The organism is Arenibacter antarcticus (genome assembly GCF_041320605.1).
Classification (GTDB): Bacteria; Bacteroidota; Bacteroidia; order Flavobacteriales; family Flavobacteriaceae; genus Arenibacter; species Arenibacter antarcticus.
Genome location: NZ_CP166679.1, coordinates 692,058 through 749,728, shown reverse-complemented (window position 1 = coordinate 749,728; position 57,671 = coordinate 692,058). Strand labels below are relative to the sequence as shown.

Below are 57,671 nucleotides of genomic sequence, written 5' to 3'. Positions count from 1 at the left end.
ACCTCGACAGTTTAGAAAGAATATTGGTAGAAAGATAGAGGTGAAAACCCTTGATAGTGAGCTGGAAGGCACATTGACAGAGGCCACTGAAGAAAGTATTACCTTGGAGTGGAAAGATAGGGAACCCAAACCCGTAGGAAAAGGGAAAATTACTGTTCAGAAAAAGCAACTAATCGCAATTTCTGATATAAAAGAAGCTAAAGTTATATTAAAATTTTAATTGTAGTTCGAAAATGGAAAATATTGCACTAATCGAATCTTTCTCAGAATTTAAGGATGATAAATTCATAGATAGGGTAACGCTAATGGCGATTTTGGAGGATGTGTTTAGGAACGCGTTAAAGAAAAAGTTTGGTTCTGATGATAATTTTGATATTATTATCAATCCAGATAAGGGGGATTTAGAGATATGGAGGAATAGGATCGTTGTTGTAGATGATGAAGTTGAAGATCCTAATGAAGAAATATCCCTTTCTGAAGCCCGAAAAATAGAGCCCGATTTTGAGGTAGGTGAAGACGTTTCTGAGGAAGTGAAATTAATAGATTTGGGAAGAAGGGCAATTTTGGCATTAAGGCAAAACCTTATTTCTAAGATCCATGAGCATGATAATACAACGATCTACAAGCAATTTAAGGAGCTTGAAGGTGAGATTTACACCGCTGAGGTGCATCATATTAGACATAAGGCCATTATTCTTTTGGATGATGAGGGAAATGAGATTATCTTGCCGAAAGACAAGCAGATCCCATCAGATTTCTTTAGGAAGGGTGATAACGTAAGGGGTATAATAGAAAGCGTGGAGCTTAAAGGTAACAAGCCAACTATTATTATGTCCAGAAGTTCTCCAAAGTTTTTGGAGCAATTGTTTTTTCAAGAGATCCCCGAAGTATTCGACGGTTTGATTACGATTAAAAAGGCAGTAAGGATTCCAGGTGAAAAGGCAAAAGTAGCCGTAGATTCTTATGATGATCGTATTGATCCGGTAGGAGCTTGTGTGGGAATGAAAGGGTCTAGGATCCATGGCATTGTACGTGAGCTTGGGAATGAAAACATTGATGTTATCAACTGGACCAGCAACCCGCAACTTTTAGTGACCAGGGCATTGAGTCCGGCTAGAGTTTCCTCGGTAAAATTGAACGATGAAAAAATGACGGCCCAAGTGTTTCTTAGGCCGGAAGAAGTTTCAAAAGCTATTGGAAGAGGAGGTCATAACATTAGGTTGGCAGGGCAATTGACGGGATATGAGATTGATGTATTCCGTGAGGGAGTAGAAGAAGATGTGGAGCTTACTGAATTTTCCGACGAAATAGAAGCTTGGATTATAGCCGAGTTTAAGAAAATCGGAATGGATACAGCAAGAAGCGTATTGGAACAAGATGTGGCTGATTTGGTTAAAAGAACCGATTTAGAAGAGGAGACAATTTTGGAAGTTGTTCGTATTCTAAAAGAAGAATTAGAAGATTAAACTATATATTAGCAATAAATTACAAGAATAGGAATCAATTATTTATGGCGGATAATGCAACGATAAGGCTTAATAAAGTCCTAAGAGAACTTAATATTTCATTGGATCGAGCGGTAGACTATCTCGGGTCCAAGGGGCATGATATTGATGCTAGGCCTACTACCAAAATATCGAACGATGTGTATCAAGTTCTATTGGATGAGTTCCAGACGGACATGAGCAAGAAAGTTGCGTCCAAAGAAGTTGGTGAGGAGAAGCGGAAAGAAAAGGAGGCCTTGCGACTACAGTTGGAGCAAGAGCAGGAAGAGAAAAGACTAGCTAGGGAGAAAAGGACGGAGAGAGAGACTGTCATCAAGGCGAAAGTAGAACTTCCCGGACCAAAGACTATAGGAAAGATCGACTTGGATGCAGGAAGAAAGACGGCAGCCCCAATACCGAAGAAAACGGAAGAGGTGACCCCAGAAAAACCGGTGGAAAAGGCAACTGAAAAAGTTGTTGAGAAAGAAATTGAGAAAGCTCCAGAAGTGGTCGCTGAAAAGCCTGTGGATAAAATAGTGGAAAAAGCTATTGTGGCCCCAAAGGTTGAATCTCCTAAGGAGGTTGAAGCTCCGAAAGAAGTTGAGGCTCCGAAAAAAGCTGTAGCTTCCAAAGAGGTTAAGGCTTCTGAAGAGGTGATTAAACCAGAGGCTAAACCTGCAGAGAAGGAAGTTCCTACGGTAAAAGTGGAGCAACCCAAAGTGGCGGAAGTACCTAAAAAAGAAGAAGAGAAGGCTGTGGAGACTGAATCGGCACCTGAAAATGAGGTGATCCAAACTAAATATCAAAAGCTTACGGGCCCCAAGATAATGGGGGATAAAATTGACCTCAGTCAATTCCAAAAGCCCAAGAAGAAGAAAGAAGTGGCTAAGGCTGCAGATGCCGCGGACAAGAAAAAAAGAAGAAAGAGAATAATCGCGAAACCTGGGACAGAGACAAATCGTCCGCCTGCTGCTAGACCACCTAGAGGTCCGGTGGTTAGAAGAGCCCCGGGACAGCGATTTGCATCCACCGCCAAGGTAGAACCTACCGAGGAGGATGTGCAAAAACAAGTGCGCGAAACCTTGGAAAAATTACAAGGTAAATCCAAAAAAGGAAAAGGCGCCAAGTATAGAAGAGATAAACGAGATCAGCACCGTCAGCAAACGGAGAAGGATATTGAGCAGCAAGAATTGGAAAGCAAAACACTAAAGGTTACAGAGTTTGTGACTGCTAGTGAGATGGCTACAATGATGGATGTTCCTACTACAAAAATTATTTCGGCATGTATGTCCTTGGGAATCATGGTTACCATGAACCAACGATTGGATGCGGAAACCTTATCTATTGTTGCCGATGAGTTTGGATTTGAAGTAGAATTTGTAACTGCTGATCTAGAGGATAGTATAGTGGAAGTGGCCGATGCACCAGAAGATTTGGTGTCAAGAGCACCAATTGTTACGGTAATGGGGCACGTGGATCACGGGAAAACATCCTTATTAGATTACATAAGAAAAGAGAATGTTATTGGCGGTGAAAGTGGAGGTATTACCCAACACATCGGCGCATACGGGGTTACCTTGGAAAATGGTCAAAGAATGGCGTTTTTGGATACACCTGGTCACGAAGCCTTTACGGCGATGCGTGCACGTGGTGCCCAAGTAACGGATATCGCAATTATTGTGGTTGCAGCTGATGATGATATAATGCCGCAAACCAAAGAGGCTATTAGCCACGCCCAAGCGGCAGGGGTTCCTATAGTGTTTGCAATAAATAAAGTAGATAAACCAACCGCTAATCCTGAGAAGATCAAAGATGGCCTTGCTCAGATGAATTTGTTGGTGGAAGATTGGGGGGGTAAGATTCAGTCCCAAGATATTTCTGCCAAGACAGGTCTTGGAATAAAGGAGTTGTTGGAAAAGGTGTTGTTGGAAGCAGAGCTTTTAGAGCTTACTGCCAACCCAAATAAAATGGCCTCTGGTACAGTAGTTGAAGCCTTCCTAGATAAGGGTAGGGGATATGTGTCTACTGTTTTGGTTCAGGCTGGTACCTTGAAAATAGGGGATTATGTACTTGCCGGTACCTGTAGTGGTAAAATTAAGGCCATGCAGGATGAACGTGGTAATTTATTGAAAGAAGTAGGTCCGTCAAGGCCGATCTCTATCCTAGGATTGGATGGAGCTCCACAAGCTGGTGATAAGTTTAATGTTCTTGAAGATGAGCGGGAGGCGAGATTAATTGCTACCAAACGTTCTCAGTTATTAAGAGAGCAGTCAGTTAGGACTCAGCGCCATATTACTTTGGATGAGATTGGAAGACGAATTGCACTAGGTGAATTTAAAGAATTGAACATTATCCTTAAAGGGGATGTGGATGGTTCAGTTGAAGCACTTACGGATTCGTTCCAGAAACTTTCTACTGCTGAAATTCAAGTAAATATCATTTATAAAGCAGTTGGTCCTATCACAGAATCAGATGTTCTATTGGCTTCTGCCTCGGACGCTGTAATTATAGGGTTTAACGTTAGGCCAATGGGTAACGCCAGAATGTTGGCTGATAAGGAAGAAATCGATATTAGGATGTATTCCATCATTTATGATGCAATTAACGACCTGAAAGATGCGATGGAAGGAATGCTTTCTCCAGAAATGAAGGAAGAGATTTCGGGTACTGCGGAAATAAGGGAAACCTTTAAGATTTCTAAAATTGGTACAATTGCAGGTTGTATGGTAACCAGTGGTAAGATCTTTAGGAATTCCAATATTAGATTGATAAGAGATGGGGTGGTTATCCATACAGGGTTACTGTCTTCTCTTAAGAGGTTTAAGGATGACGTTAAGGAAGTAGCCAAAGGATACGATTGTGGTCTGCAGGTTAAAAATTACAATGATATCCAGGAATTGGATATTGTAGAAGCATTCCAAGAAGTAGCTGTGAAGAAGAAACTGAAATAGTCAGGAGTATTTTGAACAATAATAAATATAAAAGAAAAAACGACCTATTTGGTCGTTTTTTCTGGTTTTAGGAGCATTGCACTAGGGTATTTTTGACGTACTTCTATTAGTTTTCTTTCCCCTAGTAATAGTGTCTTAAATTTTCCGATCCTTACCCGGTAGCTTGGTGATTCAAAATCGATCCGGGTTGGCCAATCTGGAAAATCCTGATCTACCTCTGCTTTTAATTTTTGAGCCTCCTGAAAGGAGCCAAAACCTACTTGAATTCGATAGTAGTCATTGTTTTCGTTAACGGTTTTATAGATGTCCAGCAATTTGCTGATTTTACTATCTTGTTGTACATTGATATTACCCTGTTGGGCAGTGCAAAAAATAGTGGAACAGGCCAAAAGGATAAAAAAAGAGGTAGTTTTCATAAATCTCAATATTAGATAATTATTGTTTTGCAAAGTTAATTTATTAAGAATCAATCAAAAGATTTTATTATTATTTAGAATTGGTATAAATTAGTAATTATGCTTGCGTTAACATTTCCCAAATAAAGTGTATTGTGTATTTTTGCTCATCAAATTAAGCAAGGGTTAGAAATTCCCAATTGTATAGGAATAAATACCGTGCCAAACTTTCGATAGAAATATTTTTTAATATGAAAAAGGTTCCATACCGCAATCTAATTTCTAAGGTTTTAGGTGTCAGTCTGGTAGTTGTACTACTGCTTTCAAATTCACTTTTTGCGCAAGAAACTGCGGCGGCTTCATCGGGCGATGCTGATGCTGCAAAGGGCAAGCAACTGTTTAATCAGAATTGTGCTGCATGTCACTCTTTGACTAGGAATATGACCGGTCCGCCATTGGCAGGGGTTGGTGAGAAATATGAAAGAGAGTGGTTGTATCAGTGGATAAAGAATAGCTCCGCTTTGATTAAATCTGGCGATGCTGACGCTGTGAAGATATACAATGAGTATAATCAGGCGATGATGACGCCGTTTCCAACACTTTCCAATGCGGATATTGATAATATATTAGCGTATACCGACGCTCCTGCTGCTGTGCCGGCTGCGGGTGCAGCTGCTGCAGATGGTAATGAATCAGGTGCTGGATCGGGTTCTGGGATCTCCAATGAGGTTATTCTAGGTGGTTTGATCGCTATTTTTGGACTGTTGGTGATGATGTTGGTGTTGGTGAACAAGACTTTGAGAAAAATTGCTGAGGCCAATGGTGTCTCGATGGTAAAGGAAAAGTCGGAAAAAAGATTGCCGCTCTGGAAGGCGTTCGCTAAAAATCAGTTTTTGGTATTGGTGTTTACTGTCTTTCTTTTATTGAGTGCTGCATATTTTGCATATGGATGGATGATGCAGGTGGGTATCGATCAAGGATATGCGCCAATTCAGCCTATTCACTACTCGCATAAAATACATGCAGGGGATAACGAAATTGAGTGTAAGTTCTGTCATTCTTCAGCTAGGGTTTCTAAAACTGCTGGAATTCCTTCCTTGGATTTGTGTATGAATTGTCATAAATCTATTTATGAATACACGGGTGGTCCTGATGGGCCTAGTCAGGAGGATCTTGCCAATGGGTATACCAATGAGTTTTATACAGGTGAAATTAAAAAATTATATGAAGCAGTAGGTTGGGATGAGGAGAATCAACGTTACACTGGTGAGACAAAGCCGGTAGAATGGGTGAGGGTTCACAATCTTCCGGATTTCGCTTACTTTAATCACTCTCAGCACGTTTCTGTAGCAGGTGTAGAATGTCAGACTTGTCATGGTCCTGTTCAGGAAATGGAAATTATGGAGCAGCATGCTCCGCTTACCATGGGCTGGTGTATTGATTGCCACAGACAGACCGATATAAAAGTAGAAGGTAATGAGTATTATGAAAAAATCCATGCCGAACTTTCTCAGAAATACGGAGTGGAAAAGCTAACAGCTGCTCAAATGGGCGGATTGGAATGTGGTAAGTGTCACTATTAAGAAAACTATTTACAAGATAATTTCAGATATATCAATATGTCATCAAATAAGAAATATTGGAAAAGTGAGGCGGAGTTAAATCCGAACGATTCCATTGTTGAGACGCTAAGGCAAAATGAGTTTACCGAAGATATTCCGGTAGATGAGTTTTTGGGAGATAAGGAAGCTTTGGCTTCTACCTCTACCAATAGGAGGGATTTTCTAAAATATGTGGGATTTAGTACTGCAGCTGCGTCTATTGCCGCATGTGAAGGTCCGGTAATGAAATCCATTCCCTATGTAGTGAAGCCGGATAATATTATTCCCGGTGTGGCTAACTTCTATGCTACCACTATTGCTGATGGGTTCGACTTTGCAAGTGTTTTAGTTAAAACACGTGAAGGGCGTCCTATTAAAATTGAAAATAATGTGGAAGCAAAGGTGGGCGGTTCTGCCAATGCCCGTGTTAATGCTTCGGTATTGAGTTTATATGACAGTACTCGTTTGCAGGGGCCTTCCTTTAATGGAGAGCCTGTGGCTTGGAGTGATGTTGATGCCGCGGTAAAAGCCAAATTAAATTCCTTAAAGAATTCTACTAAAAAAATCGCACTTTTAACGCAAACTTATGCAAGTCCATCTACTTCTAGATTGATTGAAGAGTTTAAAACGGTTTATGGAAATGTGGATCATGTGACCTATGATGCTATTTCTGAAGATGCAGCCTTATCTGCTTTTGAGGCCAAGTACGGCGAAAGAGCATTGGCGGATTATGATTTTGAAAAGGCAGACCTTATTGTTTCTTTCGCAGCTGATTTCCTTGGGGATTGGCAAGGTGGTGGCTATGATAGTGGTTATTCTAGAGGTCGTGTGCCTAAAAAAGGTAAGATGTCTAGGCATATACAGTTCGAGGCTAATTTGTCCTTAACTGGTGCAAACGCTGATAAGAGGGTGCCGTTAACCCCTTCGCAACAGAAAGTGGCTTTGGCTTATTTCTATGCTAAGTTGAATGGTACTTCCGCTTCTGCTGGTAGTTTGTCTGATAATGCAAAAACGGCCTTGGATGCCGCAGCAGCACAAGTCTTGAAAAATAAATCAAACTCGGTGGTTGTGTCGGGTATAGATGATGTGAATGCACAGGCTGTAGTGCTTGCGATAAATGAGCTGTTGGGAAGTAAGGTGTTTGACGCTTCTGCTCCTAAATATGTGAGACAGGGGAGTAATGCTGCTGTAAATGCGCTTATGGCGGATATGAAGTCCGGTAAAGTAGGAGCATTATTTATGGATGGTGTCAATCCAGTGTACGCCTTACCGAATGCGGCCGATTTTGTGGAGTCAGTACAAAATGTGGACCTAACATTGGCCTTCTCTATGAATGCTACTGATACTACGGAAGTGGTTCAGTATGTAGGAGCATCCAATCACTATTTGGAATCTTGGGGAGATGCACAGTTTAAAAAAGGATACTATAGTTTAATGCAGCCTACTATTAAGGAATTGTTCGATTCAAGACAGTTTCAAACGGCTTTGCTTAAATGGATGGATAAGGATGTTTCTTATTATGATTATATAAGGGAAACATGGGATACTAATATATTGGCAGATGCTGACTGGAACCAAACATTGCACGATGGTGTATTTGTTTCAGAAGGTGTATCTGTAGTTGAAGAGAGTGCGTCCGAAAACAGTAACGCTAGTAATGCAGCTTTAATTCCATTGGCTTCTGCGTTGTCCGGTCTATCCGGAGCAAATGCTGAGGGTATGGAGCTTACCTTGTATCCCAAAATTGGGATGGGTGATGGTCAGCAAGCTGGTAATCCATGGTTACAAGAGTTTCCGGATCCATTGACCAGAATTTCTTGGGATAACTATGTTACGGTTTCCAAGGTAGATGCAGCTGATTTGGGGTTGATTAATGATAATTCTGCTAATGGTGGTCTTAATGGCAGTTATGTTACGCTTACCGTAGATGGTGTTTCTGTTGAGAATGTTCCAGTAATTATACAGCCTGGGCAAGCTCCTGGTTCTATAGGGCTTTCCTTTGGTTATGGGAAAACAGTGGGTATGAAGAGTGAAATGCAGACTGGGGTTAATGCTTATGTTCTGTATAAAAACTTCTCCAAAACCCAAAATGTAAGCTTAGAGAGGACCTCTGGAATGCACGAATTTGCTAGTGTGCAGTTGCATGGGACTTTAATGGGTAGGGGGGATATTATAAAAGAGACTACTCTAGAAATATTTAATACTAAAGATGCCAAGGAGTGGAATCCAAAACCTGTAGTGTCCTTGGATCATCAGGAAGTTCCGGCAACAAGTGTTGATCTTTGGGATAGTTTTGATCGCTCAATTGGGCATCACTTTAACTTGTCTATTGATCTTAATGCCTGTACCGGGTGTGGGGCTTGTGTAATTGCTTGTCACGCTGAAAACAACGTGCCGGTGGTAGGGAAATCAGAAGTGAGAAAATCTAGGGATATGCATTGGTTGCGTATCGATAGGTATTATTCTTCTGAGGATACTTTTGCAGGAGATATTACTAAGAAGGATGAATTTGATGGTCTGTTCGGCGATAAGGGATCCTTGGGCGGTTTTGGCGAGATGGAGGATCCAGCTACAAACCCACAAGTGGTTTTTCAGCCGGTTATGTGCCAGCACTGTAACCATGCTCCATGTGAGACAGTTTGTCCTGTTGCGGCAACATCGCACGGACGTCAAGGGCAAAACCAAATGGCTTACAACAGATGTGTAGGTACTAGGTATTGTGCAAACAACTGTCCGTATAAAGTGAGAAGGTTTAACTGGTTCTTGTACAGTGATAATGATGAGTTTGATTATCATATGAACAACGATTTAGGTAAAATGGTCATCAACCCAGATGTTACCGTAAGGTCTAGAGGGGTGATGGAGAAATGCTCTATGTGTATCCAAAAGACGCAAAAGACTATTTTAGACGCCAAACGTGATGGTCGTGTTATTGAGGATGGAGAATTTCAGACTGCTTGTTCGGCTGCCTGTGGTAACGGAGCAATGGTCTTTGGAGATATAAATGATAAGGAGAGCAAGATTACGGAATTGAAGGAAAGTGAGCGTATGTATCACCTTCTTGAATACATTGGAACAAGACCAAATGTATTTTATCACACAAAAGTGAGAAATACAGAAGAAGCTTAATCAAAAAATAAAAAGGAACGTAACTATATATTAAATTATGGCGTCGCATTACGAAGCACCTATACGAAAACCCTTAGTACTTGGAGACAAAAGTTACCACGATGTAACTGTGGATATCGCAGCTCCGGTAGAAGGAAAGGCCAATAAGCATTGGTGGATTGTATTTTCCATTGCCTTGGCGGCATTTCTTTGGGGGGTTGGTTGTATAATCTACACGATATCTACTGGTATCGGAACCTGGGGATTAAATAAGACAATAGGCTGGGCCTGGGATATTACCAACTTTGTTTGGTGGGTAGGAATCGGGCATGCCGGTACCTTGATCTCTGCAGTACTATTGTTATTTAGACAAAAATGGAGAATGGCAATTAACCGTTCTGCGGAAGCGATGACCATTTTCTCTGTGATGCAGGCGGGTCTTTTTCCGATTATCCACATGGGTCGACCTTGGTTGGCGTATTGGGTGTTGCCTATCCCCAACCAATTTGGATCATTGTGGGTGAACTTTAACTCCCCATTACTATGGGACGTATTCGCAATATCTACCTACTTGTCCGTTTCCTTAGTGTTCTGGTGGACAGGTTTATTGCCAGATTTTGCGATGATCCGGGATCGTGCTGTAAAGCCGTTTCAAAAGAAAATATATAGCTTGTTAAGCTTTGGTTGGTCAGGCCGTGCAAAGGACTGGCAACGATTTGAGGAAGTGCACTTGGTATTGGCCGGATTGGCTACGCCGTTGGTACTTTCTGTACATACTATTGTATCGTTTGACTTTGCTACTTCGATAGTACCGGGATGGCATACCACTATCTTCCCTCCGTACTTTGTTGCTGGGGCTATCTTCTCAGGATTTGCAATGGTGAATACCTTGTTGATCATCATGAGAAAAGTAAGTAGCTTGGAAGATTATATTACCGTGCAGCATATAGAGTTGATGAACATCGTTATTATGTTGACGGGTTCTATCGTAGGTTGTGCTTATATAACAGAATTGTTTATGGCCTGGTATTCCGGGGTGGAGTATGAGCAGTATGCTTTCCTCAATAGGGCTACCGGACCTTACTGGTGGGCGTATTGGGCAATGATGACCTGTAACGTGTTCTCGCCGCAATTTATGTGGTTCAAAAAACTCAGAACTAGTATAATGTTCTCTTTCTTTATATCTATTGTGGTAAACATAGGGATGTGGTTCGAAAGATTTGTAATTATTGCAACCTCCTTGCACAGGGATTATATGCCTTCTGCATGGACAATGTTCTCTCCTACATTTGTGGACATAGGTACCTTTATAGGGACTATAGGATTCTTTTTTGTGTTATTCTTACTTTATGCTAGAACGTTCCCTGTTATTGCGCAGGCCGAGGTGAAGACCATTTTAAAATCTTCTGGAGATAAGTATAAAAAACTAAGGGATGCTGGGAAGCCATTGTATCAAATATCTTCTATTAGACCAGTTGTTTCGGAGAAAATGCCCATCACAGACGATGTAATAATGGGTGAGGTTGTGCCTGCAAAGGACGATAAAAATGGCATCTCTGAATTGTTGAATGTGGTAGGAACATTTGATCCTACAAAACAACAAGCGGACGATCTTAAAGAGATAAAAGGTATAGGGCCACAAATGGAAGCTAGCCTTAATCAAATTGGGATATTCACATTTGCGCAGGTAGCACGTATGACCGAAAGGGAATATGATTTATTGGATGCTATCACGGAATTGTTCCCAGGTAGGGCACTAAGAGACGATTGGGCAGGACAAGCAAGGATTTTAAACAATAAGAAATAGATTATGGCGTCTAAAGTTATACATGCGTTTTATGATGATGACGATGTGCTAATGCATGCTGTTAAAAAGGTGAGAGCGGCCAAGCATCATATAGAAGATATTTATTGTCCATTTCCCGTTCACGGGTTGGACAAGGCAATGGGATTGGCTCCTACAAGATTGGCTATTACATCATTTTTGTATGGCTGTGTAGGTCTGGTGATATCTATTGTGATGATGAATTACATCATGATTGAGGATTGGCCTCAGGATATTGGAGGGAAGCCCACTTTTAGCTTCATTCAGAACATGCCGGCTTTTATTCCAATTATGTTTGAGTTAACGGTGTTCTTTGCAGCCCACCTTATGGTAATCACTTTCTTCTTAAGAAGTAGATTGTGGCCATTTAAAGAAGCTGAGAATCCAGATGTAAGAACAACGGATGATCATTTCTTGATGGAAATTGAAATTCACGGCAACGAACAGGAGCTTAAGGATTTGTTGTTGGATACTGGAGCAGTCGAAATTAATATTACAGAAAAGTAGTCATAGAAATTATGAATAATTTTAGCAAAATAGGGATTGTACTTGGTTTGGTATTATTAGTTGCTTCATGTGCTAATAAGAGTAGTAGAAATTACCAGTTCATGCCCGATATGTACGAGTCCGTAGGATATGAAACCTACCAGAAAGTAGAATTTCTTCCCGATGGGCAAGCAGCTATGAAACCTGTGGAAAACAGCATACCTAGAGGTTGGATCCCCTATGGAATAGAAAATACCATGGAAGGCAAGGAGTTGTCCATGTTAAACCCAAGTCCATTAGATTCTCTGAAGCAAGAGGATAATTTAAAGGTGGGCAAGGAATTGTATACTATCTATTGCGCAGTTTGTCATGGTGATAAGGGTGATGGACAAGGGAATTTGGTGAAAAGGGAGAAGATCCTTGGAGTACCCAGTTATGCCGATGTGGCCAGGAATGTAACCGTTGGTTCTGCCTACCACACTATTTATTACGGCTTAAACTCAATGGGTTCCTATGCAGGGCAGTTGGATACTAAGGAGCGTTGGCAAGTGTCCGAATACGTAATGAAATTGAAAGAAGATTTAACAAAATAAGACCTAGATATTAGCAATATGTATACTTTTTCAAATAGATTAAAAATTGCTTCATTCATACTAATGGCTGTGGGTGTTTTGGGAATTGGTATCGGTTTTATAACTGCACCAAGTACAGTCGAGGAGGCAAAGGCAATGGTGGCCTCACATGATGATGGGCATGCAGATGCGTATGATGCAACAGAAGATATTACTGCTCATGATTCGTCTCACGATGAACATTTATTACACCAATTACAGAATAAGCCTTGGGCTGCTTTGTACGTGGCGGCCCTTTTCTTTATGATGATCGCACTCGGAACCCTAGCTTTTTATGCAGTACAGCGTGCCGCTCAGGCAGGATGGTCTCCTTTGTTATTTAGGGTGATGGAAGGTATTACGGCTTACTTAGTCCCAGGTGGAATTGCTGTATTCGTTATTTTAGTCCTTTCTGTAGCCCATATGAACCATCTGTTTGTGTGGATGGATGCCGATGTCGTTGCAAATGATAAGTTGTTGTTAAATAAGTCGGGCTACCTTAACGGACCGTTCTTTTTAATAAGAGCAGTGATATTTTTAGGTGGTTGGATTTTATATAGGGAGTATTCAAGGAAGTTATCCTTGGCACAGGATGAATCCAACGATGATAGTAATTTTAAATTGAACTTTAGAATTTCTGCAGGTTTCTTGGTATTCTATCTTATTTCGGAATCCATTATGTCTTGGGATTGGATCATGAGTGTGGATCCACACTGGTTCAGTACCCTTTTTGGATGGTATATTTTCGCTAGTATGTTTGTAACCGGGATAACCGTTATTGCATTAGTAACTATTTATTTGAAATCTAAAGGTTATTTAAAAGATGTGAATAACAGCCATATCCATGATTTAGCTAAATTTATGTTCGGGATGAGTATTTTTTGGGCCTACCTTTGGTTCTCCCAATTTATGCTGATATGGTATGCCAACATTCCTGAAGAAGTAACCTATTTCGTTACTAGGATTTCGGATTATAAAATACCGTTTTTTGGAATGCTGGTCCTTAACTTTGTTTTCCCATTATTGCTACTTATGAACAGCGATTTTAAAAGGGTTAATTGGTTCGTGGTTATGACGGGGATTGTTATTTTGATTGGGCATTATATGAATTTATTTGTGGCTATTATGCCAGCTACCGTTGGTGATCAATGGGGCATTGGTATTGCTGAAATTGGATCCGTATTGTTTTTTGCAGGGGCATTTATATTCTTTGTGTTCAGGGCACTGACAAAAGCACCCCTACAACCTAAGCGGAACCCGTTTATAGAGGAGAGTAAACATTTTCATTATTAGTATTTAATTTAAAGTATAATTTCAAATCATACGATGACTGCATTATTAACTATAGTTGTTTTAATATTAGTTGGAATTGCTATTTGGCAAATGACCAAGATATTCGAATTATCACAAATCGGATCTAGTAATTCACAAATTGCAAGCGATTCGGATAACAAGTACAATGGGTATTTGATGTTCGCATTCTTGATCTTCCTATACGGTATTACCATTTTTAGTTTTGTAAAATACACCAAGACACTTTTGCCAGAAGCGGCATCTGACCACGGTGGGGAATACGATGACTTAATGTTGGTTTCTATGATCATCATCTTTATAGTTCAGACCATCACCCAGTTTCTGTTACACTTCTTTGCTTATAAGTATAGAGGTAGGAAAGGTCAGAAAGCCTTATTCTATGCCGATAACGATCGGTTGGAGTTTATTTGGACCATTATTCCTGTAATTGTGTTGTCTGGACTTATTTTATGGGGTCTTTACGCTTGGACTAATATTATGGATATTAATGATGAGGACGATCCGTTGACGGTTGAGTTATACGCACAGCAATTTAGCTGGACAGCCAGATATGCAGGTAATGATAACGTACTCGGTGAGGCTAACGTTAGAATGATTGATATTGATAATGCCAATGTCCTTGGATTGGATAATTCGGATCCTAACGGTGTTGATGATATTATTGTAAAAGAGCTGCATTTACCTGTAGGTAGAAAAGTTAATTTTAAAATACGTTCACAAGATGTGCTTCACTCTGCATTTATGCCCCACTTTAGGGCGCAAATGAACGCTGTTCCTGGAATGATCACTCAATTCTCATTTACACCGACTATTACTACCGCAGAAATGAGGCAAAAGCCAGATGTAGTGGAAAAAGTTAAAGGGATCAATGAACTTCGCGCCGAAAAAGCGGCTAGAGGTGAGGATAACAGTGACCCATGGGAGTTTGACTATGTGTTGTTATGTAACAAAATTTGTGGGAAATCGCATTATAATATGCAGATGAAAATTATTGTGGAGACTGAAGAGGAATACAATACTTGGATCGCAAGTCAAAAAACCTTTGGGGCATTTATGTCTTCTGCACAATAATCGACTGTAATTAATAACATTAAAAAAATATAAAAATACAATTATGTCTGTAACAGCTAACGCACATGTAGAAGATCATTCAGATGATCACGGACACCATCACAAGGAAACCTTTGTGACCAAATATATTTTCAGTCAGGATCATAAGATGATTGCTAAGCAATATTTGATCACTGGTTTAATCATGGGGGCTTTAGGTATTGCCATGTCTATATTGTTTAGAATGCAGTTGGCCTGGCCAGGAGAATCCTTCATGGTATTTGAAGCAATATTAGGAAAATGGGCACCTGGCGGTGTTATGGATGCCGATGTATATTTGGCCTTGGTAACCATTCATGGTACCCTTATGGTTTTCTTCCTTCTAACAGCCGGACTTAGTGGTACTTTTAGTAACTTACTAATTCCATTGCAGATCGGTGCAAGGGATATGGCTTCAGGCTTCCTTAATATGTTGTCCTATTGGATATTCTTCGTGGCCTGTATAATTATGTTATCCTCCCTATTTTTGGAGGCCGGACCCGCTGCTGCTGGTTGGACAGTCTATCCGCCATTAAGTGCCTTGCCTATGGCTCAGCCAGGTTCAGGAATGGGAATGACACTTTGGTTAATCTCTATGGCCCTATTTATTGCGCAATCACTATTGGGATCATTGAATTATATTGTAACCGTAATCAACCTTAGGACAAAAGGGATGTCCATGACAAGGTTACCTTTGACTATCTGGGCGTTTTTTGTTACGGCTATCATAGGTGTAGTTTCTTTCCCTGTTCTTTTATCCGCAGCCTTATTGCTGATAATGGATAGGAGTTTTGGTACCTCTTTCTTTTTGTCGGATATCTTTATCCAAGGAGAAGTACTTCACTATCAAGGAGGGTCGCCTGTTTTGTATGAGCACTTATTCTGGTTCTTGGGCCATCCGGAAGTATATATTGTAATTCTACCTGCAATGGGTATCGTGTCAGAAGTTCTGGCGGTTAATGCACGTAAACCAATTTTTGGGTACCGCGCAATGATTGCATCAATTCTGGCAATTGCATTTTTGTCTACCATTGTTTGGGGACACCATATGTTTATTTCAGGAATGAACCCATTCTTAGGTTCGGTATTTACATTTACCACCTTATTGATTGCGATTCCTTCTGCGGTAAAAGCCTTTAACTGGATTACCACGCTGTGGAAAGGTAATCTCCAATTAAACCCTGCCATGTTGTTCTCTATCGGAATGGTATCTACCTTTATTTCAGGTGGTTTAACAGGAATTATTTTGGGAGATAGTACCTTGGATATTAATGTTCACGATACGTATTTTGTAATTGCTCACTTCCATTTGGTAATGGGGATCTCAGCACTATACGGAATGTTTGCGGGTATTTATCACTGGTTCCCAAAAATGTTTGGCAGAATGATGAACAAAAATATGGGTTATGTGCATTTTTGGATTACCGCGGTGTGTTCCTATGGTATATTTTTTCCGATGCACTTCGTAGGAATGGCTGGTGTACCACGTAGGTACTATGAGAATACCGCTTTCCCAATGTTCGATGACCTTGCAGATGTTCAAGTGTTAATGACTTTATTTGCTATTTTAGCAGCATTCGTACAGTTGATATTTGTATACAATTTTGTAAAAAGTATTTTCTATGGTACTAAAGCAGTACAAAACCCTTGGAAGGGAACTACTTTAGAATGGACTACTCCGGTAGAAGGTATCCATGGAAACTGGCCTGGAGCAATACCAGAAGTTCACAGATGGCCTTACGATTACAGTAAAACCAATGAGGATGGTGAATACGTAATACCTACTCAGGATTATGTTCCGCAAAATGTTCCTTTATTTGATGGTGAGGAAGAATTGCAACACTAGATTTATAAAATTAAGAAAGAAAAAAGTCCATCCCTACGATGGACTTTTTTTGTACCTTAATACCAAGTATTTTTTAAGTGCTTATTTCTGTTGTATTTTAATGCTTCATATCATATTGATGCCTATCAGTGTGCCATTTTCCTTGGCATTATACTTGTACTATCAGAAAATTTAGTGTCATTTTAAATTGAAATAAGTGAAAAAGATAATATTGTTAGTGCTGTTGACCGTAAACTTGACAGCCTACACCCAAAGAAAACCAAAGATCAAAGGGAATAGAACTGTAATAGAGGTGAAGGAGAATCTGCCTTTCTTCAATGCAATTGTTTTGGAAGATGATTTAGAGGTGGTTCTAAAAACAGGTTCTAACGAAGGCTATGAATTGGAAGTCGACGAAAATTTAGTGGATATCCTGAGGTTTGAGGTGGAGAATGAAACGCTGACCATAAGCTCGTTTTACAATGTTACCTCTAAAAAAAGACTTCATATAACCGTATTTTTCAATCAATTGAACCAAATAACGGTAAATAACGGAAAGATCCTTTCCAAAGATACCTTCGCTACCGATGCCCTTAGGGTGGATATTAGTGGTGGGGCAAAAGCAGAATTATCCGTAAATGCGGAAGTGCTCGATATTGTTATGGTAGGGAATGGTAGTGGTGACTTTAAGATGGAAGGGGATGCATTAAATATAGACCTCAAGGACAAGGCCAAATTGCGACTCTATGCGGTAGCGGAATCCATAAATGTGCAATTGCTGGATAAATCCGAGGCCCAGTTAGAAGGTGTTTCTACTAACCTCCAAATTAAATTAATGGAATACGCCGTCTTAAAAGCTAGTAAATTGGAAGTAGATTCTATGGTCGTCACTTTGAACTCCAATACTTCCGCAGAAGTTATGGTGACTAATTCAATAGAGCTATATGCTTCTGGATCCTCAAAAACTTATGTTTATGGGGAAGGAAAAATAAACCTACAAGAATTTTTGGATACCTCCGAATTGCACCGGCGAAAATAAGCTTTTGTGTTGTGTTAAATACTATTTCAGTTTTACCCCACCCTAGCGGATGATAGGGGCTGTTAAACAGTGTTCCGGGATGCCAAATCCATCTACTAAGTTCTCAATGTGTGGGCGTAGTTCGGTACTTAACCGTTCAACTCTTTGGCGTATGGCCTTGGATTTCGTACTACCAATATATCCGTGTTCTAAATACCAGGTGGCATCTTCCCTTATTTCTTGAAGCGCAAACAATGCCCCTAGTTTTTTAAAGAGTTCCCTATTTTTTTGGTCTTCTATGCTGTCTGTATAACGCACAAAGGTGGTGTAGGCCAATTCGCAGCTGTAAGCCTTGCCTAATGCCAGTAAATGGCTCTGTACCTTTAAAAATGCCTGATAGGGAGGCACTCCACGTTTAATATAATCCTTTATCCGCATGGCTAGGGAATAAGTGAGTCTTCTGGTCCTATAGTCGAATGCGTGTTGATGAAATTTAGGGTTGTAAAGATGGTCCTTGTCCACCTTATTTGAATAGGCGGGATTTATGGCTACTAGTTTATCCTTTATCTGGGAACTAACCATTTTTAATACTGCCTTAAAACCACCACTGTTCAGTTCGCTATTAAAATTGGAAAGAATACCCTTGGCTGCCAATTGCAGTAATACGGTATTGTCTCCTTCAAAAGTGGTGAAGATGTCCACATCCGTCTTGAGGTCCGCAATCCTATTTTCCAAAAGATAGCCCTTACCGCCACAGGCTTCCCTGCATTCTTGAATGGTCTCATTGGCAAACCAAGTAATAACGGCTTTTAGAGCCGCTACCTGGGTTTCAACTTCTCGTTTATCGGTTATGGTATCATCGCTATACGTCTTCATCAGTGCTTCTAAGGTAACATGGTATACATAAGATTTGGCGATGGGAGGGGTTAATCTTAATTGATGGGAGGGATAATCCATGATTAAATCCTCCTGTATCTTAATGGAATCATTAAATTGGCGCCTTTTTAATGCGTATTTAACAGCAATAGCCAATGCCATTTTGGCTCCACCCAATGCGCCTTTTGCAACACATATTCTTCCTCCTACCAAAGTGCCCAACATTGTGAAAAATCGCTTATTTGGATTTTTTATAGCTGAATAATAACTCCCATCGGGTTTTATGTCCCCGTATTTATTCAATAGGTTTTCACGTGGCACCTGTACCTGATTAAACCATATTTTTCCATTATCAACACCGTTAAGCCCTAATTTATAACCACAGTCTTCTATTGTGACTCCTGGCATGAGGTTGTTATTTTCGTCTCTTAAGGGAACAAGAATGGCATGTACACCATGGTTCTTTCCCTTGACGATCAATTGGGCGAAAACGGTGGCCATGGACCCGTGCAGGGCATTGCCAATATATTCCTTGTTGTCGTTTTTCCCGGGGGTATGTATCGTAATAGCATCCGTTTCCCGAGTATAAGTGGCGGTTGTTTTAATCCCCCTAACATTGGATCCATGTCCGGTTTCCGTCATGGCAAAACATCCCAGTAATTTGGCTTCACCAATATTCTTTAAATATTGGTCGTGATGTTTTTTGGAGCCCAGTTTTTGTACACTACCTCCAAAAAGGCCAAATTGTACCCCAAATTTAATAGTGAGACTGCCGTCTACAAACATCAGATATTCAAAGATATTAGCGTATAAGGTCATATTGTTGATTCCTCCATATTCTTCGGGGTAGGCCATGGCCCCGTATCCCTTCTCACCTAAGTGCTGTACTTGGGTGAGTACCTTTTTCCTAAACCCATCAAGATCCCTGTTAACCTCCCAAGAAAAGTTAGGATGGGAGAGAAATTCCCCAAAATGTTCTAATTGTTGGTTGTGTTCACCCATTAGTATTTGGTGAATTTCTTTCCCACTATAGTAGTTCGAGGTTTTTTCCTTTTGAACTTCCACTTCAAATAAATGATTGTAGTGATTTGGTTGGATGCCTAGGTTGATTTCAATTTCAGATAATTTTTCGTTTATGCTTGGATCCCCTCCATTCAGGGAAGCTAGTTTTTTGCTAAACGAAGTCAGGGGGTAGGTGTCGCTTTCATTTAATTTTACGCCAGAATTGGAAATTATTTCTGCCCAATTTTTAATGACCTTCCATTTTGGAGGCGCTTCCTTATGGAGCCATGTATAAAGCAACTCACGCTCATCTTCGGATAGGGTAGGGTCGTTCTTAATGATGCGCCTAACCACCGCTACCTCCGAAACAGAGAGCAAGTCATCTGACCAAATAATAAAAAAGTAGGGAATATATTGAAGTATGCTTGATGAATAATTTGTCTTTTCCATGCCTTCAATGTACAAATTTTTTTGACTCCCTATAAGATAGTGCAAGGAGCGGAATTTTAATTTGGTATTGGTAAGTATATTCCAATAACGGGAGTAAATAACGGTATTTGCCAAATATAAGACTATGGAATAATTGAATGATCTCGCTTCATTTAGTTATGTTCCCCACCTTAAAATTACAATAGTAATTTTCCCTGATAACTAATCCGATTTCCATTATCTTTGGTGTATGAATGAGAATTTAGACCCCACGACGGATGGTTTTAGTCCCGAAGAATTAGATATTGACAGGGCCTTGCGTCCTGTTAGTTTTGATGATTTTACAGGTCAAGAACAGGTATTGGAAAATTTAAAGGTATTTGTGGAAGCGGCCAATCAGAGAAATGAGGCGCTAGATCATACATTGTTCCATGGCCCTCCGGGACTTGGTAAAACTACCCTTGCCCATATCTTGGCCAATGAACTGGGAGTTGGGATAAAAATCACTTCCGGTCCGGTCCTTGATAAACCAGGCGATTTGGCAGGATTGTTGACCAATCTTAATGAAAGAGATGTGCTCTTTATTGATGAGATTCATCGCTTAAGTCCCATTGTGGAGGAATACCTATACTCGGCCATGGAAGATTACAAGATAGATATTATGATCGAATCTGGTCCCAATGCCAGATCGGTTCAGATAAATCTAAATCCGTTTACACTTATCGGTGCCACCACAAGGTCTGGGTTGTTGACATCTCCCATGCGGGCACGATTTGGTATCCAAAGCAGATTGCAATATTATTCTACGGAATTGTTGTCTACCATTGTGGAGCGAAGTGCAGAAATACTAAAAGTTCCCATAAGCTTGGAGGCCGCTATAGAAATTGCTGGTCGGAGTAGGGGGACCCCTAGAATATGTAACGCCCTACTTAGACGGGTAAGGGATTTTGCCCAGATAAAGGGAAATGGAAGTATCGATATGGACATCTCCAAGTATAGTCTAAACGCATTGCATGTAGATGCTCACGGATTGGATGAAATGGACAATAAAATTCTGACCACAATAATCGATAAGTTTAAGGGAGGTCCCGTAGGTATTTCCACTCTGGCCACCGCAGTATCCGAAAGTGCGGAAACCATAGAGGAAGTTTATGAACCTTTCTTAATTCAGCAGGGGTTTATTATGCGTACCCCAAGGGGAAGGGAAGTAACGGAATTGGCCTATAAGCATTTGGGGAGAATTAAAGGCAGCATTCAGCCCGGACTCTTTTAACGCGTTAGGGCAAGTTGGACTAAAAACTTCCATAAACCTATATCCCTTGAAATAATGAACAATTTAAAATTGGTATCTAGGTTTCATGTCTTAAAAAATGCTCGTGGGATCCTGAAAAATCCATTACCTTTTCATCATATGAATTTTGAGGCCTATGGAGACCATTTCAAGATTAGGCTAAGCGGTAAGGAATCTGTCCTTTTTACCAGAAACCCTGGTCTTATTAAGCATATCTTGCAAAAGCAGCATAAGAAATTCCAAAAATCGCCCCTGCAAACGGTAGATCTCGCCAAATATGTGGGGCATGGTATTCTTACCTCTAATGGGGAGCATTGGCGAACACATAGGCGAATGGTGCAACCCGCGTTTCATAAGAAGAAACTGGAGAACCTAATAGAAGTAATGCGCAATGCAATTCTCTTTGAACTTGGTCATATAGTGACGGGAAGGGAGCAAAATGTATTTTCCCTAATGGGAGATCTGGCGTTTCAGGTGGTGGCAAAATCACTTTTCAGCAGTGCTGATATCAGGGATAAAATGTCACGACTAAAGTATATTACCGAGGCCAATCAACGTATGCTGATCAAGGAAATGCGACAGCCTTATCTTAAAGGGTGGTTTAAAATGAGTGGTCAAATCGATAAACACCTTGCCCTTGCTGCGGAATCTAAAACGCTACTCCGAGAAATCATTGAAGAAAGACGCGGTGCTTCCAGAGAAATGGACGATCTTTTGGATATGCTGTTAAAGGCCCGATACGAGGATGGTTCCCCTATGTCCGATGCCCAATTGGTAGATGAAGTATTGATTCTTTTTACAGCTGGGCATGAAACAACAGCTAATGCCTTAAGCTTTGCCCTATTTTTATTGGCGAAGCATCCGGAAATTCAAGAAGAAGTTCATCAGGAGGTGTCAACTGTGAAACTAAAATTTTCCGAAATAGGATTCACCCAATGGGGAAATATATTTCCTTTAGTAAAACAGTGTTTGGAGGAAGCTTTAAGGATGTATCCACCTGCCTATGTTATAGATAGGATTGCTCTTGAGGATGATACCTATGAGGGGATTGCCATTCCTAAGGATACGATGGTATTGATGTCTATCTATGAACTGCACCGATATGCGGAGTATTGGGAAAAACCGGACCAATTTATGCCCGGTCGTTTCAGAACGTTGGACAAAATGGAATATGGTGATTTTTACTATCCCTTTGGGGCTGGACCAAGAATGTGTGTGGGCAATAATTTTGCTATGGTTGAAATGATCATTGCTATCACCGAAATTATTAGGAAATACAAAATAACCACTACGATGGATGCTATAGAATTAAATCCACTGATATCCCTAAAGCCAAAGGGTGTAACTTTAATGTTTAAAGAACGATAGACTATTTTGAAAAACAGGGATCAGAATACCAAACTTATAAAAGAAGAAGCTAAACGCCTTGGTTTTTTGTCCTGCGGTATTTCAAAAGCTGAATTTTTGGAGGAAGAAGCGCCGAGATTAGAGAAATGGCTTCACAATAACATGAACGGCGAAATGCAGTACATGGAAAATCATTTTGACAAGCGTTTGGATCCGACCAAACTGGTAGAGGGGTCAAAATCGGTTATTTCCCTTTTGCTAAATTATTATCCGGAGGAGAAACAGGTTAAAGACAGTTATAAAATATCCAAATACGCGTACGGGCAGGATTACCACCACATTATAAAATCCAAGTTGCGAGAATTACAGGAATTTATTTCCGTGGAAATAGGAGAGGTCCACGGTAGGGCTTTTGTAGATTCGGCACCCGTATTGGATAAGGCCTGGGCTGCTAAAAGCGGATTGGGATGGATCGGCAAACACAGTAATCTGCTGACCCAACAAGTAGGTTCTTTTTATTTTATTGCGGAATTGATCGTAGATCTTGACTTGGAGTACGATGCTCGGGTAACCGATCATTGCGGAACCTGTACCGCTTGTTTGGATGCATGTCCTACAGAGGCCATTGTTGCCCCTTATGTGGTTGATGGTAGTAAATGTATCTCCTATTTTACCATCGAACTAAAAAATGAGCTTCCTACGGAATTCGAAGGAAAATTTGATGATTGGATGTTTGGTTGTGACGTTTGTCAGGATGTATGTCCATGGAACCGTTTTTCTAAACCCCATAGGGAACCTTTATTTAATCCTAAACCGGAAATGCTCTCCATGACCAAAAAGGATTGGGAAGAAATCACCGAGGATGTATTTAAAAAGGTGTTTCAAAAATCTGCTGTAAAACGCACCAAATTTTCTGGTCTAACAAGGAATATTGATTTTTTAAAGTAGTTTGTAGTACTAAGTATTGAGATGTGAGTATTGAGTCTCACTCGGACGGGCCCGAGACCGCGAACTATGTTTAACATGAGTTTAGGTATCTTTATGTAAATCAGGGTTTTGTGAAATTAATTAGAGGATCGTTTTGAGATTTCATCCTAAATAGACAACTTCATAAAAGCAGATATTATCCAAATAGGGTTGAACAATGCTTTATTTTGATGGACGTCAGTTGCTCTCTTATGACAAGACTATGATTTGATGGCTTATCATTTTTTAAATTCTTATAATTTGAAGAATACTGTTAACTTTGTTTTTCTAAATAGAACTCTATGAGCAAGCAAAGTACTAGACGTGAAGCATTGGTATATCATGCGAAACCCCAACCAGGTAAAATAAAAATTGTCCCAACAAAACCCTATTCTACCCAGCGCGATCTTGGGCTTGCCTATTCTCCTGGGGTTGCGGAACCCTGTTTGGAAATTGCTAAAAATAAGGATAACGTTTACAAATATACTGCCAAGGGAAATCTTGTGGCTGTAATTTCTAACGGTACTGCTGTATTAGGGCTCGGGAATATTGGTCCTGAGGCTTCCAAACCTGTAATGGAAGGGAAATGTCTACTGTTTAAGATTTTTGCAGATATAGACAGTATCGATATAGAATTGGATACAACAGACGTAGAAAAATTCATAGAGACCGTAAAAATTATTTCACCAACTTTTGGTGGGATCAACCTAGAGGATATTAAAGCTCCCGAAGCTTTTGAAATAGAACGAAGATTAAAGGAGGAGCTCGATATTCCGGTTATGCACGATGATCAGCATGGGACGGCAATAATTTCTGCGGCAGCCTTATTGAATGCGCTAAAACTTACCGGGAAAAAAATGGAAGAGGTGCGTATTGTAGTCAGTGGAGCAGGTGCTGCGGCAGTGTCCTGTACCCGTCTGTACAAAGCTTTTGGTGCGAGGGACAAAAATATAGTGATGTTGGATAGCAAAGGGGTAATCAGAAAGGATCGTCCAAACCTGACTGGTGAAAAGTTGGAATTTGCAACAGACCGACCAATTGAAACCCTGGAAGAAGCAATGGTAGATGCCGAGGTGTTTATAGGGCTATCCAAGGCAGATGTCCTGAGCGCGGAAATGCTATTGACCATGGCCAAAGATCCTATTGTATTCGCCATGTCCAACCCTAATCCGGAGATAGATTACGATTTAGCCATAAAAACAAGGAAAGATATTATCATGGCTACAGGAAGGTCTGATCATCCTAATCAAGTGAATAATGTACTTGGATTCCCGTTTATTTTTAGGGGAGCATTAGATGTTAGAGCAACGAAGATAAATGAAGCTATGAAAATGGCTGCGGTAAAGGCTTTGGCCGAACTCACTGAGGAATCGGTGCCCGAACAAGTGAACATTGCATACGGACTAACCAGACTTACCTTTGGAAGGGAGTATATAATTCCTAAACCTTTTGATCCCAGACTGATCTTGGAAATTCCACCAGCTGTGGCAAAGGCCGCCATGGATAGTGGGGTGGCAAAGGTGCCAATCCTGGATTGGGACAAATACAAAGAAGAGTTGTGGCAACGTTCTGGTAACGACAATAAAGTAGTTCGCTTATTGCACGACCGAGCCAGAATGGATCCCAAGAAAATTGTCTATGCGGAAGCTGATCATTTGGATGTTCTAAAAGCGGCGCAGATTGCCTATGAAGAGGGTATTGCGATCCCTATATTGTTGGGGAATAAAGCAGTAATCAACGAATTGAAAAAAGAGCTAGAATTTGATGCCGATATAGAGATAATAGACTCACACGCAGAAGAGACCGTTGAAAAGAGAAATAGCTATGCTGAAAAGTTTTTTGAAAACCGTCAGCGTAGTGGGGTAAGCCTTTATGGGGCAAAATTAAAAATGAGAGAGCGGAATTACTTTGGATCCATGATGGTTTTGAAAGGCGATGCAGACGGAATGATCTCTGGATATTCCCGAGCCTATCCCACAGTAGTAAAACCCGTTTTTGAAGTAATTGGAAGGGCTGCCAATGTAAAAAAAGTGTCCACTGTTAATATTATGATTACTGAAAGGGGCCCCATGTTCTTGGCGGATACCTCCATTAATATAGATCCTAATGCGGAAGAAATTGCGGAAATTGCCAGAATGACCGCCAATGTGGCCACCACCTTCGGATTTACCCCCGTTATGGCTTTGTTGTCCTATGCAAATTTTGGTTCTTCTACCCATCCTCATGCCGTCAAGGTGAGAGAAGCAGCACGGATATTACATGCCAACTATCCAGAATTGCAGGTAGATGGTGAGATTCAGACAGATTTCGCCCTTAATAAAGAATTGCACCAAGGGAAATTTCCATTTTCAAAAATAGCCGGGAAAAAAGTAAATACTTTGATCTTCCCGAACTTGGAATCGGCAAATATCACCTATAAACTCCTAAAAGAATTAAATCAATCCGATTCCATTGGCCCCATTATGGTGGGACTAAGGAGATCGGTACATATCCTTCAATTGGGGGCCAGTGTAGATGAGATGGTGAATATGACGGCAGTTGCGGTAATAGATGCCCAAGAAAGGGAAAAGAGGAAAAAGGCCAAAATAGCAAAAATGTAATTTATCTGTGGATGGATTACCGCTATATTCCTAAGTATAAGAGTTGGTGGTATGGAGGTCCCTATATTGCATTTTCTTAGGTAGCCTTAATTTTAAAATCAATACAAAACCAATAACTGATCAATGATTACCCACTTACGAGGAAAACTAGTAGAAAAAAATCCGACCCATCTGGTCATAGAATGTGCAGGGGTAGGGTATTTTGTTAATATTTCACTACATACCTTTTCCAAAATTGCGGAGACGGAGAATGTACAGGTCTATACCCATTTACAAGTGAAGGAGGATTCCCATAGTTTGTTCGGTTTTTCGGAAAAATCGGAGCGGGAGATTTTCAGATTATTGTTGTCCGTTTCGGGGATCGGGGCCAGTACCGCAAGGACCATGTTATCCTCTTTAACACCCTCACAGATTAGGGATGCCATTGCTACGGGCGATGCCCTAACCATACAGGGGATTAAAGGGATTGGTACCAAGACTGCGCAGCGGGTGATTTTGGACCTAAAGGATAAGATTCTGAAAATTTATGATATTGATGAACTTTCAGTTCCTTCAAGCAATACAGATAAAGATGAAGCGTTATCTGCATTAGAGGTTCTTGGTTTTGTTCGAAAGCAAGCTGAAAAAGTGGTGGACAAAGTTGTAGGTCAAGATCCCGGACTAAGCGTGGAGGATATTATAAAATTGGCGCTTAAAAATTTATAGCAAGATTGAAAAAAGGGGCATCACTTTATCTTAAATCACTATTAAGATATTTTTTTCTATACGTATTTTTTCTTCTGGCGAGCATCAATGCTTTCGCCCAGGAGATTGAAGGTGAGGAAGTGAATACCCAAGAATTAGATACGATAAAGACTGGTGTAGCCTTGGGAAAGATGGTCATGGAAAATCCAGACAGCATCGTTTCTAAATATACCTATGACCCTCAGATGGATCGCTATATTTACTCGGTTAGTATAGGCGATTTTGATATTAGTTATCCCATTATTCTTTCGCCCGAGCAGTATATGGAATTGGCCCGCCGAGAAGGGATGAAATCCTATTTTAAGGAGAAAATAGATGCCTATTCTGGGAAAAAAGAAGGTAGTGTGGAGGCTCGGAAAAATTTACTTCCCAATTTTTATGTGAACAACAGTTTTTTTGAAAGTGTTTTTGGAGGTAATACCATAGAGGTTGTCCCTCAGGGTTCTGTTGCAATGGACTTGGGAGTTATTTGGCAGAAAAATGACAACCCCTCCCTATCTCCTAGAAATCGCACTAATTTATCGTTCGACTTTGATCAACGGATCAGCCTAAGTATGTTGGGTAAGATCGGAGAAAGATTACAGGTTACCGCTAACTATGACACTGAGGCCACCTTCGATTTCCAAAATCTTGTTAAGTTGGATTATACCCCATCAGAGGATGATATCCTTCAGAAAATTGAAGTAGGTAACGTAAGTATGCCACTAAACAGTTCTTTAATTACTGGGGCTCAAAGTTTGTTTGGGGTAAAGACCCAACTTCAATTTGGAAAAACAACCGTAACCGGTGTATTCTCGGAACAACGCTCTCAGAGTAATACCGTGGTAGCCCAGGGAGGGGGAGCGGTTAACGATTTTGAGTTGAGGGCACAAGATTACGACGCTGATAAGCACTTTTTTTTAGCACATTATTTTAGGGATAATTATGATGATGCCCTAGCAAACTACCCTTATATCCGTAGTCAAGTTCAGATTACCAGGCTAGAGGTTTGGGTCACTAATAGAAGTCAGCAAACCTTGAATATACGTAATGTGGTCGCAATTCAGGATTTAGGTGAGGCGGAAAGCGAAAAAACGAGAATTGGACAGAATAGCGGAGACCCTGTGGGTTTCTTTAATCCCTCAGGAGCAGGGAATTTACCTAGGAATACAGCCAACGACTACGACCCTGCACTTATTGGGTCTGGCGGGGCACTAAATAGAAACATTAGGGACATAGCTACCGTACAGAGTGGTTTTGTCGTTCCAGGTTATACGGTAAATCAAGGTTTTGATTATGCTATTTTAGAAAACGCTAGGAAACTGGAACAGGGAAGGGATTTTAACTTTAACGGACAATTAGGGTACATTTCCCTAAACCAACGGTTGAGTAACGATGAAGTGTTGGGAGTAGCTTTCCAGTACACCTATAACGGACAAGTATATCAGGTAGGGGAATTTGCTAATGGCGGATTGGATGCTACTACGGTATCGCCAGGAGCGGAAATCCCTGTAAATAACAATACACTGATTCTTAAATTACTAAAAAGTAATATTACCAATGTGGTAGACCCAGTTTGGGACCTTATGATGAAGAATATTTATGCCACTGGTGCATATCAATTAAGTCAGGAGGACTTTAAATTTAATATTCTTTACAACGAAACCACGCCGAGGAATTATATCACTCCCGTAGAGTCGGGTCCTGGTAGTGGCTGGCCAAGTACTCCAAAAACTTTGGAAGAGCGTATATTGCTAGACGTGTTTAATCTGGACCGCTTAAATAACTATAATGATGTTCAGTCTGGAGGAGATGGGTTTTTTGATTACGTTCCTGGAATTACCATAGACCCACAGACGGGAAGCATTATTTTCACCAAGGTAGAGCCGTTTGGAGAGTTTTTATTCAACCTACTAGGTGGCGGTACCTATGATGTACAAGATGATCAGGGGTACAATGCCAATCAAAAGAAATATGTATTTAGAAATATGTATGCCTTGCCTACCGCAGCGGCCCAACAAGATGCCGATAAAAATAAATTCATCCTAAAAGGGAGGTACAAATCCCAGGGTATCAATGGCATCCCCATAGGAGCTTTCAATGTGCCGCGTGGATCTGTCAGGGTAACTGCAGGCGGGCGTCAACTACAGGAGGGGATAGACTATACTGTGAACTATCAAGCAGGGACGGTGCAGATTTTAGATCCCAGTCTGGAAGCTTCCAATACCCCCATTAATATTTCAGTGGAAAACAATGCCGTTTTCGGACAACAGACTAGACGTTTTGCCGGGGTTAATGTAGAACATCAGTTCAGTAAAAATTTTATTTTGGGCGGTACTATGTTAAACCTTAACGAAAGACCGTTGACACAGAAATCCAACTACGGCGTAGAACCAGTGAATAATACGATCTTTGGTTTAAATGGAAACTTCTCCACAGAAGTTCCATTTCTAACACGCTTGGTGAATAAATTGCCCAATATTGATACGGATGTTGCTTCCAATTTATCGCTTCGTGGCGATGTGGCGTTTTTAAAACCTAATTCTCCTAAAAATGCCGATTTTCAGGGCGAAACCACAACTTATTTGGACGACTTTGAAGGGGCGCAGTCACTTATTGATATCCGCTCCTTCCTAGGTTGGTCGCTTGCCAGTCCGCCAATGGAATATTTGGCAGCAAATAACAGCTTAGAATCGGGATTTGGGAGGGCAAAATTAGCCTGGTATACCATTGATCCAATTTTCTATTCCAATCAAAGACCTTCCGCCATTAGGGACGATGATATTTCTACCAACGAGACTAGACGTATCTACATTCAGGATGTATTTAATCAAGATGTAGCCCAAGGGCAGACCTTGGCCCAGAACACCTTAGATTTAGCTTACTATCCACAATTAAAAGGACCCTATAACGCAAATACCAGTTTTCAAACGGAACAACCTCAAGACAAATGGGCGGGAATAATGCGCTCCCTAAGCAGTACCGATTTTGAGCAGTCTAATGTGGAGTACGTACAATTTTGGGTGTTGGATCCTTATGTTGACGGTGTCTCAACCAGTGCTGGGGACCTTGTGATTAATCTTGGGAATATCTCCGAGGATATCTTACCAGATGGGAGAAAACAATATGAAAATGGATTGCCGATAAATCCCGAATCCAATGACCTTACCTATAAAACAGCATGGGGAAAAGTTCCTGCAACACAATCTTTGATATATGCCTTTGATGCGGACGAAAACAATCGGAAGAACCAGGATGTAGGTTTTGATGGATTAAATGATGAAGAGGAAGCTACCTATGTTTTTGAGGGCGGCCTCTCCTATAATGGTCCCCCAGAAGATCCGGCTTTGGACAATTATGAATATTTTCTGAACAGGGAAGGGAGTATCCTAGAGCGCTATCTAAATTTTAATAACCCAGAGGGGAACTCTCCCGTGCAATTGAGCAATCAGAATAGGGGGTCTACTACCTTGCCCGATGTAGAGGATATTAACAGAGATGGTACCATGAATACGGTAAATAGCTATTTCGAATATCGTATCAATATGAAGCCGGGAACCACCATCAACGATAAATATGTCACAGATATTAAAGAAGGAGTCACCCGGTCTTTGCCCAATGGCAATACTCTGAACGAACGTTGGATACAATATAAAATTCCATTGAGCGATTTTACTGATGCTAAGGGAGGGATAAGCGACTTTAGGTCCATTAGTTTTATGCGGATGTACCTTACCGGTTTCTCTAGTGATGTGCTTTTGCGTTTTGCGACCTTGGATTTGGTGCGTGGCGACTGGCGAACCTATACCAGATCCTTACAGCCCGATGTAGATTCCGATCCATCGGACGATGGAACTTTGGTAGATGTTAATGCCGTTAATATTGAGGAAAATGCAAATAGGTCACCCATTCCCTATGTGTTGCCTCCAGGGGTAGAGCGGGAGCGCTTAAACAATAATAATTCCATCATCAGGCAAAATGAGCAGTCCCTCTCCTTTGTGGTAGATAATTTGGAGTCCAAGGACTCTAGGGGTGTTTTTAAAAATGTAAATATTGATATAAGACAGTATACTCGATTAAAAATGTTTATGCATGCAGAGGAGAAAGTGGAATCTGATTATGCCGATGACGAACATCCCTTGGTTGGATTTTTAAGGATTGGATCCGATTTTTCCCAAAACTTTTATCAAATAGAGCTACCGTTAAAATTCACGTCTTTTGGAGCTAATTCTACGGACGAAATATGGCCCGATGTAAACCAACTGGACCTATCCTTGGACGATCTTTCAAAAGTAAAATCCGCAGGCATCACCTCCCAAAGTCTCAATACCGTAAATTATTACGAAATACAGGATGGGGTAGCGGTACAGGTAAATGAATTTGATCCAAGAACATTAGGAAAAATACGGATCGGGATTAAAGGAAACCCTTCATTGGGAAGTATCCGTAGTATGATGGTCGGGATTAAGAATGATGATGATCTTCCGGCAAGAGGTGAAGTATGGTTTAACGAGCTTCGTTTAGCAGGGTTGGATAACAATGGAGGATGGGCGGCCATTGCTGCAGTGGACATGAATCTGGCAGATTTCGCCAGTTTATCCGCTTCCGGCAGTAAAAGCACCTCCGGATTTGGGGCCCTAGACCAAATGCCCAATGAACGTGCCAGAGAAGATGCTATTTCCTACGACATGGTCACTAATATAAATTTCGGCCAATTGTTCCCAAAACCATGGGGAATTCAATTGCCCTTTAATTATGGCATATCAGAACAGGTGATTACGCCCGAGTTTGATCCGGTCTACGATGATCTTCAATTGAGTGATCGTATTTCAGTAGCAGAAACTGTAGAGGATGCCGAAGCTATTAGACAGCAAGGGGAAGATTATACTAAAAGGACCAGTATTAATTTTATTGGTGTTAGAAAGGATAGGTCGGCGGAGGCTGAGGCTAATTTCTATGATGTGGAGAATTTCACCTTTAATTATTCCTATAACGAAGTTAGCCATCGGGATTTTGAGATTGCTGAACTGCAAGACCAGAACGTGGTGACAGGTTTTGTGTACAACCATAATTTTAAACCGTTTTCAGTAGAACCTTTTGCTAAAAAGGACTCCCTTTTTACGGCCAAGTATTGGAAATGGCTAAAAGATTTAAATATCAATGTCCTGCCGGCAAGTGTATCCCTTCAATCAAACTTTAACAGGGCTTTTAATCAGCAGAAATTTAGGGATGTTTTTGAGCCTGGGGTAGAAAAGCTCGAATTGCCATTTCTGCAACAAAGAAACTACTTGTTTAACTGGCAGTATGCCATTAATTACAGTCTTACGAAATCACTGCGATTAAACCTTACCGCATCCAACAACAATATTGTAAGAAATTATTTTGCGCAGGATGGTAATTCAGATTCCGGTATTGATCCGGTATTGGGGCTTTGGGATGGGTTTTTTGATCTTGGTGAGCCCAACAGACATTCCCAGGAAATGCAATTGAACTATGAACTTCCATTGAGTAAAATACCTGCTCTCGATTTTATAAGTGCCCAATACAGTTATACTAGTAACTTTGATTGGCAACGTGGGGGCGATGCCGTACGTGAGGTGGCTGGAGAGGATATTAATACCGTCCAAAATGCGAATACCCATAATTTGACCACCTCCCTGTCCATGCAGAAATTCTATGATTTCCTTGGATTGGGAAGAAAAAACACCAGAGTTCCCGCTAAAAGACCAATGCGTTTGGATAAGGCTGGTAATGCACCAAATCAAGGAAAAGAAGATACTAAGAAATCTAGCGGAGCCGGTTATAACGCTTTTGTAGATGTGCTTACCATGGTGAAGCGTGTCAATATTACTTATAGTGAAAATAATGGAAAAGTCTTACCGGGATATACTAAATCGGTCGGATTTATAGGGACGGCTAAACCTACTATAGGCTTTGTATTTGGAAGTCAGGCAGACGTGCGTTATGAGGCCGCCAGAAATGGATGGCTGACCACCTTTCCGGAGTTTAGCCAACAATATATTGAGAATACTAATAAGCAATTGAATATAACGGCAACGGCTCAGCCTATGCGAGACCTTACTATAGATTTGGTGGCCGACAGGCAGTATTCCGATAGTTATAAAGAAAGTTTTAATGTTGCTGATCTTGGGAATGACGCCTTCGAGTATATAAATTTATTAGGGAACAATTTTGGAAATTACAGTATTTCTACCATGATGATTGGTACTGTATTCAATACAAGTGACCAGTTTGGTTCCGCTAATTTTGATTCTTTTAAGGAAAACCGACTTGCCGTAGCCAATAGGATTGTGGCCGAACGAAATCAGGATACTGGTGTGGTGGATAGCGATGGATTTCCAGAGCGATATGGAAAAACAAGTCAAGATGTACTGCTCCCGGCATTTTTCGCAGCCTATACGGGTCAAGATGCCGGTAAGGTGAGCCTAAGTGCCTTTAGGAATATTCCGATCCCAAATTGGAATATTAAGTATACGGGACTGATGCGCAATTCTTGGTTTAAGGAAAAGTTTAAGCGATTCTCCTTGGGCCATGGGTACCGATCTGCCTATAGTATCAATTCTTTTCAGACCAATCTGGAGCGTACCCAAATGGTAAATGACGGTCTGGAACCTATAAATTCTGAAAATCAAGATTTCTTACCACAGTCCATTATGAGCAATGTGGTGCTGACGGATCAATTTAATCCGTTGGTGAAAGTCGATTTTGAAATGCGGAATTCCATGAGTGTTCTTGCTGAAATCAGAACCGATAGGGCGTTGGCCCTAAGTTTTGACAACAATCTAATGACGGAGATTAATGGTAAGGAATATACGGTTGGTTTAGGGTATAGGTTTAAGGATGTGCAATTTGTCACTAATATCGGTGGGGATCAACAACGTTTAAAGGGCGACCTAAATCTAAAGGCAGATGTGACGCTAAGGGACGATGTTACCATTATCAGAAATTTAGAGATCGATAACAACCAGATTACATCGGGTAAAAATATTATGTCTTTTAAATTTAGGGCAGATTATGCCTTGAGTAAAAGTTTAAATGCGCTTTTCTTTTACGATCATTCCTTTTCTAAGTTTGCCGTTTCTACCGCTTTTCCCCAAACCTCCATTAATACCGGGTTTACCTTGGTGTATAATTTCGGGAATTAGGTTTTGGTTCTTGGCTATTTGGAGGAAAGAGAGCTTTCCGGTATAATATCCTAATTAAATGATAAAGTTTAAATCCTGTTCTTTGATTTGCAAAGGATAATCTTTTACATTTGTTTTTTTTAACCAATAGAAATAATGAATATACCTTCAGATTTAAAATACACCAAAGACCACGAGTGGATAAAAATAGATGGTGATGTTGCTACAGTAGGAATAACTGATTTTGCACAAGGAGAGCTTGGCGATATCGTATACGTTGAGGTGGAGACCTTGGACGAGACCTTGGATAAGGATGAGGTTTTTGGAACAGTGGAAGCAGTGAAAACTGTATCTGACCTATTTCTTCCCTTAAGTGGGGAAATTATTGCCTTTAATGAAGCCTTGGAAGATGAACCCGAAAAGGTAAATAGTGATCCGTATGGCGAAGGCTGGATTATAAAGATTAAATTAAGTGATACTTCCGAAATAGAGGGATTAATGGCAGATACGGAATACAAAGAATTAGTGGGTGCTTAAAAAATATTTCTTTACAATTGCATTTATAAGCTGGATAGTGTTGATTACACTACTCAGCTTGTATTCATTTAGCGGAAGTGATGTTCTTCCGTCCATAAGAATTCCGCATATGGACAAATTGGTGCATTTTTCGTTTTACTTTGGAGCCACGGTACTTGGGATAATGTGCATTTGGGAAAGGAAAAATGGACGTATTACGTTGCAAGGAACAATTTTAAGGGTCGTTGGATTTGCAATATTATATGGCATAATTATTGAAGTGCTACAAGCAAGGTTTACTACGTACCGCCACGGTGATATTTGGGACGTCTTGGCAAATAGTGTTGGCGCCTTGTTGGGTGGTCTTGTGATAAAATTATTTTTTTCGGGGAATACCCCGATGAAATGGAGAGATTAATATATTTTTGAATATCTTGTGAAGGGTTTCTGAGAAAAAAAGCGGTAAATCTTAGCGATATTTGAACGAAAACAGTACTTGGACATTATTTAATTGTGCATGGTGAATATGCTAGATGGTTATTAGCCAGTAGACTTGGAACTCCCGAAGGGGACATTTAAAATTTTTTATGCTATTTTTTGGAGAAAAATTTTAAACAGATGAAATAAATATATAAATTAGCGAACATTAAATTTAACAATTATGGAACTTAAAAAGAATCCTAAGGCGGATTTAACAAGGAATAGCGGACTTTTTTTCGTTATTGGTTTGGTGGTGGTAATGGCATTGATATACGTAGCGTTTGAATGGAAAACCTATGATGATAGTGGCAATTTTGACTATACCATGAACGTAGAGGATACTTTGGATGAAGAAGTTCCTATGACCGAGCAGTTAAAAACCCCACCACCCCCACCACCTCCAGCAGCACCTGAAATTATTGAGGTTGTTGAAGATGAGGTAGAGGTTGAGGAAACAGTGATAGAATCTACAGAAACCAGTCAAGAAGAAGAGGTGATAGAAGTTGCCGACGTTGAGGTTGAAGAAGTGGAAGAAGATTTGGATATTCCTTTTGCCGTTATTGAGGATGTTCCTGTATTCCCAGGTTGTGAAAACGAAAAAGATAAGAGAGCTTGTTTTAACTCCATGATGCAAAAGCATATCAGTAAAAACTTCCGTTACCCAGAAATTGCTCAAGAAATGGGTGTTCAAGGTAGGGTAAACATAATGTTCGTTATACAAAAGGACGGAAGTATCGGAAATGTAAGGATGAGAGGTCCTGATAAAAACCTAGAAGAAGAAGCAGCGCGGATTATTGGTAAATTACCAAAAATGATCCCTGGAAAGCAAAGAGGTAGGGCGGTACGTGTACCATTTAGTATTCCAATTACCTTTAAGTTGCAGTAATATAGTTTTAAAAAATACAGTTAAAATCCCAGGCTTCGGTCTGGGATTTTTTGTTTTTGATGATTTTTTGAATGCGAGAATTTATCGTAGGCCTGTAAAATTTGTTTAGTGGTATTCCTGGTGCTATAGTCTTTGCTGTAACTTCAACGTCTTATTTTCTTTATTTCTTTTCGGTAACTTTTTTGCCGAATATGGCCTCGTGACGACTGATAATTGTTTGCTGAGTGATCTCAATACTTAATCCTCAGTGCTCTATACTGCCTTCGATAATAAACCTTCTCATTTGGTTGCAAAAAAAAAATAGGCAGTGTATCTTTGCGCTCTTATTTAAAAAGGGTTGATAAAGACGGCGGTTAATTCAGTAAAAAGCGATTCATTTGCAGTGTATTTTTCTGATTTTAAAGAAATTACAAAGGCAAGGCTTGCTATCAGCGTGGTGTTCTCTTCCGTCGCTGGATATTTTTTAGGTGCCGTTGAGGTAAATTATACTTCCGTTTTGCTATTGGCATTTGGTGGATATTGTATGGTGGGTGCTTCTAATGCATATAATCAGGTGATAGAAAAAGACCTGGATGCTTTAATGGATCGCACCAAGAATAGACCAATTCCAGCAGGTAGAATGTCTGTGACAACGGCTATGACTATAGCGGTGTCCCTTACTATTATGGGGATTGTGGCCTTGTATTTCTTAAATCCTAAAACCGCCATGTTTGGCGCTATTTCCATTTTTTTGTATACGAGTGTATATACCCCGTTAAAGACAAAAACGCCCTTAGCGGTCTTTGTTGGTGCATTTCCAGGTGCTATTCCCTTTATGTTGGGGTGGGTTGCGGCAACAGATCATTTTGGAATAGAGCCCGGGACTCTGTTTATGATCCAATTCTTTTGGCAATTTCCACATTTTTGGGCCTTGGGATGGATGCTGGACGATGATTATAAAAAAGGTGGTTTTAAAATGTTGCCTACAGGAAAGAAAGATAGGGGAACTGCTTTGCAAATTATTATGTATACCCTTTGGATGATAATCATATCTATTATTCCGGTATTTGGATTCACGGGAAGGTTGCAGCTTTCTATTGTGGCAGCAATAGTAATATTCTTGATGGGATTGGTGATGCTGTTTTTTGCATTCCGATTGTATGAAAGAAGAGATAATGGCTCAGCTCGTAAATTAATGTTGGCTAGTGTTAGTTATATCACCTTAATGCAGTTGGTATACGTAATTGATAAATTTATTTAATACAGATGGACTTAACTCAAGGTACTAAGAAGGAGAAGAACGAAAGGGCGAAGAAGATGATGCTTTGGTTTGGGATTGTAAGCTTAATCATGGGGTTTGCTGGTTGGACAAGCGCATATATTGTTAGTAGTTCGCGTGAAGATTGGGCAGACAATGTTGCACTCCCTTCCTCGTTTTTGGCAAGTACTATAGTAATTATTATAAGTAGTTTTACCTATTGGTTGGCTAAAAAGGCTATTGCAAACGACAGCCATAAGCAATGTGCCAATTGGCTGCTGCTTACCTTGGGTCTAGGTATCGCATTTGTGATATTACAGTTCAATGGGTTTTCCCAGATGATAGCAGACGGGTACTATTTTACAGGACCTACTAGTAGTATTAAAATGTCCTACGTGTTTTTGATCGCAGCGGTGCATATTGTGCATGTTGTAGCCGGACTTATCAGCCTTTTAGTGGTTATTTCAAACCATTTTAAGAAAAAGTACTCCTCCAAAGAAATGCTAGGTTTGGAGTTAGGAGCAACTTTTTGGCATTTTCTAGATATTCTTTGGGTATATTTGATCTTGTTTATGTATTTCGTTAAATAGGGGTTAGCTATATTTTTAGCTGGATGAACCGTATTCTTAAGGTGCTTATTTAGAATGTGTTTTTTTAACCATTTTTAAATAGCAAAAATTTGGTTTAGCCGAAAAAAATGTAAATTTGTGAAAATTTTATTAACAGATAATTTTATATGGATTCTACGGTTACTACGGGCACAGAAGAAAACGTTTGGGGTGGAGGGAACAAACCATTAGGTGCCAGTTATGGCAAAATGATGATGTGGTTCTTTATTGTTTCTGATTCCTTGACTTTTGCAGGCTTTCTAGCTTCATACGGTTTTACAAGATTTAAGTTTATTGAAACATGGCCAATTGCCGATGAGGTGTTTACCCACGTTCCCTTTTTTCACGGTAACTATCCTATGTATTACGTAGCGTTCATGACCTTTGTTTTAATCATGTCCTCAGTTACTATGGTGTTGGCAGTGGATGCCGGGCATCATATGCAGAAAAAGAAAGTAACCATGTATATGTTCCTAACGGTTATTGGTGGACTAATATTTGTTGGTTCACAAGGATGGGAATGGGCTACTTTTATAAAAGGAGATTACGGTGCTCTTGAAACCAAAGGGGGACGAATTATTCAATTCCAAGCTGCAGATACTGGTGAGCGAGTGGCGCTAAAAGACTTTGCTAAAACCCTGCCCGGAGAACGTGTGGATCACGAACGTAAGAACGGAGTTTGGTATTATAAAGGAGATGCCTTGCCAAGTTATTCTTTAAACGAGGTTATAGAAGGTGTAAAAACTAATCCCAATATTGTTGTACGTACAGAGCAGTTGACGGAAAAGGGAGAGAAAACAGTATTGTCTAGGGATGATAGTGTTAAGAAGTTGGACGAAGCAGTGATGGTGGTAGAAGGTGCAAATCTTATCCATAATGAATACGGGAATAGGCTCTTCGCCGATTTATTTTTCTTTATTACTGGTTTCCACGGTTTCCACGTTAGTGTTGGTATTTTGCTTAACATCATTGTTTTCTTTAATGTGTTGTTGGGTACCTACGAAAAGCGCGGCCATTATGAAATGGTGGAAAAAGTGGGACTCTATTGGCACTTTGTGGATTTAGTGTGGGTATTCGTATTTACCTTCTTCTATTTGGTGTAATTAATCAATAATTCTATTTATTTGTCTTAGGACGCAAAAAAATATATTTAAAATGGCACAGGAGCATAAACTTGAAATTTTTAGAGGACGTTGGAAATTTAAATCGAATACCCAAAAAATATGGGGAGTTTTAGTATTCCTTACCTTAGTTACGGCGGTAGAAGTTATTTTGGGGATAATGAAGCCCTCTAGTTTGGTGCATTCCCATTTTTTGGGGATGAAATTGCTGAACTGGATCTTCCTTATTTTAACAATTGTAAAGGCCTACTATATTGCCTGGGATTTTATGCACCTTAGGGATGAGAAAAGCTCTCTGCGAAGAACTATCGTATGGACTCCCGTGTTTTTGATCTCCTACCTAGTGTTTATCCTGCTTTTTGAGGCAGATTACATCTACAATGTACTCTCGGATGGTTTTATTTCGTGGAACTTCTAACGAATAATTAACAACTTAAAAGACGGTTTAACAACCGTCTTTTTTATTTTTGTATGGTTTGCATCTGGGGTCCATTTTTTCCTCAGTTCACAATGCTACCATTGTAATTCTTACCTGATGAAAAAAACATTTGTCTTAGTTACCCTTTTTGTTTTACCTATTGTGATATATCTTTTCTTTGCTTCAGGGGTTACCAACTTTGGGAAGTTGTCCATGTTGACGGAGGAGGTGTCGGAATTGGGGTTCAATCAAGAAGAGGTGGTATTAAAGGATAAGATCACTATTTTGGGGTTTTTAGGAAAAAACATTCAGTACCAGCAGGCCCAAGCTTTTAATTTAAATCAGAAGATCTATAAGCGATTTTATCAATTTGAAGATTTTCAGTTTGTGATGGTTATGCCCAAGGGTACAGAAGCTGCCGTTGAGGATCTTAAAGAGGAGTTGGGGCAATTGGCAGATGCTAAAAAATGGAATTTTCTTTTTGGTGATGAACCGGAAATACGGAATCTGTTTGAAAGCTTAAAAACCAATATTTCCCTAGGGGATGATCTTGGAACCCCATATGTGTTTATTATTGATAAAGAAGGTAATTTAAGAGGTAGGGAGGCAGAAGGTAATGAAGAGATTAAATATGGTTTTAATGCCCTTGAAGTGGCTGAGCTGAACAATATGATGATCGATGATGTCAAGATTATTTTGGCGGAATACCGTATGGCTTTAAAAAAGAACAACACTCATAGAAAGAAATAATGTTAAGAAATAAATATGCCTATGTTTGGGTTTCACTGGTAATCTTGATTTTTGGGATTATTTTTATTCCGCGAATTATACATCGTATACAAAGGGGAACCGTGGTTCAGAATGATAGAATGAACCTGAAAGGAGCCAATGAAAAATTGGCCTTTGTGGAAATGAACGGTGAAAAGCGGAAAGTACCTCCATTTGCCTTTATTGATCAGGATAGTCTTATGATTACCAATAAGGACTATAAAGGCAAGGTTTACGTAGTAGAGTTCTTCTTTACCTCTTGCCCCACCATCTGTCCCATTATGAATCGCAATTTAGTGCAGTTACAGGAAGAGTTTAAAGAATTAGACGACTTTGGAGTAGCATCATTTACGATCGATCCAGAAAACGATACGCCTACTGTTTTAAAAGCGTATGCCGAGGAATATGGGATTACAGATATGGATTGGCATCTGATGACGGGCGATATGAAAGATATTTACGCTTTGGCCAATACTGGATTCAGTATTTTTGCAGCCCAAGTCCCTGAAGCGGCTGGTGGATTTGAACATGCTGGATTATTTGCGCTGATCGACAAAAATGGATATATCCGATCACGGGTAGATAAATTTGGAAATCCAATCATTTATTATAGAGGAGCCATTACGGAGTCCGATGGGCAAAATGAACATGGGGAGGAAGAGCAGATATCGATACTAAAACAGGATATTAAAAAATTATTGGAGGAATAAATGGAGATCGTTTCGTTGAAAGAAAAAAGATTTAATAGGCTTATTAATGTGGTTTCCGTAGTGATTCCTGTAGTAGTGGCCCTTCTTTTTGGCGTGAAACTGCCAAATGTGGAACCTTTGCGCTTTTTGCCACCAATCTACGCCTCGGTAAATGGACTTACCGCAGTTTTGTTGGTCATTGCCGTGATAGCGGTGAAACAAGGTAAGTTGGAACTCCACCAAAAAATAATGACCAGCTGTATAGCATTATCTGTTGCATTTTTAGTGATGTATGTGGCCTATCACATGACGGCAGACTCTACTACTTTTGGTGGTGAAGGTCCCATTAAATATGTGTATTATTTTATATTGATTACACATATTTTCTTATCCATTGTAATTGTACCCTTGGTGTTGCGTACCTTTGCAAAGGCTTATTTAAAGAACTTTGAAGCGCATAAAAAACTCGCGAAGTTTACTTTTCCCATTTGGTTATATGTGGCGGTAAGCGGCGTAGTGGTTTATTTAATGATATCTCCTTATTATGGAAGCTAATACTGTTACATTCTCCAAGAAATTTAATGGAACCAGGATTAAATATTTGGTCCTTACCCTTATTTTTGTTTTTGTCCTGATACCACAAACAGCAGACGCCCAATGTGCCATGTGCAGAGCGGTGTTGGAAACTGGTGGGGATACCGCTGCCGCTGAAGGTATTAATAACGGTATTGTATATTTAATGGCGGTTCCGTATATATTGATAGGTGGACTTTTCTTTTTCATCTATAGGAAAATGAAAACCTAAGTCATTCTTCCCTTTTCTATTTGCCCAAGGAGCAAGGTGTTCTATCTTGTTTTGTGAGTAGCATCAACCTCATTTATCTCATTCGTGTTTTTACATAGTGTGACTTTCTAAATCTGCTTTCATTTAAGCTGATTATGGGGTGTAACTGCTTATTGTGTACTCAGTTGTGGGTAGGTGATATGTAGCAGTGAATCGCTAAATTATATATTTTCATTGGTTAAATGGAATTGAATAATAAAAAAAAATGCATTTAATGGGCTGGTTTTCAAATATTTGAAATTATTTACTATCATTTTCATAAGTTTGTTGTAACAACCTAGGGCATTCGGAGTCATATACCTGTATATGCAACCAAAACTGGCTAATTCAATTAAAACATGATAGTAATAAAAGACCTACATAAATCTTATAAGATGGGGAGTAATACCCTCCATGTGTTAAAAGGTATTAATTTTTCTGTAGACGAAGGTGAGTTGGTTGCGATTATGGGATCTTCCGGTTCTGGAAAATCTACACTCCTCAATATTTTAGGAATGCTCGATGTACTTGATGAGGGATCCTATACCTTGGACGGTGTGCCTATTAAGAATATGAATGAAACCAAGGCGGCCCAATATAGGAACAAGTTTCTTGGTTTTGTTTTTCAGTCTTTTAACCTTATCAATTACAAAAGTGCTATGGAAAATGTAGCACTTCCCTTGTACTACCAGAGAGTGGGAAGAAAGGAACGACAGGAAAAGTCTTTGAAATATTTGGAACAAGTGGGGTTAAAAGAATGGTCTGAACATTTGCCAAGTGAATTGTCCGGTGGGCAAAAACAACGTGTTGCCATTGCCAGAGCCATGGCCGCAGAGCCAAAAGTATTATTGGCCGATGAGCCAACAGGTGCGTTGGATAGTAAAACTTCTTATGAGGTTATGGATCTGATCCAAAAGATCAATGATGCGGGGAATACTATTTTGATCGTTACCCATGAACCAGATATAGCCAATATGTGTAAAAGAATTGTTCATTTAAAGGATGGGGTTATTGTAGAAGACAAAAAAATAACCCAGGTAAGAGCTTCTCAATATGTTTAGTAGGGATAATTGGAAGGAAATTTTTGAAACTATTCAAAAGAATAAACTACGTACGTTCCTATCGGGCTTTACGGTTTCTTTGGGTATTTTGATTTTTGTGGTGCTGTTTGGTATGGGGAATGGCCTAATCAATACTTTTAATGAATTCTTTGGTGACGATGCTACCAATGTGCTCTACGTGTTCCCAGGGAAGACCACTATTCCATATAAGGGATACAAGTCTAATAGGACAATTGAGTTTGACAACACTGATTTGGCGGATATAGAAAAAAATCTCGCCATGTTTGTGCAATATACCACCCCAAGGATTACAAGGAGTGGTTTGGTGAAATATAAGAATGAATCCAATAATTACACAAGCCGTGCTGTGGCACCTTCACATCAATTTGCAGAGAATACCATCATGATGAAGGGAAGGTTTATAAATAATGCGGATATTAAAAATAAAACCAAATACGTAGTCATCGGTAGACTTGTAGAGCAGGATCTATTTGGGAGTAAAAATGCCATAGGAGAATATTTGGATATAGCCGGGAGTGCTTTTATGGTCATCGGAGTATTTCAGGATGAAGGTGGGGACAATGAGGAGCGACTGATTTATATGCCCTATACCACAAGACAGCTTATCGAAAAAAATACAGATAAAATCGACCAGTTTATAGTAGGGTTTAGGCCAGAAATCGGTTATGTGGGTGCTATGGCCCTAGACAGGAGTCTAGATCGTTTTATTAGAGAGAAAAAGTATATTAGTCCTGACGATCAAAATGGACTCTTTATAAGGAACGTGGCAGATCAATTGAAACAAAATCAGCAATTTGCACGGGTACTCCAAATAATTGTTGCCTTTGTTGCCTTTGGAACTATTATAGCCGGTATTATAGGGATCAGTAATATAATGGTGTTTGTAGTTAAGGAACGCACCAAGGAATTGGGTATTAGAAAGGCATTGGGTGCAACTCCCAAAGCGGTAATAGAATCCATTCTTTTAGAATCCGTTTTTATCACTGCTATTTCTGGGTTTATTGGAATGATTATCGGAATAGGCATACTAAGCTACCTCGGCGATAAACTTAAAGATTATTTTATCACAAACCCCTTTATAGATATTACACTTGCCATAAGCGCTACGGTGCTTCTTGTCCTATTTGGAGCCATCGCAGGCTATATCCCTGCAAAAAGAGCAGCCGAAATTAAACCAATTGTAGCCCTAAGAGACGAATAATATGCGATTTATATTTGATAGTAATACGTGGCAAGAGATTTTTGGTTCTATTGGAAAAAATAGGACTAGGACCATTATTACCGTTATCGGTGTATTGTGGGGCATCTTTATTTACATAGCTCTCTCTGGAGCGGCAAAAGGGATGGACAATGGGTTTGAAGAGATATTTGAGAGTGTGGCTAAAAATAGTATGTTCGTATGGGCCCAAAATACGAGTATGCCTTACGAGGGATTTAAAACTGGAAGGCCACTGCAATTAAAGCTGGAGGATGCTACGCGTTTAAAGAACAGAATTCCGGAAATAGAGTTTATAGCGCCCAGGAACGTCAAAGGTGTCTTTGGCGATTCGCCAGGCTTAATAATAAGAGGAAAAAAATCTGGTAGTTATTCGGTTTATGGCGATTTTCCAGTCTATACTAAAATTGCGACCAAAAAAATATACGACGGCGGAAGATTTATAAATGATGAGGATATTGAACAGGCAAGAAAAGTATGCGTTATAGGGGAGCGTACAGAAAAGGAATTATTTGAAAAGGGAGAGGTCCCAATCGGAGAATATATCCGGATAGACAATGTCTTTTTTCAGGTGGTTGGCGTACATAAGTTTGCCCAAGGGGGTGGTTTTGATAACGATGGGGATATTTTTATTCCATTTTCAACCTATAAGAAGTTATACAATAGTGGGAATAACGTAGGATGGTTTTCCATTGCCGCCTATGACGATGCAGACGTATTAAAAGTGGAAGAAAATGTTAAAACTATGTTGAAGACTATCCATCGGGTAAATCCGGAAGACGAACGGGCATTTGGGTCGTTTAATCTAGGAGAGGTCTTTGGCCGGATAAGTGGTTTTGCACAGGGACTTACCTTTTTATCACTTGTGGTGGGTATTGCTACCATTTTAGCTGGAGTAATCGGTATCGGGAACATCCTACTGATTTCTGTAAAAGAACGTACCAAAGAGATTGGTGTTCGCAGGGCGTTGGGAGCTACCCCTCGGGAAGTACGTGCCCAGATTATATTGGAATCTGTTTTTCTTACTATGATCGCCGGAGTTATGGGGATTATTTTAGGAGCAGGTGTCCTCAGCCTTATAGACAGTGCCACCCAAGATCTAGATTTTCCATACTCTAATCCTACAGTACCTATTCCCTATGTATTAGGTGCTTTAGGTATTATGGTGGTTTTGGGAACCTTAATCGGATTAATTCCCGCACAACGAGCGGTCAGTATAAAGCCAATAGACGCATTAAGAGAAGAATAAACTAAACCAACAAATAAATAGTTATACAAATGAATAAGATAGTAAAATATGTGCTAATAGGGGTTTTGGTGCTTGGAGCACTTTGGGCGGCTGCCTTCTTTGTTAAGTCGAACAGTAAATCTGCCATAACCTATGAGGTAAAAACTCCGATAACGACCAGTATAGAAAAGAAAACCGTAGCGACTGGAAAAGTAGTGCCCGAAGATGAGGTGGAGATTAAACCACAGATTTCCGGGATTATTGATGAAATATTTCTTAATGAGGGTGTCCAGGTGAAAGCCGGAGATCTTATCGCGAGAATTAAGGTGGTTCCCAATGAGCAATCCCTTAATCAGGCCAAAGGTAGGGTTAGGAACGCGGAAATAGCCCTGAACAATGTTAAGATAGAATTCGATAGAAATAAGACGCTGTTTGATAAAGGCGTGATTTCTAGTCAGGATTTCAATACCCGAAAATTACAATATGATCAGGCAGTTTTGGAATTGCAAAATGCTCAATCAGATTACCAGATCATACGGGTCGGTTCTGCCGGTGGATCTTCTATGGCCAACACCAATATTAGGGCCACTGTTTCAGGGACCGTTTTGGAGATTCCTGTTAAAGAGGGAGATCAGGTGATTCAAAGTAATAATTTTAATGAAGGTACTACCATAGCCACTATTGCCGATCTAAGTATTATGATCTTTGAGGGAAAGGTAGACGAGGGAGAGGTTGGAAAATTAGAATTGGGAATGCCCTTGGAAATTAGCCTTGGAGCAATCAACGATAAAAAATTTGAAGCCAAACTGAGGTTCATTGCGCCAAAAGGATTGGAAGAAGCAGGAGCAGTACAATTTAAGATTGAAGGAGATGTGACCGTAGAGGACGATTTTTTAATTAGGGCTGGTTATAGTGCTAATGCTTCCTTAGTGTTGGAAAGGAAAGAGAATGTTATGGCTATTCCAGAAGCGTTGTTGCAATTTGATAAGAAAACCGATAAACCCTATGTAGAAATAGCGATAGGGGCAGTAGAGGAACAAAAGTTTGAAAGACGGGATGTGGAAATTGGTATATCCGATGGCGTAAACGTAGAAATTGTATCTGGGATTACCGAAAATGATAAGGTTAAGGTGTGGAATAAAACCGAGCCAATAAAAATAGGTGAGGATGACGATGAAAAAGCATCGAAATAAAATCAATAGGTAATAACAATCCAAAAACATACAATACATGAGAAGTAATGGTTTTATAGGAATATTTTTTTTCTGTTTGGGGATAATGTTCGCTCAGGAGAAAAAATGGACCTTAGAAGAATGTGTTCTTTATGCCGTTGATAATAACCTAACGATAGAACAGTACGAACTTGATCTGGAAAATTCCAGAATCGATAAATCGGATGCGGTTGGCGACATGTTGCCTAATTTTAATATAAATGCAAGGTTAACTGGCAATTCGGGTCTTGTCCTAGATCAGTCTAGAAACCAGCAAGTGACTGGAACAATAACTACTGCATCTGGTGGTTTTGGATCTTCTGTAAACCTATTTGACGGTCTTAGGAATATCCATAGATTAAACAGGGCGAAATTGAACGCCTTGGCCAACCAGTACCGATTAGATAATTTAAAGGATGATATTATGTTGGCAGTCGCCAATAACTACCTTCAGGTAGTGTCCAACAAGGAGTCGCTAAAAGTTTTTCGCTCCCAATATGCGGTAACCAGGCAAGACTTGGAGAGAACCAAGGAATTGATTGCGGCAGGGGTGGTCCCAAGTGGAGATCTATTGGAAATTGAAGCCACTTTGGCCAATCAGGAACAGCAAATTGTAAATGGAGAGAACCAAGTCTTGATCTCACGGATTAACTTGGCGCAGTTATTACAGATTACCGATTATGAAAATTTTGATATTGCAGAGGAGGAATTTAATATTCCACCTTCCAATATTTTAGAGAATTCCCCAAAGTCGATTTTCGATAAGGCCCAAACTTTTAGGAACGATATTAAATTCTCCTTATCCAATGTAGAACTGGCATTAAAAGACCTTCAAATAGCCAAAGGGGCCGTTTATCCTACCTTGGGTGCCTTTTTTAATTACGGGACACAATATTCTAGCGAATTTAGAGATCCTGCTACAGGCGAGCGTCTTCCCTTCTCCGATCAGTTGTACCTTACCGATGGGATTTCATACGGATTACAATTAAACATACCTGTTTTTAACGGGTTTAGTACAAGGAACGGTATTCAACGTGCTAAGATCAGTGTTGAGAGATCCAGATTGCAGCTAAAGCAAGACAAATTGGATCTGGAGACCAATATCAATCAGGCTTATGTAGATGTCACCAGTTTTGCCAAAGCTTATGAAGCGGCGGAAAAGACCTTGGAAGCAAGAAGATTGGCGTATGAATATTCTAAAGACCGATTTGATGTGGGCTTAATGAACTCATTCGACTTTAGTCAGGCGCAATCCCGTGTAGATAATGCGGAAGCAGAATTGATCAGGACTAAATACGACTATATTTTCAGATTAAAGGTACTTGAGTTTTATTTTGGTCTTCCAATAACTTTGGATTAAGTTATATTTGTAGCCTATATGGCGATAATTTTAAATTTGGAGACGGCAACCACCAATTGTTCGGTGAGTATTGCCAAGAATGGGGAGCTGGTACTTTTAAAAGAGGACAACAGTCCCAATTATTCACATTCGGAAAAGTTACATATTTTTATACAGGAAGCTTTGCAAGAGGCTTCCTTGTCTTTTAAGGATATATCCGCTATTGCGGTCAGTAAGGGCCCCGGTTCTTATACAGGACTGCGGATAGGGGTGTCTGCAGCCAAGGGATTGTGCTTCTCCTTAGACCTGCCCTTAATTTCGGTGTCTACCTTGGAAAGTTTAGCTGCACAGGGTAACTCAAAACATCATAATTATATTATTCCTCTCCTCGATGCTAGGAGAATGGAAGTGTATTCAGCCATTTTCAACTCGTCTCGGGTTCAGGTAAGGGAAACCAAGGCCGAAATTATTGAGAAGGACCATTTTATGGCTTATGCGGAAGAAGGTTCAGTGCTTTTGATCGGAGACGGAGCGGAAAAATGTAAGGGTATATTGGACCATCCCAATTTTACGTTTATAACCACCTTACCAACGGCGCTTGAAATGGGGGAGCTATCCTATAAAAAGTTCAAAGCAGGCAACTTTGAAAATGTCGCCTACTTTGAACCGTATTATTTGAAGAATTTTATTCTGCAGGGCAAGAAATCTTAACCTTGTTTGTTGTAAAGTACTCTTTGTGGGAATGGTATTTCAATTTCCGCATCGTCAAACCTAAGTTTTAGCTCCTCCATTACGTGGAAATGTGCAGCCCAGAACAGACTGTTTTCTGTCCAGAATCGCAATGATAGGTTAACAGAGCTATCTCCTAATTCTGCGACGAAAACTTGGGGCGCTGGATCTTTTAGAATGTTTTCGTCTTCAGCGCATATCTGCAACAGTATTTCTCTAGCCTTTTTAATGTTGGAGCTGTAGCCAATTCCCACAGTTATATTGTCCCTTCGTGTATTTTGGGCGTTATAATTAATAATATTGTTGTTGGATAGTTGGCCGTTAGGTATAATGGCAATTTGATTTCCAGCAGTACTTAGCTTGGTAGTGAATATGGAAATTTCCTTAACGCTACCGTCCACTCCCTGTGCGGATATCCAATCTCCCACTTTAAAGGGTTTAAATAACAATATTAGGACACCCCCCGCAAAATTGGCTAAGGATCCCTGTAGGGCCAGACCAACGGCAAGTCCGGCAGCACCTATAATAGCGATTAAGGAACCGGATTGAACTCCCAGCTGGGTGATTACAATAACAAAGAGCATTATTTTAAGCCCAATGCTTATAAAGCTTTTTAAGAAACTCTCCAAGGAAGGGTCGTATTCGGCCTTTTCAAAGAATTTACGCACTAAGCGATTGATGATTTTAATGACCCAAGAGCCAATAAAAAAGACAATAATGGCCATGCCTAAGCTGGGTAAGGCTTTCCACAGAAATGCTACTGCCTGATCCCAATGTTCTTCATAGTTGGTAATCGTATCCATAAGTTTAAATTTTTAACAAAAAAAAATAAAATCCAATAGGTCTCCAAAAAATACGGTCTAAACAATTGTTAATATTGTTGAGTACTACCGTTTCTGAAAAGTTTCCCCACTGTAGGGGATATAAAAAAAGCGCCAATTAATGGCGCTTGTTGATTGGAAACACAATAAAATTAACTCACCTCAAAGGTGATCTTTACGTTTACACGGTAATCCGTCAATTTTCCATCCTTTACAGTGGCACTTTGCTCTTTAATATATACCGAGCGAATGTTTTTAACGGTTTTTGAAGCTTGTTCCACAGCGTTCTTCGCCGCATCTTCCCAACCGTCCTTAGAATTTGCTAGTACCTCAATAACTTTTAAGATTGCCATAATTTAGAAATTTAGATTTTCTTAAAGTTAACGAAAAAAAACAATACGCCTTATATGTTGGTTGAAAATCAGCCGTTTAAGGCTACCACTTCATTTACTTTGTCACCCATCATATTTTTGAGCATGGTTTCAATTCCATTTTTCAAGGTATAAGTAGATGATGGGCAACCACTACATGCGCCCTGTAAAATTACATTTACGGTTTTGGTGTCTTCGTCATAAGATTTAAAAAGTATGTTTCCTCCGTCAGAAGCAACCGCAGGTTTCACATATTCTTCTAGAATATCGATAATCTGCTTTGAGGTATCGTCCAGGTCAGCATCCTCCATTTTAGAAGATGGTGCATCTGTTCTTTGTTTCTGTAGGCTGCTTGCGGATACAACTTCATTGCCATTTGCAATAAAATCCCGTATAGTCTCTCGTAGGGAAGAAGTAATTTCGTCCCATTCCACCACATCATACTTGTTTATGGATACGTAATTTTCATCAAAGAAAACTTCTTTTACAAATGGTAAGGTGAATAAATGTTTTGCCAAATCAGATTCCTTCGCCTCGTCAATATTTTTGAATTCGAAGGTCGTAGGGACTATCTTTTTGTTGGTAACGAATTTCATTACCGAAGGATTTGGGGTAACTTCCGCATAAACGGTCACTGCTACCTTTTTTTTGTTTTCTTCCTCTTTTACCACTACTTCACCAGCATTTAAGTAATCTGTCAACTGTTGGGCAACACTCTCTTTTACATCGTCCCATTCCACAATATTGTAGCGTTCCAGCCCAATAAAATTCCCTGCAATATATACCGTCTTTACAAAAGGCAGATAAAATAATTGTTGTGCCAAAGGCGAATTCGTGGCCTCATCTATGTTTTTAAACTCGTAATTCTGGTTCTGAGTAATGAAATGATTGGTTTCAAATTTTAAGATCGCCGGATTATTTGTCGGGACCACCGTAATTATAAACTCCTTCATATAAATATTTTTTACAAAAGTACGAAGGATTTCTAAGTTATAGTCCATATAATATGTTAGTGTTTTAGCCGTTAATGTTTATATTTGGACGAAGATGATAACTGACCCCACTTCCTAAATGAAACATTATTTATTGATTTTACTTTCTTTTATTGCGTTAGGTTCAAAATCCTATGCACAAGAAGGTGTCCCCGTCTATTTTGATTATTTATCTGACAACTATTATTTGGTGTATCCTTCTATGGCCGGGATTGGGGAAGGCGGTAAAATAAGGGCTACTGTTAGGAAACAATGGTTCAACGTAGATGAAGCTCCTAATTTACAAACTCTTAATGCCCACTTAAGGGTGGGAGAACGAAGTGGTATTGGTGCTATTTTTTATAATGATGCCAATGGCTACCATTCTCAAACCGGACTAAAACTTAGCTATGCCCATCACTTGCAGTTGGGGGGAGATTTTCGCAGCCTTAATCAATTGTCTTTTGGGTTAAGTGCAGGGATGCAACAAAGTACCTTGGATGAAACAGGGTTTGTTTCGGTAATTCCCGATCCCTTGGTAACTGGTTCTAGAAATAGTGTGAGTTATTTTAATATGGATTTGGGAATGTCCTATAATTTTCTGGAATTCTATACCCATGTTGCTGTACACAACTTACTGGGACGGGGTAGGGATCTTTATTCTGCGGTAGAATCCACCAACCTAAGGAAATACCTCATTTCCGCTGGATATGTGTTTGGCAAAGGAGATTGGCAATTAGAGCCTTCTCTGTTGTTTCAGCACACTGAATTTACAAAGGAAAGTGCCATAGATGTTAATTTAAAGGCCTATAAAGCGGTCGGTTTTGGAACCGTGTGGGGCGGAATTTCCTATCGTAGAAGTTTGGATGGGGCAGAGTACCAAACGGCTACAGCTACTGGGGAACAACGCTTGCAGCTAATAACTCCCATAGTAGGAGTCAATTATAATAACTTTATGGTTTCCTACAATTATTCTTATCAGATGGGCGACCTAAGGTTCAATGATGGAGGATTTCATCAAATAACTCTGGGCTATGATTTTGGGCAAAAAGAAAAACGCTACGATTGTAAGTGTCCTGCAGTGAATTATTAGGTCAGCAGTAAAATTATCTGCCATTTTTTACAACTTTTCTCTCCTGTAAAAAGCATTTAGATGTTTCTTAGCCAACTAAAGAAAACTACAATTTTTTTTTGAATAGTTTTGTACTATAGATATTAGAAAAACAAGGAAATACAATTCCTTTAAAGGCGGTCAGTACAATTTTCGTAGCATCTTTTCCGATTGAAAAGAAGGAACTAAAAAATCAAATATGATTAAAACAATAAATGGGAAGTCACCTCATATGGGGGAAGACTGCTATATAGCGGAGAATGCCACGATTGTTGGCGATGTCAGTATGGGAAGTCAGTGTAGTGTATGGTTCAATGCGGTGATACGCGGCGATGTTCATTTTATAAAAATGGGCAATAAGGTAAACGTACAAGATGGGGCGGTGATCCATTGCACCTATTTAAAATCCCCAACTACTATAGGTAATAATGTTTCTATTGGTCACAATGCCATTGTGCACGGTTGTACCATTCATGACAACGTTTTAATTGGTATGGGAAGTATTGTCATGGACGATTGTGTTGTGGAAAGCAATAGCATTATTGCAGCTGGGGCAGTGCTTACTAAAGGGACCCATGTGCCCTCTGGAACTGTTTTTGCAGGGATGCCAGCAAAAAAGATAAAGGATATTAATGTGGAATTAAGTGAGGGAGAGGTAAACAGGATCGCAGACAATTATGTGACGTATTCTAGTTGGTATAAAGAATAAACCTCCATAGGTAACTTATTCATAAAATGACTTTTTATTTAATTGAGATTTTTGCCTCCTTTAATTGTGGGACATAAAATTATTCTGTCTTGTTTAAGCCCTAAGTGGGTATTTGGACAAATCAGATGAATTTTACGCATAAGTTAGGTGGTCTAGGTCAACTGAACTTTCATTTTTAAGGCGTATACGTCAAATAATCCTATTTTTGCATTTGAAAATGAATAATTGGAATAAACCTTAGGTCCATTCGGCCGTTGGTATTGATTCTAATTCACTAATATAAATCGATAATTAAAAAAATATGAAAGCATATATATATCCGGGACAGGGAGCGCAATTTGTAGGTATGGGGTTAGATCTTTACGAAAAATATCCCTTGGCACAAAAGATGTTCGAGTCAGCCAACGGTATTTTAGGTTTTTCCATAACGGACTTAATGTTCGAAGGCACAGCCGAAGATTTAAAAGAGACCAAGGTTACTCAACCTGCCATATTTTTACATTCGGTAATTTTAGGAAAGATTATGGGCGACAGTTTTGCTCCTGATATGGTCGCCGGACATTCATTGGGTGAATTTTCAGCCTTGGTGGCCAATGGCACCTTGAGTTTTGAGGACGCCCTAATGTTGGTGTCACAACGCGCACTGGCAATGCAGAAAGCATGCGAATTACAGCCGGGTACCATGGCTGCAGTTTTAGGTCTGGAAGATGCGATTGTAGAAAAAATATGTGCAGAAATAGCCGGAATTGTGGTCCCTGCCAATTACAATTGTCCAGGACAATTAGTGATTTCTGGGGAGGTGGCAGCTATTAACGAAGCCTGTGATAGATTAAAGGAAGCCGGTGCCAGAAGAGCTTTAGTGCTTCCTGTTGGTGGTGCTTTTCATTCCCCTTTAATGGAGCCGGCTCGTGAGGAATTGGCCGCGGCCATTAAAAATACCGTGTTTAGTGTCCCAAGTTGTCCAGTGTATCAGAATGTCACCACTACCGCAGTTACAGATCCCGATGAAATTAAAGAAAATCTTATTGCCCAGCTTACAGCACCTGTAAAATGGACGCAAAGTGTGCAGCAAATGATAGCCGATGGCGCTACCCACTTTACTGAAATTGGACCAGGAAAAGTGTTGCAAGGATTGGTGAAAAAAATCCATCCCGCTGCAGAAACACAATCTGCCAATTTGGATTAAATCTACTCTAATTTTTAAAATTCGATTGAGTTAGTTTTATAATGGATTATGTTAATTCCAGTGAATTAGGGTGCGTATAATTAGTTGCCCAAATTCTTCATTGATTTAAACCTGCTGTTCACCTTAAAATTACACCTACAGTTGGCTCATGAGAAAATATGTAAACCATGGTTTGGTTCATTGCGCATTAGGACTAAAATACTTGTTTTTATTCCTATTTTGTTGTGCGCCGCTATGCGCTTTCGAAATAGCACCACCTAAGAATCATAAGGTTGTATATGCATTTGAAACCACAAAAGGGTTTCCTGAGAATATCTCTTCAACTGATAGGAAGATTATCTTTTTTCAGGAAGGAGCGGGCGTATCTGTAAGCGCTATTAGCAGGAATACAAATGAATCTGGGCGTACAGCGTTCTTCACAATTGTTCTCACTTCCGAACCTAGTGATAAAGTGACAATCGATTTAAAAAGCAGTGACGAGTCCGAAGGAACTATAGAAGTTAAAGATGTAACTTTTAAAAAATCGGATTGGAATATTCCTCAAAATGTCATCGTAACAGGTGTGGATGATGATATTGTGGATGGGACCGTCAGTTATAGGATTATTACAGGAAAAATTGATTCCAAAGATAAACGATATGATAATTTGGACGCTGACGATATTGCCGATGTAGCGCTTGCCAATGAAGATGATGATTTTGCCGATTTTTCGGTAGATCCACTAATGGTCAGTACAATGGAGGGTGGGGAAGATGTAGAATTGAGTATTGTATTGACAACTAGGCCTTCAGATGACGTTACCCTATTCATAATTTCGGGCGATACTTCAGAAGGGAGGGTTTCCAAGGACGAAATAAAGTTTAAGCGGAATAATTGGGACACCCCTCAAATAGTAAGGGTAATACCGGTAAATGATGAGGTTATGGATGGTTCCATTACCTATGTAATAACGATTGGAATAAAGGATAGTGATGATGATTATGAAGACGTACCCAACAAGACGGTAACAGTAATTAATAGGGATGATGATTTTAGCTGCCCGGCGGGAGAGGTTGCCCCTAAGGTAAATCCTAATTTGGCTACCGTGTTTTGTGAAACATTTAGCCAAGATTTAAATGAATATAATGGCAGCCCCATACCTTCTGGAACAGTTTTGATCTGGAGTAGTAGTAGTGATTTTTCCAATACTAGGGCACATCTATCCGGCTCTATTGTAAATTTTTCGGCAACTTTCTATGGATTCTTTTATCATGCTGAGTCAAATTGTAATAGTCCCCCATTGGAAATTAGTTTGGTTCTGAGTGAAACGCCCCAGGTTATAGGTACGGTGCCTACAGAGATTTGTGGTCCGGGAACTGCTAATTTAAGCGCTTCCACAAGTGAAGGGGGGAGTTTATTTTGGTTTGATTCCGCTACCAGTAATACGGTGTTGGGAGAAGGAAGTAATTTTGAAACGCCTAATGTAGATCAGAATAAGGATTACTTCGTAGAAGCTTCTGCCAATGGCTGTGCTTCAGCCCGGGTAGGGGTCAGAGTCACTGTATTGGATGTGCCTATGACGGGTACTATCACCAACACTTCAGTATGTAGCATAGCAGCTAATGGAAATACAAGTTTAGATCTAGACAATACACGATCTGGAGGTGCTTCAGGGGTTTGGTCTGTTGTTGGTACACCGCCAAGTAATATATTGATAGGGGCTGGGAATTTAGTAAATTTTTTAGGAGCTTTGGACGGCAGTTATGTGTTTCGGTTTACGACCACTACGGCCAGTGGTCCTTGCCAAAATGTAAGTGTTGACCTAAACGTTGCTGTGAGTGAATGTATACTGGACGCTGATAATGATGGCCTATTGGATGGGGAGGAAGTAGTGCTTGGTACCGATATGAACAATCCTGATACGGACGGCGACGGTATAAATGATGGTGTTGAAGTAGGGCCGGACATAAACAATCCCCTTGATGAAGATGGTGATGGTATTATAGATGCGTTGGAATCCAATATCCTGGATGCCGATAATGATGGGGTGGTAGATCAAAAAGATCCAGCCAATGATGACCCCTGTATTCCGAATGCATCTGCAGAATGTGGAATTGATTTTGCGGTGGAATTAGAGGTAGATAACACTAATCCTATAATAGGAGAACAGATTAATTTTACAGTTGTTCTCTATAATTTAAGTGTATTGGATGGAATGGATGTAGTGGTCAATGATCTCATAGATTCCTTTTTAGGCTTTGAATATCTTTCGCACACCGTTTCTAGTGGAATATATGATGTTGAGATGGGGGTATGGGAGCTTTCTGAAATTGCTAAGGAAGAGATAAACACTTTGGAAATTCGCGTTCGTGTTTTAGAGGAAGGGACATTTCAAAATACCGCTGCCTTGGTGGCCTCCCAGCCTGTAGATATTAATAAAGCCAATAATACAGCCACGGTTACTGTCACTGTTGGGACTAGATCTGTGAATGCCTGTGGGTATATGTTTAACCAGATTTCCCCAAATGGGGATGGTGTTAATGATCGTCTGACGATAAATTGCATAGAACAATTTTCTAATAATTTACTTGAGATCTTCGATCGCTACGGCAACAAGGTGTATTCTGTTCGGGGATATGATAATTCTTGGGGTGGAATGAGTAAAAATGGACTTCTCCCTAAAGGAACCTATTTTTATTTTTTGGATCTCGGTGACGGTACGGAAATCAAAAAAGGCTGGATACAAATTATGGGCCAATAAAATTCGAGCTTATTTTATTTTAGCAAAAATTAATTTATATGGGTACCCAATTGTACTGTTGGGCACCATTTTATTGTAGTTATTTTGACAACACTTCTACTCACGGGATTAAGTGGTGATTTTCGAAATAAATAATTATTCAATTGATGTCTGGCTGCAATTTACCGTTAATCTGATAAATTCATAGTTAACCCTGTTTCTTAAGGAGAAGGACTGTTTTTTTAGTAATATTGATAGACCTATTTAGTGAATATTGACCTCAAAATTCGAACTTGTTTAGTGATACCACCAATTATGAAAATGAATAGCCTGCATAATGCAATTTCCCTTCGTTTCACAATTAGAGACTATAAATCGCTATGGCTGAGTGCAATTTTCTTGCTTTTTGGAGCGGTTGCGCAGGGGCAAATTATCTCTATTGAGGCTGTTGACCTTATTGCTTCAGAAGAAGGACCAATACATGGACAATTTAGAATATATTCTTCTGGCACATTAGGGGGCGATGTCATTGTTTCCTTTAGTGTTGATGGGACAGCTACCGAAGGAGTGGATTATGATCCATTGCCTCCTTCAAGATCGGTTAACCTTACTGGAGGAATAGATACAGAGGTATTCGTAAATATAAACGTTAGACAGGATTTTCTGGTAGAAGGTGACGAAACGATAATTCTTGAACTAACCAATACTACAGATGGCACAATAAATCCTGCTCAAAATATCGCAACAATAATCATCCAAGACAATGACCCTTCGGTGGCCTTTTCAACGGCCAATGCCTCAGGTTTAGAGGATTCTGGAGATGGTAATCTGCCTACTTTAATCGTAAACGGTACAATCGCATCTCCAACCACGGTTACTGTTACTGCAACTGGTTCGGCGACTATAGGGGAAGACTATACTTTCCCAAGTCCACAAGTAGTGAATATCCCCGCAGGTGTCTATGATGGTACACTAGCTACAGGGATTGAAGTGCCAAATCTAACAATATTAAACGATACAGATGTTGAGCTAGATGAAACAATAATACTAAACATCACTGTTAGCTCCGGAGATCCTATTTTTATTACGGAGCCTAGTACTACTACCTATACCATTCTAAATGATGATAGTGAGATTTCGCTGGATGGCCCTATCTCACAGCCTGAGGGGAATACCAATCCCACGGCATTTAATTTTGGCCTTACGCGTACCGGGGATCTATCTGGTGCTGCCAGCGTAGACTATGCGGTAACGGTTGGCTCTGCCGATGCAGCCGATTTTGATGGGGGGACAGTTCCTATTTCTGGTACTGCGAATTTTTTAGATGGAGTGGGGACCGCTACCAT

45 protein-coding genes (2 of these 45 cut by a window edge) are annotated in these 57,671 nt (G+C 40.0%); 40 read left to right on the top strand and 5 right to left on the bottom strand.

The features are described from left to right. The 3 genes in view from rimP to infB are tightly spaced (at most 44 nt apart) and all read left to right on the top strand, a layout consistent with a single transcriptional unit that may run on beyond the window. Positions 1–220, top strand: partial view of a ribosome assembly cofactor RimP gene (gene rimP / locus KCTC52924_RS03165; protein WP_251808875.1) — the 3' portion only. It extends 242 nt beyond the left edge of the window; the window shows 220 of its 462 coding nt (coding positions 243–462); its start codon lies off the left edge, out of view; its stop codon occupies positions 218–220. Between the two features lie 13 nt (positions 221–233). Next, entirely contained in the window at positions 234–1,466 is a 1,233-nt protein-coding gene (gene nusA / locus KCTC52924_RS03160; protein WP_251808876.1) for a transcription termination factor NusA, read from the top strand. Positions 1,467–1,510: 44 nt separating this feature from the next. Further along, positions 1,511–4,435, top strand: a complete 2,925-nt coding sequence (infB, locus tag KCTC52924_RS03155) for a translation initiation factor IF-2 (RefSeq protein ID WP_251808877.1) — start codon at positions 1,511–1,513, stop codon at positions 4,433–4,435. A 44-nt stretch (positions 4,436–4,479) separates the two neighbouring features. Here the strand turns inward: infB and KCTC52924_RS03150 are convergent, their stop codons facing one another. Continuing rightward, positions 4,480–4,851: an SPOR domain-containing protein gene (locus tag KCTC52924_RS03150; RefSeq protein ID WP_251808878.1), complete on the bottom strand. Its 372-nt coding sequence runs from the start codon at positions 4,849–4,851 to the stop codon at positions 4,480–4,482. Between the two features lie 230 nt (positions 4,852–5,081). On the opposite strand from KCTC52924_RS03150, the gene KCTC52924_RS03145 reads away from it, so the two are divergent. The 9 genes from KCTC52924_RS03145 (at position 5,082) to KCTC52924_RS03105 (ending at position 17,728) form a co-directional block, all read left to right on the top strand. Then, on the top strand, positions 5,082–6,413 hold the full coding sequence (locus tag KCTC52924_RS03145) for a c-type cytochrome (RefSeq protein WP_251808879.1): 1,332 nt from the start codon (positions 5,082–5,084) through the stop codon (positions 6,411–6,413). A 36-nt stretch (positions 6,414–6,449) separates the two neighbouring features. Next, positions 6,450–9,560, top strand: coding sequence for a TAT-variant-translocated molybdopterin oxidoreductase (locus KCTC52924_RS03140; protein WP_251808880.1), 3,111 nt, complete (start codon positions 6,450–6,452; stop codon positions 9,558–9,560). 37 nt (positions 9,561–9,597) lie between these two features. Continuing rightward, positions 9,598–11,346, top strand: coding sequence for an NrfD/PsrC family molybdoenzyme membrane anchor subunit (gene nrfD / locus KCTC52924_RS03135; RefSeq protein ID WP_251808881.1), 1,749 nt, complete (start codon positions 9,598–9,600; stop codon positions 11,344–11,346). A gap of 3 nt (positions 11,347–11,349) precedes the next feature. Next, the gene (locus KCTC52924_RS03130; protein ID WP_251808882.1) at positions 11,350–11,871 is read left to right on the top strand and encodes a DUF3341 domain-containing protein; all 522 of its coding nucleotides are present in this window, start codon (positions 11,350–11,352) and stop codon (positions 11,869–11,871) included. Between the two features lie 11 nt (positions 11,872–11,882). After that, on the top strand, positions 11,883–12,443 hold the full coding sequence (locus KCTC52924_RS03125; protein ID WP_251808883.1) for a cytochrome c: 561 nt from the start codon (positions 11,883–11,885) through the stop codon (positions 12,441–12,443). An 18-nt stretch (positions 12,444–12,461) separates the two neighbouring features. Beyond that, entirely contained in the window at positions 12,462–13,754 is a 1,293-nt protein-coding gene (locus tag KCTC52924_RS03120; protein WP_251808884.1) for a quinol:cytochrome C oxidoreductase, read from the top strand. 33 nt (positions 13,755–13,787) lie between these two features. Then, entirely contained in the window at positions 13,788–14,846 is a 1,059-nt protein-coding gene (locus KCTC52924_RS03115) for a cytochrome c oxidase subunit II (RefSeq protein WP_251808885.1), read from the top strand. A 43-nt stretch (positions 14,847–14,889) separates the two neighbouring features. Further along, positions 14,890–16,710: a cbb3-type cytochrome c oxidase subunit I gene (locus tag KCTC52924_RS03110; protein WP_251808886.1), complete on the top strand. Its 1,821-nt coding sequence runs from the start codon at positions 14,890–14,892 to the stop codon at positions 16,708–16,710. Positions 16,711–16,906: 196 nt separating this feature from the next. After that, entirely contained in the window at positions 16,907–17,728 is an 822-nt protein-coding gene (locus KCTC52924_RS03105) for a GIN domain-containing protein (RefSeq protein ID WP_251808887.1), read from the top strand. Positions 17,729–17,770: 42 nt separating this feature from the next. On the opposite strand, the gene KCTC52924_RS03100 is transcribed toward KCTC52924_RS03105, so the two are convergent. Next, on the bottom strand, positions 17,771–20,035 hold the full coding sequence (locus tag KCTC52924_RS03100) for an acyl-CoA dehydrogenase (protein WP_251808888.1): 2,265 nt from the start codon (positions 20,033–20,035) through the stop codon (positions 17,771–17,773). Positions 20,036–20,264: 229 nt separating this feature from the next. Here KCTC52924_RS03100 and ruvB point away from each other — a divergent pair, with 229 nt between their 5' ends. The 23 genes from ruvB (at position 20,265) to tsaB (ending at position 48,419) form a co-directional block, all read left to right on the top strand. Beyond that, a complete protein-coding gene (ruvB, locus tag KCTC52924_RS03095; protein ID WP_251808889.1) occupies positions 20,265–21,287 on the top strand; it encodes a Holliday junction branch migration DNA helicase RuvB in 1,023 nt (340 codons plus the stop codon). A 54-nt stretch (positions 21,288–21,341) separates the two neighbouring features. Further along, entirely contained in the window at positions 21,342–22,673 is a 1,332-nt protein-coding gene (locus KCTC52924_RS03090; RefSeq protein WP_251808890.1) for a cytochrome P450, read from the top strand. 6 nt (positions 22,674–22,679) lie between these two features. Further along, the gene (gene queG, locus KCTC52924_RS03085; protein ID WP_251808891.1) at positions 22,680–23,600 is read left to right on the top strand and encodes a tRNA epoxyqueuosine(34) reductase QueG; all 921 of its coding nucleotides are present in this window, start codon (positions 22,680–22,682) and stop codon (positions 23,598–23,600) included. A gap of 320 nt (positions 23,601–23,920) precedes the next feature. Next, on the top strand, positions 23,921–26,218 hold the full coding sequence (locus KCTC52924_RS03080) for an NADP-dependent malic enzyme (RefSeq protein WP_251808892.1): 2,298 nt from the start codon (positions 23,921–23,923) through the stop codon (positions 26,216–26,218). Positions 26,219–26,341: 123 nt separating this feature from the next. Further along, positions 26,342–26,923 (top strand): Holliday junction branch migration protein RuvA, encoded by a 582-nt coding sequence (gene ruvA, locus KCTC52924_RS03075; RefSeq protein ID WP_251808893.1) that lies wholly within the window; start codon positions 26,342–26,344, stop codon positions 26,921–26,923. Between the two features lie 5 nt (positions 26,924–26,928). Then, entirely contained in the window at positions 26,929–34,107 is a 7,179-nt protein-coding gene (gene sprA, locus KCTC52924_RS03070) for a cell surface protein SprA (protein ID WP_251808894.1), read from the top strand. Positions 34,108–34,242: 135 nt separating this feature from the next. Continuing rightward, positions 34,243–34,623, top strand: a complete 381-nt coding sequence (gene gcvH / locus KCTC52924_RS03065) for a glycine cleavage system protein GcvH (RefSeq protein WP_251808895.1) — start codon at positions 34,243–34,245, stop codon at positions 34,621–34,623. 58 nt (positions 34,624–34,681) lie between these two features. Then, positions 34,682–35,020, top strand: a complete 339-nt coding sequence (locus KCTC52924_RS03060) for a VanZ family protein (RefSeq protein ID WP_370671503.1) — start codon at positions 34,682–34,684, stop codon at positions 35,018–35,020. 243 nt (positions 35,021–35,263) lie between these two features. Then, positions 35,264–35,968 (top strand): energy transducer TonB, encoded by a 705-nt coding sequence (locus tag KCTC52924_RS03055; protein WP_251808897.1) that lies wholly within the window; start codon positions 35,264–35,266, stop codon positions 35,966–35,968. A 340-nt stretch (positions 35,969–36,308) separates the two neighbouring features. Continuing rightward, entirely contained in the window at positions 36,309–37,208 is a 900-nt protein-coding gene (gene cyoE / locus KCTC52924_RS03050) for a heme o synthase (protein WP_251808964.1), read from the top strand. Between the two features lie 5 nt (positions 37,209–37,213). Beyond that, on the top strand, positions 37,214–37,795 hold the full coding sequence (locus tag KCTC52924_RS03045; protein ID WP_251808898.1) for a cytochrome c oxidase subunit 3: 582 nt from the start codon (positions 37,214–37,216) through the stop codon (positions 37,793–37,795). A 146-nt stretch (positions 37,796–37,941) separates the two neighbouring features. Continuing rightward, the gene (locus KCTC52924_RS03040) at positions 37,942–38,916 is read left to right on the top strand and encodes a cytochrome c oxidase subunit 3 (RefSeq protein ID WP_251808899.1); all 975 of its coding nucleotides are present in this window, start codon (positions 37,942–37,944) and stop codon (positions 38,914–38,916) included. A gap of 52 nt (positions 38,917–38,968) precedes the next feature. Further along, the gene (locus KCTC52924_RS03035; RefSeq protein WP_251808900.1) at positions 38,969–39,352 is read left to right on the top strand and encodes a cytochrome C oxidase subunit IV family protein; all 384 of its coding nucleotides are present in this window, start codon (positions 38,969–38,971) and stop codon (positions 39,350–39,352) included. 117 nt (positions 39,353–39,469) lie between these two features. Continuing rightward, positions 39,470–40,102, top strand: coding sequence for a hypothetical protein (locus KCTC52924_RS03030; protein WP_251808901.1), 633 nt, complete (start codon positions 39,470–39,472; stop codon positions 40,100–40,102). Next, on the top strand, positions 40,102–40,830 hold the full coding sequence (locus KCTC52924_RS03025) for an SCO family protein (protein WP_251808902.1): 729 nt from the start codon (positions 40,102–40,104) through the stop codon (positions 40,828–40,830). Before KCTC52924_RS03030 ends, KCTC52924_RS03025 begins: the two co-directional genes overlap by 1 nt. Further along, positions 40,831–41,364 carry a DUF420 domain-containing protein gene (locus tag KCTC52924_RS03020; RefSeq protein WP_251808903.1) on the top strand — a complete coding sequence of 178 codons (534 nt, stop codon included), beginning with the start codon at positions 40,831–40,833 and terminating at the stop codon, positions 41,362–41,364. After that, entirely contained in the window at positions 41,354–41,614 is a 261-nt protein-coding gene (locus KCTC52924_RS03015) for a hypothetical protein (protein ID WP_251808904.1), read from the top strand. The genes KCTC52924_RS03020 and KCTC52924_RS03015 overlap by 11 nt, the downstream gene beginning before the upstream one ends. A 377-nt stretch (positions 41,615–41,991) precedes the next feature. Next, positions 41,992–42,693: an ABC transporter ATP-binding protein gene (locus tag KCTC52924_RS03010; protein WP_251808905.1), complete on the top strand. Its 702-nt coding sequence runs from the start codon at positions 41,992–41,994 to the stop codon at positions 42,691–42,693. Continuing rightward, the gene (locus tag KCTC52924_RS03005) at positions 42,686–43,915 is read left to right on the top strand and encodes an ABC transporter permease (RefSeq protein ID WP_251808906.1); all 1,230 of its coding nucleotides are present in this window, start codon (positions 42,686–42,688) and stop codon (positions 43,913–43,915) included. Before KCTC52924_RS03010 ends, KCTC52924_RS03005 begins: the two co-directional genes overlap by 8 nt. A gap of 1 nt (position 43,916) precedes the next feature. Further along, a complete protein-coding gene (locus tag KCTC52924_RS03000) occupies positions 43,917–45,179 on the top strand; it encodes an ABC transporter permease (protein WP_251808907.1) in 1,263 nt (420 codons plus the stop codon). 29 nt (positions 45,180–45,208) lie between these two features. Then, positions 45,209–46,351, top strand: a complete 1,143-nt coding sequence (locus KCTC52924_RS02995) for an efflux RND transporter periplasmic adaptor subunit (protein WP_251808908.1) — start codon at positions 45,209–45,211, stop codon at positions 46,349–46,351. 37 nt (positions 46,352–46,388) lie between these two features. Further along, positions 46,389–47,729 carry a TolC family protein gene (locus tag KCTC52924_RS02990; protein WP_251808909.1) on the top strand — a complete coding sequence of 447 codons (1,341 nt, stop codon included), beginning with the start codon at positions 46,389–46,391 and terminating at the stop codon, positions 47,727–47,729. An 18-nt stretch (positions 47,730–47,747) separates the two neighbouring features. Next, positions 47,748–48,419 (top strand): tRNA (adenosine(37)-N6)-threonylcarbamoyltransferase complex dimerization subunit type 1 TsaB, encoded by a 672-nt coding sequence (gene tsaB, locus KCTC52924_RS02985; RefSeq protein WP_251808910.1) that lies wholly within the window; start codon positions 47,748–47,750, stop codon positions 48,417–48,419. Here the strand turns inward: tsaB and KCTC52924_RS02980 are convergent. The 3 genes from KCTC52924_RS02980 to KCTC52924_RS02970 all read right to left on the bottom strand — a co-directional run bounded on the left by KCTC52924_RS02980 (position 48,416) and on the right by KCTC52924_RS02970 (position 50,582). Further along, the gene (locus KCTC52924_RS02980; protein WP_251808911.1) at positions 48,416–49,240 is read right to left on the bottom strand and encodes a mechanosensitive ion channel family protein; all 825 of its coding nucleotides are present in this window, start codon (positions 49,238–49,240) and stop codon (positions 48,416–48,418) included. The genes tsaB and KCTC52924_RS02980 overlap by 4 nt on opposite strands. Positions 49,241–49,410: 170 nt before the next feature. Continuing rightward, positions 49,411–49,611, bottom strand: coding sequence for a dodecin family protein (locus KCTC52924_RS02975; RefSeq protein ID WP_251808912.1), 201 nt, complete (start codon positions 49,609–49,611; stop codon positions 49,411–49,413). A gap of 68 nt (positions 49,612–49,679) precedes the next feature. Further along, positions 49,680–50,582 (bottom strand): NifU family protein, encoded by a 903-nt coding sequence (locus KCTC52924_RS02970; protein ID WP_251808913.1) that lies wholly within the window; start codon positions 50,580–50,582, stop codon positions 49,680–49,682. A gap of 118 nt (positions 50,583–50,700) precedes the next feature. On the opposite strand from KCTC52924_RS02970, the gene KCTC52924_RS02965 reads away from it, so the two are divergent. The 5 genes from KCTC52924_RS02965 to KCTC52924_RS02945 all read left to right on the top strand — a co-directional run. Then, a complete protein-coding gene (locus KCTC52924_RS02965) occupies positions 50,701–51,693 on the top strand; it encodes a type IX secretion system membrane protein PorP/SprF (protein ID WP_251808914.1) in 993 nt (330 codons plus the stop codon). A gap of 217 nt (positions 51,694–51,910) precedes the next feature. Next, positions 51,911–52,420: a gamma carbonic anhydrase family protein gene (locus KCTC52924_RS02960; protein WP_251808915.1), complete on the top strand. Its 510-nt coding sequence runs from the start codon at positions 51,911–51,913 to the stop codon at positions 52,418–52,420. 301 nt (positions 52,421–52,721) lie between these two features. Next, a complete protein-coding gene (gene fabD / locus KCTC52924_RS02955; RefSeq protein WP_251808916.1) occupies positions 52,722–53,606 on the top strand; it encodes an ACP S-malonyltransferase in 885 nt (294 codons plus the stop codon). 148 nt (positions 53,607–53,754) lie between these two features. Further along, positions 53,755–56,346: a gliding motility-associated C-terminal domain-containing protein gene (locus tag KCTC52924_RS02950; protein WP_251808917.1), complete on the top strand. Its 2,592-nt coding sequence runs from the start codon at positions 53,755–53,757 to the stop codon at positions 56,344–56,346. A gap of 294 nt (positions 56,347–56,640) precedes the next feature. Then, on the top strand, positions 56,641–57,671 hold the 5' portion of the coding sequence (locus KCTC52924_RS02945; protein ID WP_251808918.1) for a Calx-beta domain-containing protein. It continues 3,925 nt past the right edge of the window; 1,031 of the gene's 4,956 nt are visible here — the first part of the coding sequence; its start codon is at positions 56,641–56,643; its stop codon lies off the right edge, out of view.

Bases quoted from the DNA above. Each gene is read 5' to 3' on its own strand.
- nusA (WP_251808876.1), top strand. From the start codon at position 234: ATGGAAAATATTGCACTAATCGAATCTTTCTCAGAATTTAAGGATGAT.
- infB (WP_251808877.1), top strand. From the start codon at position 1,511: ATGGCGGATAATGCAACGATAAGGCTTAATAAAGTCCTAAGAGAACTT.
- KCTC52924_RS03150 (WP_251808878.1), bottom strand. From the start codon at position 4,851: ATGAAAACTACCTCTTTTTTTATCCTTTTGGCCTGTTCCACTATTTTT.
- KCTC52924_RS03145 (WP_251808879.1), top strand. From the start codon at position 5,082: ATGAAAAAGGTTCCATACCGCAATCTAATTTCTAAGGTTTTAGGTGTC.
- KCTC52924_RS03140 (WP_251808880.1), top strand. From the start codon at position 6,450: ATGTCATCAAATAAGAAATATTGGAAAAGTGAGGCGGAGTTAAATCCG.
- nrfD (WP_251808881.1), top strand. From the start codon at position 9,598: ATGGCGTCGCATTACGAAGCACCTATACGAAAACCCTTAGTACTTGGA.
- KCTC52924_RS03130 (WP_251808882.1), top strand. From the start codon at position 11,350: ATGGCGTCTAAAGTTATACATGCGTTTTATGATGATGACGATGTGCTA.
- KCTC52924_RS03125 (WP_251808883.1), top strand. From the start codon at position 11,883: ATGAATAATTTTAGCAAAATAGGGATTGTACTTGGTTTGGTATTATTA.
- KCTC52924_RS03120 (WP_251808884.1), top strand. From the start codon at position 12,462: ATGTATACTTTTTCAAATAGATTAAAAATTGCTTCATTCATACTAATG.
- KCTC52924_RS03115 (WP_251808885.1), top strand. From the start codon at position 13,788: ATGACTGCATTATTAACTATAGTTGTTTTAATATTAGTTGGAATTGCT.
- KCTC52924_RS03110 (WP_251808886.1), top strand. From the start codon at position 14,890: ATGTCTGTAACAGCTAACGCACATGTAGAAGATCATTCAGATGATCAC.
- KCTC52924_RS03100 (WP_251808888.1), bottom strand. From the start codon at position 20,035: ATGGAAAAGACAAATTATTCATCAAGCATACTTCAATATATTCCCTAC.
- ruvB (WP_251808889.1), top strand. From the start codon at position 20,265: ATGAATGAGAATTTAGACCCCACGACGGATGGTTTTAGTCCCGAAGAA.
- KCTC52924_RS03090 (WP_251808890.1), top strand. From the start codon at position 21,342: ATGAACAATTTAAAATTGGTATCTAGGTTTCATGTCTTAAAAAATGCT.
- KCTC52924_RS03080 (WP_251808892.1), top strand. From the start codon at position 23,921: ATGAGCAAGCAAAGTACTAGACGTGAAGCATTGGTATATCATGCGAAA.
- ruvA (WP_251808893.1), top strand. From the start codon at position 26,342: ATGATTACCCACTTACGAGGAAAACTAGTAGAAAAAAATCCGACCCAT.
- gcvH (WP_251808895.1), top strand. From the start codon at position 34,243: ATGAATATACCTTCAGATTTAAAATACACCAAAGACCACGAGTGGATA.
- KCTC52924_RS03055 (WP_251808897.1), top strand. From the start codon at position 35,264: ATGGAACTTAAAAAGAATCCTAAGGCGGATTTAACAAGGAATAGCGGA.
- KCTC52924_RS03045 (WP_251808898.1), top strand. From the start codon at position 37,214: ATGGACTTAACTCAAGGTACTAAGAAGGAGAAGAACGAAAGGGCGAAG.
- KCTC52924_RS03040 (WP_251808899.1), top strand. From the start codon at position 37,942: ATGGATTCTACGGTTACTACGGGCACAGAAGAAAACGTTTGGGGTGGA.
- KCTC52924_RS03035 (WP_251808900.1), top strand. From the start codon at position 38,969: ATGGCACAGGAGCATAAACTTGAAATTTTTAGAGGACGTTGGAAATTT.
- KCTC52924_RS03030 (WP_251808901.1), top strand. From the start codon at position 39,470: ATGAAAAAAACATTTGTCTTAGTTACCCTTTTTGTTTTACCTATTGTG.
- KCTC52924_RS03025 (WP_251808902.1), top strand. From the start codon at position 40,102: ATGTTAAGAAATAAATATGCCTATGTTTGGGTTTCACTGGTAATCTTG.
- KCTC52924_RS03020 (WP_251808903.1), top strand. From the start codon at position 40,831: ATGGAGATCGTTTCGTTGAAAGAAAAAAGATTTAATAGGCTTATTAAT.
- KCTC52924_RS03015 (WP_251808904.1), top strand. From the start codon at position 41,354: ATGGAAGCTAATACTGTTACATTCTCCAAGAAATTTAATGGAACCAGG.
- KCTC52924_RS03010 (WP_251808905.1), top strand. From the start codon at position 41,992: ATGATAGTAATAAAAGACCTACATAAATCTTATAAGATGGGGAGTAAT.
- KCTC52924_RS03005 (WP_251808906.1), top strand. From the start codon at position 42,686: ATGTTTAGTAGGGATAATTGGAAGGAAATTTTTGAAACTATTCAAAAG.
- KCTC52924_RS03000 (WP_251808907.1), top strand. From the start codon at position 43,917: ATGCGATTTATATTTGATAGTAATACGTGGCAAGAGATTTTTGGTTCT.
- KCTC52924_RS02995 (WP_251808908.1), top strand. From the start codon at position 45,209: ATGAATAAGATAGTAAAATATGTGCTAATAGGGGTTTTGGTGCTTGGA.
- KCTC52924_RS02990 (WP_251808909.1), top strand. From the start codon at position 46,389: ATGAGAAGTAATGGTTTTATAGGAATATTTTTTTTCTGTTTGGGGATA.
- tsaB (WP_251808910.1), top strand. From the start codon at position 47,748: ATGGCGATAATTTTAAATTTGGAGACGGCAACCACCAATTGTTCGGTG.
- KCTC52924_RS02980 (WP_251808911.1), bottom strand. From the start codon at position 49,240: ATGGATACGATTACCAACTATGAAGAACATTGGGATCAGGCAGTAGCA.
- KCTC52924_RS02975 (WP_251808912.1), bottom strand. From the start codon at position 49,611: ATGGCAATCTTAAAAGTTATTGAGGTACTAGCAAATTCTAAGGACGGT.
- KCTC52924_RS02970 (WP_251808913.1), bottom strand. From the start codon at position 50,582: ATGAAGGAGTTTATAATTACGGTGGTCCCGACAAATAATCCGGCGATC.
- KCTC52924_RS02965 (WP_251808914.1), top strand. From the start codon at position 50,701: ATGAAACATTATTTATTGATTTTACTTTCTTTTATTGCGTTAGGTTCA.
- KCTC52924_RS02960 (WP_251808915.1), top strand. From the start codon at position 51,911: ATGATTAAAACAATAAATGGGAAGTCACCTCATATGGGGGAAGACTGC.
- fabD (WP_251808916.1), top strand. From the start codon at position 52,722: ATGAAAGCATATATATATCCGGGACAGGGAGCGCAATTTGTAGGTATG.
- KCTC52924_RS02950 (WP_251808917.1), top strand. From the start codon at position 53,755: ATGAGAAAATATGTAAACCATGGTTTGGTTCATTGCGCATTAGGACTA.